This is a genomic window from Shewanella sp. SP1S2-4, from assembly GCF_031932075.1.
GTDB lineage: Bacteria > Pseudomonadota > Gammaproteobacteria > Enterobacterales > Shewanellaceae > Shewanella > Shewanella baltica.
On the sequence record NZ_JAUOET010000033.1, the window covers coordinates 1 to 45,617 of the forward strand.

Annotated in this window: 32 protein-coding genes and 4 pseudogenes; 16 read left to right on the forward strand and 20 right to left on the reverse strand. The window is 40.5% G+C overall.

Annotation, left to right across the window (positions count from 1 at the left end; translation table 11 throughout):
• The first annotated feature begins 165 nt into the window (after nucleotides 1–165).
• The 4 genes from Q4Q52_RS19955 to Q4Q52_RS19970 all read left to right on the forward strand — a co-directional run bounded on the left by Q4Q52_RS19955 (nucleotide 166) and on the right by Q4Q52_RS19970 (nucleotide 3,708).
• Nucleotides 166–1,248, forward strand: coding sequence for a DUF1566 domain-containing protein (locus Q4Q52_RS19955; protein ID WP_311991446.1), 1,083 nt, complete (start codon nucleotides 166–168; stop codon nucleotides 1,246–1,248).
• 194 nt (nucleotides 1,249–1,442) lie between these two features.
• Nucleotides 1,443–1,775: a hypothetical protein gene (locus Q4Q52_RS19960; protein WP_311991447.1), complete on the forward strand. Its 333-nt coding sequence runs from the start codon at nucleotides 1,443–1,445 to the stop codon at nucleotides 1,773–1,775.
• Nucleotides 1,776–1,849: 74 nt separating this feature from the next.
• The gene (locus tag Q4Q52_RS19965) at nucleotides 1,850–2,110 is read left to right on the forward strand and encodes a hypothetical protein (protein WP_311991448.1); all 261 of its coding nucleotides are present in this window, start codon (nucleotides 1,850–1,852) and stop codon (nucleotides 2,108–2,110) included.
• Between the two features lie 407 nt (nucleotides 2,111–2,517).
• Nucleotides 2,518–3,708, forward strand: a complete 1,191-nt coding sequence (locus Q4Q52_RS19970; protein WP_311991449.1) for a DNA cytosine methyltransferase — start codon at nucleotides 2,518–2,520, stop codon at nucleotides 3,706–3,708.
• Between the two features lie 3 nt (nucleotides 3,709–3,711).
• Here Q4Q52_RS19970 and Q4Q52_RS19975 read toward each other — a convergent pair whose 3' ends face one another.
• The gene (locus Q4Q52_RS19975; protein WP_311991450.1) at nucleotides 3,712–4,554 is read right to left on the reverse strand and encodes an Eco29kI family restriction endonuclease; all 843 of its coding nucleotides are present in this window, start codon (nucleotides 4,552–4,554) and stop codon (nucleotides 3,712–3,714) included.
• Nucleotides 4,555–4,733: 179 nt separating this feature from the next.
• Here Q4Q52_RS19975 and Q4Q52_RS19980 point away from each other — a divergent pair, with 179 nt between their 5' ends.
• The gene (locus tag Q4Q52_RS19980) at nucleotides 4,734–5,177 is read left to right on the forward strand and encodes an HNH endonuclease signature motif containing protein (RefSeq protein WP_311991451.1); all 444 of its coding nucleotides are present in this window, start codon (nucleotides 4,734–4,736) and stop codon (nucleotides 5,175–5,177) included.
• 316 nt (nucleotides 5,178–5,493) lie between these two features.
• Here the strand turns inward: Q4Q52_RS19980 and Q4Q52_RS19985 are convergent, their stop codons facing one another.
• The 7 genes from Q4Q52_RS19985 to Q4Q52_RS20015 all read right to left on the reverse strand — a co-directional run bounded on the left by Q4Q52_RS19985 (nucleotide 5,494) and on the right by Q4Q52_RS20015 (nucleotide 14,840).
• Nucleotides 5,494–6,036, reverse strand: coding sequence for a hypothetical protein (locus Q4Q52_RS19985; protein ID WP_311991452.1), 543 nt, complete (start codon nucleotides 6,034–6,036; stop codon nucleotides 5,494–5,496).
• A 460-nt stretch (nucleotides 6,037–6,496) separates the two neighbouring features.
• A complete protein-coding gene (locus Q4Q52_RS19990; protein WP_311991453.1) occupies nucleotides 6,497–6,796 on the reverse strand; it encodes a hypothetical protein in 300 nt (99 codons plus the stop codon).
• Entirely contained in the window at nucleotides 6,789–7,325 is a 537-nt protein-coding gene (locus Q4Q52_RS19995) for a hypothetical protein (RefSeq protein WP_311991454.1), read from the reverse strand. The genes Q4Q52_RS19990 and Q4Q52_RS19995 overlap by 8 nt, the downstream gene beginning before the upstream one ends.
• 277 nt (nucleotides 7,326–7,602) lie before the next feature.
• A complete protein-coding gene (locus Q4Q52_RS20000; protein ID WP_311991455.1) occupies nucleotides 7,603–8,514 on the reverse strand; it encodes an HNH endonuclease in 912 nt (303 codons plus the stop codon).
• An 872-nt stretch (nucleotides 8,515–9,386) separates the two neighbouring features.
• Nucleotides 9,387–9,659: a hypothetical protein gene (locus tag Q4Q52_RS20005; protein ID WP_311991456.1), complete on the reverse strand. Its 273-nt coding sequence runs from the start codon at nucleotides 9,657–9,659 to the stop codon at nucleotides 9,387–9,389.
• A gap of 9 nt (nucleotides 9,660–9,668) precedes the next feature.
• Nucleotides 9,669–10,592: an RHS repeat domain-containing protein gene (locus tag Q4Q52_RS20010; RefSeq protein WP_052184035.1), complete on the reverse strand. Its 924-nt coding sequence runs from the start codon at nucleotides 10,590–10,592 to the stop codon at nucleotides 9,669–9,671.
• A 21-nt stretch (nucleotides 10,593–10,613) separates the two neighbouring features.
• Nucleotides 10,614–14,840: a sugar-binding protein gene (locus Q4Q52_RS20015; protein WP_311991457.1), complete on the reverse strand. Its 4,227-nt coding sequence runs from the start codon at nucleotides 14,838–14,840 to the stop codon at nucleotides 10,614–10,616.
• Between the two features lie 196 nt (nucleotides 14,841–15,036).
• On the opposite strand from Q4Q52_RS20015, the pseudogene Q4Q52_RS20020 reads away from it, so the two are divergent.
• Nucleotides 15,037–15,943, forward strand: a pseudogene (locus Q4Q52_RS20020) (IS5 family transposase).
• A gap of 546 nt (nucleotides 15,944–16,489) precedes the next feature.
• On the opposite strand, the gene Q4Q52_RS20025 reads toward Q4Q52_RS20020, so the two are convergent.
• The 11 genes and pseudogenes from Q4Q52_RS20025 to Q4Q52_RS20075 all read right to left on the reverse strand — a co-directional run bounded on the left by Q4Q52_RS20025 (nucleotide 16,490) and on the right by Q4Q52_RS20075 (nucleotide 33,778).
• On the reverse strand, nucleotides 16,490–22,282 hold the full coding sequence (locus Q4Q52_RS20025; protein ID WP_311991458.1) for a DEAD/DEAH box helicase: 5,793 nt from the start codon (nucleotides 22,280–22,282) through the stop codon (nucleotides 16,490–16,492).
• 18 nt (nucleotides 22,283–22,300) lie between these two features.
• Nucleotides 22,301–24,295, reverse strand: coding sequence for a hypothetical protein (locus Q4Q52_RS20030; RefSeq protein WP_311991459.1), 1,995 nt, complete (start codon nucleotides 24,293–24,295; stop codon nucleotides 22,301–22,303).
• On the reverse strand, nucleotides 24,296–26,863 hold the full coding sequence (locus Q4Q52_RS20035) for a hypothetical protein (RefSeq protein WP_311991460.1): 2,568 nt from the start codon (nucleotides 26,861–26,863) through the stop codon (nucleotides 24,296–24,298).
• Between the two features lie 117 nt (nucleotides 26,864–26,980).
• The gene (locus tag Q4Q52_RS20040) at nucleotides 26,981–27,400 is read right to left on the reverse strand and encodes a hypothetical protein (protein ID WP_311991461.1); all 420 of its coding nucleotides are present in this window, start codon (nucleotides 27,398–27,400) and stop codon (nucleotides 26,981–26,983) included.
• A gap of 27 nt (nucleotides 27,401–27,427) precedes the next feature.
• Nucleotides 27,428–27,982: a hypothetical protein gene (locus tag Q4Q52_RS20045; protein WP_311991462.1), complete on the reverse strand. Its 555-nt coding sequence runs from the start codon at nucleotides 27,980–27,982 to the stop codon at nucleotides 27,428–27,430.
• Nucleotides 27,983–28,108: 126 nt separating this feature from the next.
• Nucleotides 28,109–28,522: pseudogene (locus tag Q4Q52_RS20050) on the reverse strand (DUF4113 domain-containing protein); the annotation flags it as partial.
• A 15-nt stretch (nucleotides 28,523–28,537) separates the two neighbouring features.
• Nucleotides 28,538–28,813, reverse strand: a complete 276-nt coding sequence (locus Q4Q52_RS20055; protein WP_311991463.1) for a hypothetical protein — start codon at nucleotides 28,811–28,813, stop codon at nucleotides 28,538–28,540.
• A gap of 158 nt (nucleotides 28,814–28,971) precedes the next feature.
• Entirely contained in the window at nucleotides 28,972–29,532 is a 561-nt protein-coding gene (locus Q4Q52_RS20060; protein WP_311991464.1) for a hypothetical protein, read from the reverse strand.
• 376 nt (nucleotides 29,533–29,908) lie between these two features.
• Nucleotides 29,909–30,223 (reverse strand): hypothetical protein, encoded by a 315-nt coding sequence (locus Q4Q52_RS20065; protein ID WP_311991465.1) that lies wholly within the window; start codon nucleotides 30,221–30,223, stop codon nucleotides 29,909–29,911.
• Between the two features lie 98 nt (nucleotides 30,224–30,321).
• On the reverse strand, nucleotides 30,322–31,530 hold the full coding sequence (locus tag Q4Q52_RS20070; RefSeq protein WP_311991466.1) for a hypothetical protein: 1,209 nt from the start codon (nucleotides 31,528–31,530) through the stop codon (nucleotides 30,322–30,324).
• Nucleotides 31,531–31,765: 235 nt separating this feature from the next.
• Nucleotides 31,766–33,778, reverse strand: coding sequence for a DUF3987 domain-containing protein (locus Q4Q52_RS20075; RefSeq protein ID WP_311991467.1), 2,013 nt, complete (start codon nucleotides 33,776–33,778; stop codon nucleotides 31,766–31,768).
• Between the two features lie 376 nt (nucleotides 33,779–34,154).
• Here Q4Q52_RS20075 and Q4Q52_RS20080 point away from each other — a divergent pair, with 376 nt between their 5' ends.
• The 10 genes and pseudogenes from Q4Q52_RS20080 (at nucleotide 34,155) to Q4Q52_RS20125 (ending at nucleotide 44,195) form a co-directional block, all read left to right on the forward strand.
• The gene (locus tag Q4Q52_RS20080) at nucleotides 34,155–34,817 is read left to right on the forward strand and encodes a hypothetical protein (RefSeq protein ID WP_311991468.1); all 663 of its coding nucleotides are present in this window, start codon (nucleotides 34,155–34,157) and stop codon (nucleotides 34,815–34,817) included.
• 146 nt (nucleotides 34,818–34,963) lie between these two features.
• Entirely contained in the window at nucleotides 34,964–35,899 is a 936-nt protein-coding gene (locus tag Q4Q52_RS20085) for a site-specific integrase (RefSeq protein WP_311991469.1), read from the forward strand.
• Nucleotides 35,896–37,929, forward strand: coding sequence for an AAA family ATPase (locus Q4Q52_RS20090; RefSeq protein WP_311991470.1), 2,034 nt, complete (start codon nucleotides 35,896–35,898; stop codon nucleotides 37,927–37,929). The genes Q4Q52_RS20085 and Q4Q52_RS20090 overlap by 4 nt, the downstream gene beginning before the upstream one ends.
• A gap of 12 nt (nucleotides 37,930–37,941) precedes the next feature.
• Nucleotides 37,942–38,478 (forward strand): annotated as a pseudogene (locus Q4Q52_RS20095) (DUF6641 family protein); the annotation flags it as partial.
• A gap of 69 nt (nucleotides 38,479–38,547) precedes the next feature.
• Nucleotides 38,548–38,991, forward strand: a complete 444-nt coding sequence (locus tag Q4Q52_RS20100) for a JAB domain-containing protein (protein ID WP_115335485.1) — start codon at nucleotides 38,548–38,550, stop codon at nucleotides 38,989–38,991.
• Between the two features lie 19 nt (nucleotides 38,992–39,010).
• A complete protein-coding gene (locus tag Q4Q52_RS20105; protein WP_311991471.1) occupies nucleotides 39,011–39,415 on the forward strand; it encodes a DUF2787 family protein in 405 nt (134 codons plus the stop codon).
• A 131-nt stretch (nucleotides 39,416–39,546) separates the two neighbouring features.
• Complete coding sequence (locus Q4Q52_RS20110; protein WP_011847750.1) at nucleotides 39,547–39,879, forward strand: YegP family protein; 333 nt, start codon at nucleotides 39,547–39,549, stop codon at nucleotides 39,877–39,879.
• A gap of 439 nt (nucleotides 39,880–40,318) precedes the next feature.
• Nucleotides 40,319–41,416: pseudogene (locus tag Q4Q52_RS20115) on the forward strand (ISAs1 family transposase).
• Between the two features lie 110 nt (nucleotides 41,417–41,526).
• Nucleotides 41,527–43,053, forward strand: a complete 1,527-nt coding sequence (locus Q4Q52_RS20120) for a hypothetical protein (RefSeq protein WP_311991472.1) — start codon at nucleotides 41,527–41,529, stop codon at nucleotides 43,051–43,053.
• Nucleotides 43,054–43,058: 5 nt separating this feature from the next.
• On the forward strand, nucleotides 43,059–44,195 hold the full coding sequence (locus tag Q4Q52_RS20125; protein ID WP_311991473.1) for a hypothetical protein: 1,137 nt from the start codon (nucleotides 43,059–43,061) through the stop codon (nucleotides 44,193–44,195).
• On the opposite strand, the gene Q4Q52_RS20130 is transcribed toward Q4Q52_RS20125, so the two are convergent.
• On the reverse strand, nucleotides 44,192–45,463 hold the full coding sequence (locus tag Q4Q52_RS20130) for a hypothetical protein (RefSeq protein WP_311991474.1): 1,272 nt from the start codon (nucleotides 45,461–45,463) through the stop codon (nucleotides 44,192–44,194). The genes Q4Q52_RS20125 and Q4Q52_RS20130 overlap by 4 nt on opposite strands.
• Between the last annotated feature and the right edge of the window lie 154 nt (nucleotides 45,464–45,617).

Here is a 45,617-nt window from a genome sequence, read left to right on the forward strand (position 1 = left end):
CGTATATCACCGCCAACAATGCCCTAGATGACATCTACAGTAACTCACTCAACAAGGCTATCGGCGAAATATTCACACCAGAAAACATCCTCCTCAATCAAGTAACGAAGTAATCATCACGACCAACAGCCTGCTTTAATCAGGACAACATAACAGGGAACACCTATGAATAAGTGCATTCACGCAAGCATCAAACTCGCCATAACGTCGATAAAGACACCGCCATCAAAGGCAAATCCACTGCTTTTGAGCATAGTCGCGGCAACACTACTCGCTGGCTGTGGCGGCTCGGAGGGTGGCAGCAACGATGACAACGGACAAGTCACCCCAACGGTCTACAGCATCCCCGCGACGGCAAGCCTTGGCGGGAAAATCAGTCCAGCAATCAACATGGTTGAATCGGGTCATGCAACGACCTTCACAGTAACACCCGATACCGGCTATCAAATCGATGATATCAGTGGTTGCGGTGGTTCATTGACTCAAAACAGCTATAAAACGGCGGTCATAAATGCCCAGTGCGCAGTCACCGTATCTTTCAAACTCAGCACGTACAAAATCACCACGCAAGCAACAACCGGAGGCAAAATCAGTCCCGAGAGCATTGATGTCAGTTACAACACCAATACCAGCTTTACTATCTCAACGGACATCGGCTATCAAATTGAATCCATCACAGGCTGTAATGGCACGCTCAATAACAATGAGTACACCACAGGTACAGTGACATCAGATTGCCAAATCAATGCCACGTTTACCAAAATTGGCGATGGTACACTTGCAGAGCGGTATATTGATAGCGGCAATGGCACCATCACCGACACGCAAACCAAGCTGATGTGGATGCGCTGTAGCGTAGGACAGACATGGCAAGACGGTAGCTGTAAAGGCAGTCCTAATACATTTATCTGGCCATATTCCATGGGAATGTCTATCTCTGATGGTAACCACACCGACTGGCGCTTACCCACAAAAGAGGAATTAAGTTCACTGATTTATTGTTCATCAGGTAAACCAAGTTATTGGAAACCAAATGATAATGTGTGTGAAGGTAACTATAAAAGCCCGACATTAGCGCAAGCAGCATTTCCGCAGACACCTGACTATGCTGGCTATTGGACATCTACTGCTAGCGATAATAGCCAGTTTGGTGGCAAGTGGCTTATCCAATTCTATGATGGTCATGGCCGCTGGAATGGACCAGTCCTTAATCTATACGTCCGGATGGTAAGAGGAAAACAAAAGTAACGGCTCTCACCATGAGGTAGGCATTGCAGATAAAGAGCGAATGCCTACCGCTTCTAGTCTAAAGATTACCTTTGAAATGAATACCTTTCTGTAAATAAGAGACTGGCAATATCAACAAGCCATTGTCCTGTCATACCCTCGCCATTGGATGGTTTCAAATGATAGGATACCGACATAAAACTCAGGAGCTTGAAATGACACACTATAAACGCGAGTTTGGTGAAGACTTTAATTTAGGCTTTAACCTCGCTGATTTCCCTTGGTTGACAGATAAGAGCTGGCACAATGACGTCAGCCCAAGCTTTACCTTTAAAGCAGGTTCTCAGTACCTTGTACTTTGGGTCGACTATGAAGAACCTGATAGCCGCGAACTTGGGCAAGAACGCTACCTTGTGATGACGGCGATCAATGAAGGCACAGATTGTGATCCCGAAATCTACACAGGTGAAGATAGCGAAGTAGTATTGGCGACTGAAAGCCCCTCTGAATTAACGGCATATCTGAGACAGTTAGCCTCAGCCCATTAATCATTGGTCCACAATTCTGAGCGATGTCGCGAAGGCTATTGCAAACGCCTCAGTCGAAAAAAATAGGAAAAACAATGATGGATAAATTTGAATTAGGCGCTGAAGGAGTTGGTGATGTTCCTGACTATCTAGCGCAAGAGGGATTAGAATTAGCTGTTCTTTACTTTGAGGAACACAATTTGGAACCAGCAGAATGTTATGCCGCCTACAAGCATGATACTGATTCTGAACTGGGTAAAGCATGGTACGCTGCCGAGACTGAAGCCAATAGAGTTATTCAAGGAAATAAGAAGTATGATAACTCAATGATTGCGTTAGTTAACGAGTTGGGATAACACCACTTTTAGTACTCGATGAGGGTTTTGATACCACGCCTATTGTGAAACATTATCGTATGATGACGACCTATGTAGGTGAGAACAAAGACTGGTTCAGCAATCTACACTGGGGCAAATAAGGCAACTGATGCTTATGAGACCGAATTCAACGATTTCTGTTTAATCAGCTCAATATGCAACCTATGAATAAACTCATCAATAATCTTATAAAAAGAAAAGACTTCATTTAACAGTGAGTTAAAAATAAACACCTATGAATACTAAAGCAACGCTTCCCTTAGACGAATAGAGTTAATCGTTCAACTTTTATGAACAGTAAAGTGACACCCCTCCAATTACTGTATAAAATAACAGTAAAACTAGTGGTGCAAATTTAAAATGCACTAAATTTTGCAGGTTTTAGTATGAGTTCAATAGAGTTATTTGCTGGAGCAGGTGGCCTTGCTCTTGGTATGAGCAATGCCGGTTTTAACCATTCTGCGATTATTGAGTGGAATAGAGATGCGTGTGAAACAATTCGATATAACCAGCTTTTAAAAGATTCACCTTTGACTGAGTGGCCATCACCTACTGAAGAAGATGCCAGAAAAATTGACTACTTCAAGTACAATGGCGTGGTAAATGTAATATCAGGCGGTCCACCGTGCCAACCATTTTCTCTTGGGGGAAAACACCAAGGATTCCAAGATGCACGAGACATGTTTCCAGAGGCAGTTCGTGCCGTTCGTGAACTGCAGCCAAAGGCATTTATCTTCGAAAATGTTAAAGGATTGATGAGGTCTTCATTTGCTGAGTACTTTCAGTATATTAATCTGCAGTTAAAACACCCCGAATTAGCTAAAAAATCGGAAGAACGCTGGGAAGACCATCTCTCTCGACTAAAGCGTTTTACAGGACAAACTCATAATCAAGAATTACAGTATAACTTGCAAGTAAAACTCTTAAACGCGGCAAATTTTGGTGTCCCACAAAAACGGGAACGCGTTTTTTTCGTTGGTTTTAGATCCGATTTAAATGCGGATTGGTTTTTTCCTGAAGAGACTCATTCTGAAGACGAGCTTCTTATTTCTAAATGGATTACAGGAGAGTATTGGGACCGACACAACATCAGAAAGAAAGACCGTCCAGCTCCACCTTTAAGAAGTTTAAATAAACTAAAAAAATTGAAACAAATTCTTGATAAACCTTCAGATGAAACCAATAGAAAGCTACCATGGCTAACAATACGTGACACAATTTCCGATTTACCCGATCCTGAACTAGGAAAATGTAGTAACTTGGAAAACCATGTATTTATTCCAGGTGCAAAAACATATCCAGGTCATACTGGCAGCCCAATTGATGAACCATCTAAAACCCTAAAAGCAGGGGGGCATGGTGTCCCAGGTGGAGAAAACATGCTAGTTAAACTAGATGGAAGTGTGAGATATTTTACGGTAAGAGAAGCCGCAAGAATCCAAACTTTTCCAGATCAATATAGATTTAACGGTTCATGGACTGAAACAATGAGACAGTTAGGAAATGCTGTTCCTGTTAAGCTAGCTGAAACAGTTGCTAGTTCCGTAGCTGCCTCTTTAGCAAAAATTGATATTTAACATCTAATTATGATGTTGACACATTTCTTCTAAAAATGTGTCAACAGCTTTCTGTTTATCCACAATAGGTGGATTACTACGAAAATGATGAGTCAGCATATCAATAATCTTATCTTTTGAAACTTGATCATCGATGGTATGTTCTGCCCATTCCCTACCCGAATGCATTGTATCCCACGGAGAGCGCTTATTGCCCCTTGTTCCAGCCGAATCACCATGCTTACCTATCCCATAACATATTTTGGTTTCTTTATTCCAGATTGGTTTATACAAGTTTATAAGATATCTTTCAGCGGCCTCTTGCCAACCACTAGCCACTATAAGAAACCGACACTGAAAATCTTCAGTATTCAGATTAGTTGCTTTCTTTATACTTTTAAGATGTTCTTTTAAGCGGCTACAAAGCTTTTCCCCCTGTTCTTGAGGATATCTTGCTTTCGGTGACAGAGGATCAGCTTTACCAACATAAATAGGATGATCTGCTCCCGCTAATGGCGAGTATTCCGAGAATGACCCAGTGTAGTAAATTGCGTAGATGCCCGAACCATAAAATCTAGGGATTGATAGCAAACTTCTTTTGTGTTGCGATAAAAGTGCCATTGCAACAACTCGTCCAACCGCCTCAGGATTGGAAGGATCAAATACTGAGTTTGGTTGTTTTATTGGGTCAAGTTGAGCAGCAACTGCAGACAATTTTTTGAGAACCTTATCAATATCATTCCTCACTTTCTTCAGATTAGCTGTTGTTAATTTTTCTGAACTAAACTCTGGAGCCATAGCGGTTGCAGCAAACAAATCATTTGACCATTCAATGACACCACGAGCCTTTTTAACCTCATTATCCATCTGAAAAATCCCAATAACTAATGCAGGGTGAAGATTATCCCTAACCCCACAGTGAATATCAATATCTTAGCCACACAATGATAATTAACATATTCTATTTGCTACAGAATACTATATGTAGATAGCGCAAACACATATCCCACTAATCAAATTTATAACTGTTAATGAAGGGAGTGAAAATGTTTACAGTGGCTTACCATGGTGATTATAGGCGAACAAACAAATATAAAACTGAGAGCGGCGCCCTTCGCGCGGCGTGGAAGTGGCTAAGGTCAGATGCAGTTGCAGGTAAGGGGTACTATGCAATTATGATGGGACCGAGTATTGCAGAACCTAGAGTAATATCGCAATGGTCAGAATTACCATTCTCAGAAAATCCTAATGAAGTTAACTTTTTACAAACAGCGAAATGGCGCCAGTTAAGGCGCAGAGCTTTTGAACTGTATGGAAACTACTGTGCCTGTTGTGGAAAAACTCCCAAAAATGGAATCGTATTACACGTTGATCACATAAAACCGCGCTCATTAAGACCAGATCTTGAATCAGATATAACTAATCTTCAAATTCTTTGCGATGGTTGCAATCAAGACAAATCAAATATATCGGAAAGAAAATGGCGTTAAATTGATTAAATAAAATCCGCGAATTGTACTTGCTGAGCAATTTGTCGGAATCGCCACTATTTCAGTAGACAATCGTGAGTCTCATATGGAGTGACACAGCGCAACGTAATGACACGACTATAGCAAGTTTGTGCTGGGCTTAATGATTTCTGCACTTTAATATAGATTAAAGTGCAGAAATCGCGTGTTTATGTGCAGTTTTGAGCTGTTTTTGATGCGAATTGCTAGATTATGTCGATAGACTTCAATTATGCACATAAAACTGCATAAATAGTTAATTTTACAACTAAATAACTGAGAATTTAATACATAAGAGTTAACTTGCATAGAGAGACTTAAGTTTACCATTTATGTACTCACATTCATCTAATACATACTCCAGACTTTCTCGTTGTTCCTCTGAAATATGTGAGTAAAAATTATGCACCAATGACAACCGACGAATAACGTTAAGTATATGATAAATAATTACAGGAAACCCAGAAACCTCAATACTCCAAGAACCGGGATTGTAGTGTTCAAATTTATTTCTAAATTGATTTTGTATGTTATCGATTGCCCAATCTTCATGCTCTGTAGTTACGAGAGCTGTTCTCGCTCCAATAGACCTTTTACAGTCCTTTAAAGCTTCCCCAAAACTAATAAGTCTAGAGTGACCATTTTTAGCGACTTTAATTACGCTGGAGTCATCGCTGCCCTTGGCTACTTGAATAGCGAAGCCATAAAGAGAAGAGAACATACAAATAACTACCCATTTCCAATCTTCTGGATTATCTTTTACTGTTTTCAAAAAAAGAGCAGCTTTTTCCAAACTGTCTATCGCATTACTTTCAGTGTCGTACTTAGCCCATCTTTCCAAGTTTTACTCCCTCAAAATAAGAATCTATAGTTGCCAAGACCTGATCAAAATTTTTTGGATGCACCACTAAATGCCACTACGTGAGCAAAAGTTAATAGCTATGACCTCACTAGACGACTTTTAGCTTCAAAGAGCAATCCTTAAGTGAGCAGTTTCCGTAAGCAGGATATCCTCTGGCAGCGCTCTAAAATCCCAGAACTAATTCCAGTTTTTGCTATAAAAGTTCGAGAAACAAACTTGCTCAACAACAAGACGATCTAGCATTCATAGCAATCAAACTTTTAGTTAAAAAAATAGTCCTTAGAAAAATTCCTGATGATAAAGGCCTATATCGGAGCAAGGTCATCATACTACCAAGCCCCACATACGGGCTCCCCCCATATAATAGCTTGATTTTTATATCATAAATAAGATCAGCCAGCTTACCAATTAATAGCCAACTGATCAATTTTATATAAGTTTAGTAATCAGCCTTATCAGTAAATATTTCACCTATGGGGCTTGTTTGGACCATCATGGTCTTAGCAAATCTGCTGCCTATGAATAAATCGACTTGGTAACCAGCTGTTCCACGCAAACCTCGAAACTTTGTAGTTATCTCAATTCTTTCATAACTGTCTCCGGTCACAAAATAGTCATGACCGAACTCAATATCAATTAACACTCCCCAATCAGGTTCATAATTCGCGCCGATAAGTTCTATCCCGTTAAAATCCAGATTGTGGTCGCCAAAACTAAAACTATAAAAAAGATCAAACATGACGATAGCTCCCATCAATAGCGTATATACTTTTTTCGCTACGCGGTTTAGCTAACTCTTTAGCTAAACAATCAGGGCACAACACAGCGTAAACGTCATCCTCATCGTCATCGTCAGTAACGAATTCAAATTCATCTACTGTTGTCGTCATCTCTTTTTGACAACCATCGCAATTTAGTAATTCTGGATAATAAACAATCAGTATCGTATTCAAGCACAAAATCAAATCTTTAACGTTTAGATTGCCTATCGCTGGACTTTTATTAATAGAAATCAGCTTAATAAGAAGAGAGTAATCAGCATCAGAGTGATGAGGTTCATGATCACTCCACTTCCGAACTAACTTTTGAACAACATCAGGGTTGTCTAAGTCAATTTCATTTCGTTGGTGTGCAGAACTTAAAGATGCGTAATTTTTGAATTCAAGAGCCCAAGCAATAATATCTGGTATTGCTCGGTTTGGAATAAGAGGAAACTCATCCTCAACCTTGCGGCACAAGTATGTAAATAAAGGAGTTTTGGGAGACATATAATCACCTTATATAGCAATTGGTATCAAGGATTTATCGGAGGCGTTTGCAGGGACTGACCAATTGCGAAAAATGATTAACAGATAAGAGAGGGGGGTTGCCTCATCCCAAGCCTCTAACAGAAATCCTCCCTCATAAAAGGTGCAATGTCAACTTCTTAATTTAAATTGTCACAATTTCACCAGTTGAAACTTAGCGTAGTAACAACATATATGATAAGCAACTGTACGACATGGCTATCGCGCTTTTGTTCAATAACATGCAGAAATCGCGTGTTTACACGCTTATTTGAGCAGTTTCCGTAACAATCTTTGAGAGCTCATTTATGCTTGGCATGGGATCTATTCGATGGATAATCCGGTGGCAGTTAGAACAAATGATGGCAAGATCATCAAGCTCAGTTTTAACGATACCATCCGCTTTGTGAAGCGGCAGAAGATGGTGTACCTCACAAAAACCCATTCCATGCATCCCGTACACCTTCTCAAAATCAAAATCGCAAACCTCACATCTCAATATCCCTAATTTATTTAGAGTATCCTGCTTTTTTTGCTCTACAATCTTTTGATTTCGTTCCCTTTTTAGGTGAGATACGAATCTAGGGTTTCCTTCGTAGGCTCCATTAACATCATCAAGGTCTGGAAGCGAAGTTCCATACTGTTCCGAGTTTACAAGAGCTAAAGCTTCCTTTACTAAAACTGCGCTTTCTGGTTTGTCTGCATACCAGACATTACTTTGACCAATTCCGCCTTTAACAGCCCGTGGAATCATAAAGTTTCTTTTATGAACCGGAAGTAACACTGCATCCGATGCATCTGCAAGAATTCTGTACATACTGATTCCATTCTGAATTTGTAGTTCTGATGGGGCATTCAATAGTTGTGCATCACGATAAACCGTAGCGTTTTTGTACCAGCCCACAATGGCTGTCCCACCGCTATTTGGTCCCGCAGTCCAGATGACGGTGATATTGTTGATGCAATCGTCATTTTTCCCTGCACCTAACTTAACAATATTCAGCCGTCCTGTAGGCTGAACGTATCCATAAACTTTTGAATCAACGTTGCTAAAGTTACAGACTTCATGACCTATTTCACTTTTATTGTATGACCCTCCACGCTGAATTGAATCACCGTCAATTCCATCATATCTAGCCATCCAACCAATATTACAAAAGAGTATAGGCATAACATCTCCGAGGGTAATCTGAATCGCCAGTACATAAGTAGACGACTGTTAGCTAACGCAGCACAATCTTGCACTAACACGCAAGTAATCAACAATATAGCTTTTCGACTCACGTAATGTCTCCCACATTTTAATATGTATTAACATACAGAAATCGTGTGTTTACGTGCAGTTTTGAGCTGTTTTAGCACAAATCAAAGTGAGTTAGCTGCTATTCAGCGCTTATGTATTGAATAGTGAATAGTGAATAAATAGTCAAATTTTGTATATTAAGTGTTGAGAAGCATTTAAGACGCATCTTAAAATGGGCAAGACTATAATGAACTCAGGATTTATTTCAATAGCTTTGCTATTAGTATTTTTCAGTACGATTCAACGCGGATCCTAGCTAGTTCTATTGCAAAATTAGATATATGAGTGGAGTAACCATCATGAATTTCAGCAATACTGCCAGCAAAATCAGACAGTCGAAGTGGCGCACTGCCTAGGATTATGTTTAGCCTAAGATTGACCCCGTTCTCCATCTGCTCCAATAGTGTCTTCATTTGAGGTGTATAATGTGTACTTTTGCAAGGTAACCTCGAATCTTCTGTGTACTAGCTCAGACCTGTTGTCCAAAACAGCAACCTAAGTGTGCTTTTCGCTTTGCAAGGACGAGCTGGTGCGAACCTTATCATACAGCTGAGACACGAATATGTGTCTATTCAAGACTTTGAATATATTATCGAAAATCAACGCCTTATTTTCGTTTTCACTTGCAATAACGGGACGTAATATATCAACATATTCATAAGAACAAACCAAATGCTAAGCTCAACAAAAGCATAGCCCTACTTCACGGGCCATGCTTTAAGTGAGCAAAAATTAAATCACTAGAGATTTAACTTAATGAACAGATACCTTATAAATAAAAGTATTCCCCATATCACCCCTGCAACTATAGGTATCATTGTAAAAAACACCAACAATACCTTTGAAACCTCAACATCCCTTATTCTAGTACCCAAAGAAAAACCATATAGTTCAACCACTTGAACCCCAAAAAGAAAAATAATCAAACAGGCAAATATTAAGCCAATATATGCAATGATTGCTCTCTTCTTTTTGCTTTTTTCTGACTTTGCAGCAGTAATTTGTATTTTCATTTCAATATATTATCTACACGATGTGTCATTACAAGATTTTTGCTGATGAGCTGCCTCAGCAGCATATCCAGCTCCATATGCCCCCCCTAACTTAACTTCAGCGACAGCCCTATTCGAAGGCGTTGAACTCAACGTTTTTGAATCTGCTAATACTCGCTGTGAAGATGAGCCAGTCATATTATGAGAAGCTTGAGTTGCTGTATTATTTGGTAAATTTCTACTAGCAACAGCCATGTTCGCAGCCCCTTTAGCTATTGCACCACCCACAGCTCCAACAGCAGCAGCACCTACCACTTTACCAGGACTAAACTCCCCCTTTATAGTCTGATTTGCTACCTCACCAACTCCATTAGCACCCGCTCCAACCGCCATCGTACCGAAAAAACCTCCTCCAAATGTTGTCGCCACACCGACAGCAGCACCTACACTGCCAGCCATCATCACTGAACCAAAATTAGCATTATCATTTGTAATAGCTTCTGAAATTGCACCTATCGCAAATCCGATAATTCCTGCACCAATTTGGACACCAAATTCGCCATCAGGATCCACATATTTATAGGGATTATTATTAGCGTAAGTGTATCTGTTGTAGGCATGTATGGGACTTCCGCGATCAATATGCTCCATTACATCCACAGGATCATTAATGTAAAAACGGCCTATAAGTGGGTCATAATATCGTGCCTGCATATACGTTAAACCTAAGTCTCTATCATGTACATGCCCAGTATAGCCAACACCTTCTTTGTCTCCACCTATGCGTTTACCAAAAGGTTCATAATGGCTACGACTGATAATATTGCCCGCCTCATCAGATTCAGATATCACAGAACCTAGCATATCTGTGTGCTGATATCTCACAACGGTAGCCATAAGATTAAAAGAGATTACATAAACCAAACAAAAAAATATCAAATTTTTATATTTCATATTTACTCCTAACTAACAGGCCTACAAGCTATAAGTCGCTGTTATAGTTTGATTGGAATTTGTTAGACATGTCATGGTTACATTTAATGTAAAATGCCGTCCTAAATTTAAGCTGCCAGAAGTGCCTGAAATTTCGTTCGTACCAGATACATTGGTTCCAATTAAGCGTTGAACTTCCCCTGTACAAGAACTGGCATTTTGAGTTGTCCAACTAAATCCTTTTTTATCTTGTGTACAGATTGTCTTTGTCTTTTTTGAACCTGGTATTGGTTCTTGCCTACATACTTTCGGAGGATTAGTTTTCTCAAACTTTATATAATGACTTTCAGCATTATCAACCTCCGCAATTAATTGCTTCCCTAAGAATACATTATCAGTTTTAGTCCCATTTGCAGCTTCACGGTATAACAACAGTCCGGCCTGACTGTATACAGAATAGTGAGAACCATCTGCTTTAGTTTGTTTAACTCTTCGATTGTGACCATCATAGACATAGCTAATCCCTTTAGCGGAGGTCATTTGTTGGCCTAAGTTGTAGGCAAGGCTATAGCGTCCGTTATTGGTCACATTACCGCGAGTATCGTATTGGTAACCATAGGCATAAGCACCAGTTAGATTGTTTAAGCGGTTAAGCAAATTGTAGTTGTAGGTTATGGTTGAGTTATTCAGACTGCGGCTGAGCACATTACCCAGACCATCATAGTTATACCGGCCGCTCCCCCACTTGCCATCTGCAGACTTAAGCCTATCGACTCCGTCATAAGTGAGATTATCTACATCATTGTTACGGTCTACCCAATCGATTAGGCGGGCCAAATTGTCGTTATAATCATAACTTGGGTCGAGACTATTTTTTACTGTGCCTTCTTTGATATCTGTCAGTGCATCAATACGCCCTGTCGTGTCTAGCTCAACATTCCTGATAATCCCATTACCATACGTAAATTGCTTAATCTGTCCGTTCGGATGGTAACTTACTCCTGAAGCATAACTTCCGGCCTTAGTTGCTTGACCCAGTGCATTAGGTGCAAAATCAACGATTGCTCCTGAGGGATATTTAAGAGAACTCAGTGCGCCTAGGTTGTTATATTCCCAGTCCAGTACAAAGTTCTTGCCATCGAGCGCAAGGGTCTCTTTTTCGATAGTATTCAAACTATCGTACAAATACGTCCAGTTTACAGACCCTGCCAGTAAAGAGGTGAGGTTGCCATTTCCATCATAACTATAGGTTTTATCGGGCGTCGTATCAGGAAAGTTTTCGGTTCTTAACTGCCCTAAGTTGTCATAACTCAATACTACTTTATGTGTTGCAGGGACAGCACTTGCATCACAAGCCGTGGTTGAGCCGTTAGTCCCTTCTGCACGCCATATATGTTGGCGCTGTCCATTGTAACCAAACGCCGAAATCCCCGTTTCAGGGCGCACCTGTTTACACAGTTGCTGATAAGCATCGTAGAGACGAGTTTCAGTGACATTACCTTGACGAATACTGGTTACTTGGCCAAATACGTTATAATCAATTGCGACATCATCTGTATCTGGTGCCTCAATTAAAGTTGGTTTATCAAATGAGGGTTCGCCGTAGGCAAGGTATGTCGTTGTCGTTGTATTGTTTTCTCCATCAGTCACGGCAACCTTATCACCTGACAGATACTCACGACGACTGACGCTACCATCGCTCGTTCGAGTCAGGGTAATCACTCGTCCTAAAGCATCATATTCAGTTTCCATTCCTATCCGGTTACTTGCATCAGCGCTCGGGAAACTGGCTAATATTTGACGATTATCATGGTCGTATGCAAACGACTGATATTTGGTCGTTGATGGGATGAATATATCACGTTCCTGAGTCAAAATAGGTCTCAAAAAACCATCATGATAAACCCGTTTTTCGTAATTCCCTTGTGAAATAGTCTGACGCAAACTGCCGACGGCAACATCACTGCCGCCAACGCCATCACCAAGACTACTAACAACAGCATAACTAATAACTTTGTCAGCCCACTTAGGATCTGCATAGTCAATCTTTGTTAACCAGCCGATAGGGTTGTAGGTGTAAGACGTTTTATTGCCATTAAAGTCTGTGACACTTTTTGTGGTGCCATCTGAATTAACTTCAAGTAGAGCAACTAAGGTATTAGAAGTGCTCCCATTGATAGCGTTACAGCCATTAGTTATTGCGCAAGGAATAGTTATCTTACGAGCTTTTCCACGGTAATAATCTTCATAAGTTTCATAACGATTAGTGTCATTGAAATTTATTTTTTTTATATTCCCATCGTTATGATATTCGGAATATGTAGCAAAGAGTTTTCCATATTTACTTAGTTGATGCGGCAGTGATTTGTATTTTGATTCTGGAGGGTAAAACGTTCTCTCATCAACAACAATGGCAGAAGATGGAGCCTCACCAACTTTAATACTTTTAATATTTGATAGAATCCAGTTATCGGTATCGTTGTAATATTCTATTGCTTTATAAAGTTCCCTCCCAAAGCCAGAACTATGAATTACTTGAGGCTTATTATATTTATCTAGCTCTAAATATTCAACTTTTGATTCAGATTTATCTTCGATAGTTACGGTTTTTTTTACCAGAATATCTTTTTGCATAGACTCTCTGTTTCCCATTGTACGTTCCAAAATATCTCCATATACGTAGCCGTCTTGATATTCGTTTATTGTTGTTCGTTTTAGTTCACCATTATTACTATAGTACTCGGTTGCTAATATTCTACCTTCAAGAATAGATTGACCATCTCTATTGATATAGTACTTTGTTAATGCACCAGATGGCGATTCAACAGATGTCGTCTTGGTTGTTAATCGATTGATACCTATCGGAACTGGCTCTGGTATCTTATATTTTTCTGCAACATCTTCTACATTCTTTGTTAACTCTCCAACTTTTGCTGGAGCAGACTCTGAGTATTTATACTTCCAAACTAAAACTTCATTTCCTGTATTTATGCTTTTTTTAGTTAAACTGTAACTCCGAAAACATTCAGGGTAATGGATACCAGAGGTAGTAGCTCTAACTCTATTTTGAAGCACACTTTCAAATTTAAAGTTGCCAATTGATCCATCTGGGTGCGTTACACTCATTTCAATCGGTTCATCAGTAAAGCAGCCATTGCTTGGTGGCAAACCTTCACCATAGTCAATTGGCAAATTTTCTTCATCAATTGAATCTATGCTTAAAACATTATATTTCCAATATTTACCATCTGGACTTGTAACGATGAGATTACTCCAGAATTTACCTTCATCTCTATAGGTCCAGGTTTTGCTTTCTGAATCAGTAGGGCCTTTTATTGATACAGTCTTAATATCATTCCCATAAGTAACTTTAAGGATTCTACCATCATTTCCTTCTATAGATGAGATTAATCCATATTTAAAAGAATCGGAGTTATATTTGTAAATAACAAAGTTATTAAACCTATCTTCTACTTTAGTAACTAGCAATTGTTTAACTGCACGGTAAAACTCTCCACTTCCAACTCTCATATAGTTGGTATTTGAGTTAGCATTCGCAAATGTATTGTAATCATCAAAATAGTAACTAATCCCGTCTGGCAATGTTACTTTAAACCCCTCCTTACCATTTTCATTTGTATAACAATCTACTAACCATTTGTTTTTTGTTATATAGACTGAGGCTCCTGAGTTATTTCCTATTACTTTTTTATTTATGAGGATTGATGATTCACTTACTCCAGGGATAATAATTACTGGAGATTGATGAAACATATAAAGCGCCTCTGGCCTTATATATTTGTTAGAGTTCCTACGCATATCCCCGGAGCAAAACTTATACATCTCCCAGTCAAGAGGATAACTACTCCCCCCACTACCTCTAACGACATAACTGAGTTCTATTCTCGGCAGATCCTCAACCCATCCTAAAGTTGTAGGTAAATAGGTATTAAATTTTGTTCTATATGACACTTCTAGTTTAGAGTTCCCAGGAATTATTGCATCGTTTCGATAGAAAGATACATTACCTGAATAAAGATCCAGTTTATCACCCATTAGGTCGCTTGAGTGATATTCTAAATCATACGAGATTCCCTTCGGTAAACTGAAATATTCTAAGTGGCCAATTTTTTCTGGGATACTGTCTATAAATTCATCTGCAAATAAGCTACTTGTAAAAGCTATTGATATTATAAAACAAAAAAAATATAGAGTTTTTTTTAATATTTTACTTTCTTTAATTTTAAAGTTATGATAAATCAATGTCATCGATATTTCCATAATCTAGTAATTGAAAAATTTAAGGCATATTTACTCAATATTTTTCTAGAGATAACAATGTTTACAAAAATTTACCTTGTTTAAAAGCTGGGTCTGTTACCAAGGGCTTTGTTTCCTAAATCGGTTGAACTAAAGCAGTAGCCGCTGATCTGATCGACACAGCCTATCAACTACCCCCTCAACCGTGCCAAAACCTCGCTACAAAACAACCAACTGGAAGCAATACAATCAAGCTTTAATCAATCAGTGGCTCACTTACCTTCTGGATTGATGAAAGCTATTACTCAGTGGAAGGCCAATGCAGAGCAACCAAGGAAAGGTCGCCCTCGCGTGTTTAGCGACTTAGCCATTACCACTGCGCAGATGGTTAAACGTGTTTTCTCTATGCCACTGCAAGGCTTCATTATCTCGGTGTTTAAATTGGGTGGCATTCCACTAATGTGTCCACATTACACTTGCATCAGCAAACGCGCAAAAACGGTCAATATTGCTTTTAAAACCAAGACTCGCGGCGGCATCGAGCACTTGGCTATCGACTCCACAGGCTTAAAGGTTTACGGTGAAGGTGAGTGGAAAGTGAAGAAACACGGCACAGATGGAAAGCGCAGAATGTGGCGTAAACTGCATATTGCCGTAGATACACATACTCACGAGATTATTGGTGCAGAACTCAGCTTATCAAATGTGACCGACGCTGAAGTCATGCCGAATTTGCTCAAACAAACCCATCGTAAAATCCGCAATATCTCAGGTGATGGTGCTTACGACACGAGATCCTGTCATGATGCCGTTCGTAGAAAACGCGCTTTAGTGCTCATCCCGCCTCGGGAAGGTGCTGCGCTCTGGGAACAAGGACATCCACGTAACTTAGCGGTCCGTTGGCAACAACTTCATGGTTCAAATAAACAGTGGAAGAAGCGCTATGGGTATCATCGTCGGTCAATCTCAGAAACTGCCATGTATAGGGTAAAGCAACTACTCGGTGGCAGATTAAGCCTGCGAAATTATAACGGTCAAGTAGGAGAACTTACGCAATGATAAGGGCGTTAAACAAGCTCACTGGGCTAGGTATGCCTGAAACTCACATATAGTTTGATCTTTAAACAATTATGAGGGGCTTTGTTCGCTGAGTCGATTTAGGAAACAAAGCCACAGTTAACACGTAAAGTGACTCATTTGTACTTTAATAACTGTTAACATGCAGAAATCGTGTATCTACGAGCAGAATTCAGCTGTTTTCGAAGCGAATTGCTAGATTATGTCGATAAACTTCGTTTATGCAGTTTTATGTGCATAAATAGTCAGATTTTGACTTGTCCCATACAACTTGCTCGCTTAGAGACAAAAATGATTCAAAGCTTTAGGACAATGTACGATTTAGCGATCTATTACGTTAGTGTTTCAACTATCAAATATTTATATGTTTGGCAAATTCGGTATCGGCGAAGGAAAGCTGGTTCATGGTTGGCTAGAATCGTCGTTAGATTAAATTGGCAAGATTGTCCCATGTTACCGACTTAATCGCATGTTCCTTAAGCAACTCGCGCGTATTGTCTGAGTTATCAACCGTTACCTTGGCTGTGACGCCATGATCACAACCAAGGCCGATAGAAATCCACCGAATATCAAGAATGCGACTAGGCCTTTCGAAGTCTATCGAGAGTATTCATCAATCTTCTGTTGGCCTCAAAAGTATCGATACAGTATACCTTATCAAACTGTCTTCTTAGCTCGACAAGAGACTCATTTATCACTTCAGAAGGCGACCCTAATACATCCCAGAAAGGGTGAACGACCATGTAAGCCTCTGTTTCATCAGTAACAACTGGCAAATTAAGTGCCCCGACTTTGCTTACTCTCCTTGAACTAGGATTTAGCCTTTGTATCGATTGAGCTGCGTCTTTTGCCAATACAGGCCAATCGCTTAGCTCTTTATATTCATGGAAATTTCCATCCAAACCCACAACATGTTCAGGGTCTAACAGGCAACGCATAAAGCTGAGACCGAGACGCCAATCAAGAAGTCCATGATAGTTTTTATTACCAAACCGTTGGATACAGCGATAGCACGAAAGCGCACATTGATCACGATGTTGCTGTTCAAAAAAAGTACTTGTCATTTGATCGCTTGGATCATTCAACATTGCTCGCATTAACTCTACAGCTAACGGCTCTTTGAGATAGTTGGCAGCCAGTCGCTTGCTAAAGCCGGCTCCGTTCACCAAAGTATCAGCAATTTGCAGGTATGGGTGACCTTCTCGTAATCGAGGCTCAAGCACTTCGAACTCTTCTGGCGCAATGTCCATCGCCAATGCCGCTCGCTGAACAAGCATGTGTGTTGCACTGAGAGCTGCGGAACGTATTTTTGTATGATCTCGTTCTCGCGTACCTACTTTATGAAGATCCAATCCAGGTGTTATGTTGATCATTCCCAAACTGATTGCATCTGTTTTCTTTTTTGAATAGAAGCGCACTTGCTCTGGTTCAGAGCCTTCAGGAGTGGATTGCCAGTTGTTACCATAGACAAGTTTTGTATCTATCGTTTGATTAGATAATTGACTTAGTTTGACATCCGCAGAGTAAACATTAGTTTGTGTTTTTCGAACTAATGTATAAGGCTGATGCTCGGATGTAGTGTCGATCGGTCCTCTATTTCTTCTGATAACGAGGGCATCACTACCACTTGCAACCATGACATTTGTTAGTTCAACCTGATGATTGACCATTGGTGAAATGATCGAGCCGGTTTCTCTCCTTAATGCTGGCCTTTGTGGCTCTGTTCCATCGGAAACTTGCGGATAAAAATCTGTTCTAAAGGCCGCTGGTGAGTGGTACTGCTCGAACATAGAGAAAGGTATAGATTCACCACAGTCAGAACAAACTTGGTCAGCAACCAAGTTGTCCATAAATTTACTTTGTAAAGCCCCGCAATGAGGGCAGTCAGCCAACATCTCTGTATCAGTCCACCACTGAGATACTGGCTCAGGTATAAGTTTGTTACCCCCATTGGAACGCTGAATAAAACCTAAAGGACTCATAACACCTATACTTTTATGTAGTTTCTTATCACGAACCAATATTTGCCCTGGTGAAAACTCGTAGATTGCTATATCTAAATCACGATCAACTGCGTCCCATTCAGGATCTTTACCATTTTTAGATTTAATTCCCAGATATAGTGGACGAACTCGTGTCGGCATACCAAACATGGGTAGCAAGGCGCATTCAGCTAAGAATTGTCCGAGACCCAAAGCCCTGCTTTTTCCCTCTGACTTGAAAGATTTTATTTCCTCAATAAGTTTTGTGGCCGATTCAGTATACTCAATCAGCTTCTCCAATATTTCAGGCTTCCCTTGGCCCAAACTTTTCGCAACGTCTTTGGCAAAGCTAATAGTTTGGTTTGCTGCTTGCAAAAGTCGAACGGACCAATTCTGAGTATCATCGTAAAAAAGTGCAGCAGGTATAAATTCACCATGAATATCCGGCGCAACCACATCCCCAGGATACCTAGCTCCATCTTCATCACGTAAAATCTGAAAGGCCCGCGTTAACCAAGCTTTGCGCAGCAATCGAAGACTAATGTCGATATGATCTTGTGTTAGAAAAGGCGGTGGCGGAGCATCGCCAGTTATCTCTTCAGGGTGATGAAAATAGTGCTGATCATGACTTCTTCCCCGACATAAAGTCATGGCTAACGAGAATGCTTGCCCTCTTCGTCCAGCCCGCCCTACACGCTGTTGATAGTTAAATCGCTGTGGTGGCATATTTGCCTGATAAACCGCTTGCAAAGAGCCAATGTCGATCCCCACTTCCATCGTAGTAGTCACCGATAACAGATCAATTTCTTCCGCCAGTCTCTCAAGTTCATTAGTGTTATCAATGAAAATGCCACTAAAACGACGTAATCGATCTGCTGGATCATCAGTTTGACCAGTCAGCTCTTCACACCTCAACCGAAAGCTATTTTCCTCATTTGATGCTCGAGTTAAACGTCGTGATATATAGTTTCGCTCACGTAAATCTTTCGTTGTCGCATTACTGAAAGATGGCAAAGGAACGTAACAACGTGTACAAATTCCTGCACCTACATGTAAGTGAGCACGACCACACGTCGTGCACTCGTATACAGTGTCGCTTTCTTGAGCAAGGCAAATATGCAGCTTTTCGATTCTAATTACACCATTAGTATGGCCATATTCTGAAAACTGTTTTAGCAGTTTATTTACTTTGTCTTCAGTTAGTCCTGCCTTATTAATAAATGTTTTTACTCTTTTGCTACCAATATCTGAGTAAACAGCCCACTCTTTTCTATCTTCTGTAAACCACTTATTCGCTTCGACACGATAGTTATCTGATAGTACTCTCAGAAAAGCATCCGCAAGCTCCGAACTTTGATCTCGTTTATTGGTTAAGCATGGGTAGCCCAAACCAGTTTCTTCCAGCGAGAAGTAGTTTCTGGCAAAAAGTACGTCATCTAGTAACGAGAACTGCTCCGTTGAGATATGTCCGCGAGCTGCAAGAATATCATTAGCCGGTATATCTTCATTCCAATAGACGTTATCTTGTTCGATCTTGAATAAATCGGTCCAACCATACTTAACTTTTCGATCAGCACCAAAAATCTTGGATACACCAGAATCATCTGTAGGATGCATACCTAAACTAGCCATACTTCCCAGCAAAGATTTTGTTTTACGTGCTTGGTTGTCAACCTCGAGCACATGAGTAAGTGCAACTCTGTTAATATCCCCAGGATTTTTAATCTCCTTGATTTTCTTCGACAGCTCATCAAAAAGATCATCATCCCCCGCATCTTCAGCCTCTTCTCGCATTTTTCTTAAGTCGGCTACCGACTCCTTAGGCATCTCTATTTGCTGAAGCGCTTTAATTAGGAGTTTTCTGCGTGTATCAATATGGTGATTACGTTCGATATTCAGAGCAGTTTTAGCTGCATCTTGCCGACTATCGGAAAAGGAAATGAGTTTTGTCGCCGTTCCTGAGCGTTTTAGGATTTCCATTACTTCAGTTGCTAACAACTGTGAGGTCTTGTCAAAACCGGTTTTAAAGCTACGAATGGGAGATCTGCGATACTCTTCACTTCGTCTAGAGTAATCAGTGCCGCATGCAGGACAAACATGCGGTGCTGCCGTTTTCGGGCTTTTAAGCGCAAGCGGTGAACCTTGTTTTATAAAAAGGCGACCAGACAATATAAAGGAGCTATCGGATAACTTTGAAGCACCTTGCTTTACCTGACCATTCCGAGTGTCCAGAAACGCTAGCTGCCATATTTCATTATCACAATCCCCTTTTTGAGCATCATGCTGGACTGGCCAGAATAATAAAAAGTCATCATGACTCAATTGCTCAATTGCCACTTCTGATCCAGCTTCAGGTAATCGCTCTAATTCGGGTGAGTTCGGTAGAATCTCATATTCCTCGCGCGGCCCACCTCGGCTTAATTTACCCCTGCGCCCACCAATAAATTCTTCATGACAGCTTTCACAGTGGAAAAGCTCAAAAAGCCGTAGGGATTCTTCGCCAACCTTAATATGACTACGACCTCTCTCCACGGTGAGACCATGATACGTCAATTTACCATCAATTGACTGGGTACTCGCGTAAAGCCCTTCTAGACTGCGTAAGAACAGATGTTGCCTGAAACTAGTCGCATCAATATTTTTTAGCTTATCACCCAGCCCTCTCAGCAGTGTCAAACCACGCAAAGCTTCTTGCTGCTGACTCGACCCAAAAATGACTTGAGCAAGCCTAGACAAAGGTCGAGCTTTTATCCCATCTTCACCCTGACAAGCGAGCATCAACCGTGTTGCCGCTTCACTAATCACAGCTTCAGGTGATGAAGATGTTGCGAGCCCTAAAGTCTGTCCACATTCAGTTATTAGCTGCTGAAGGTACACGTCTTTATCTAACACTGTATGAGGCTGCCCGATAAAGTCATCATTTGACGAGGCAAGGTGATTAAGCAGCTTTTTAAAAGGCGATGGGTTCAAATTATCCTGATGTTTTGGCTTAGGTAATTGAGGCTGCCCCGTTACCACCGCCTCAGCCCAGTCTTCAGGACTTTCAGCACCTGATATTAGAGGAGCAGAATGAGTACCCGAATCGCCAAAAAAATCATAGAGATATTCTAGGCTTTTCTCTCGCATATCGCCCTCAAGCGGTAATGAGGCGCTCGAAGCCAAAATGCGTAATTTGTGTCGCAACTCTGGACGATCCAATCCCAAGCGATTAATCAGCAAGCGCAGCAAGCCAGCCATTTCTGTACCAGCAGAACCTCGAATTAAATGCAGCTCATCTAGCACCAAGAAGAAATACGCATCAGGGTCTGATTCCAACCATTCCCGTGTATGATCAAATATGGGGGCTTCTACTTCCCTAGACAACATTGCATTTAGCATAGAAACGTTAGTGACTAACAGATCAGGCGGTGTTTCTTGCATGTCCCATCGAGAAATAAGCTCTGCGCCATCTGGCGAAGGAAATAGAAATCTCGTTGAGTCATTTCTTCTTTGATCCGACTCTTTAACAGTTCGATTAAATTCTTCTGCACTTTGGTCTGCACTGAATGCCGCTTTGTAGTGATCAGCTGCATCCTGCATAGCCTTCTTAACCCGCGTCTGGCGCTGCTTCTCTTTCTTAGTATCTTTTGATCTTGGATGCTCACGATAGCCTGCAACAGGACTAGCGCCTGTGTAGCGACCAAAAAAGATCCTGTTACCATGAGCTCTTGTATCCAGTGTTTTACAAGCTTCACTTGAGTCCAACATTTTCCTTAGACGTACCATCTGGTCTTCAACCAAAGCATTCATCGGATAGAGAAGCAAAGCTCTAACAGCTTTTGGCCTGTCTGGGCTTTCATCCTCTCGATGAAGGGAGAACTGGCTTCCCTCTTTCCACCACTGTTTGCTTAAAAAACTGGGCTTAGGTGCAGGCCAACGTGTTGCTTCTGCGACTAGCTCTGAAAGTACTGGAAGAAGAAAAGACTCGGTTTTACCTGACCCTGTCCCTGAGGTAACGACACCAGGCCGTCCAGGCTTCAATCCTCGCCAAAGCATGTCTACTTGATGTTTATACGGCTTAAAAACACTGACTCTTTTTAACTCACCAGTCCCACCCTTACCTGGAAAAAGCCCAGAATAGACCATTTCTAAAATAGCTATTCGTTGTTCCCTGCTAAACCTTTTAAACGGGTTTGTTTCGGTTTCATCATCTAAAAATGACTCAAGCGTACTTTGTGATGGCTGATAGCGTAAAATTGGCTCTAAGAATGGCTCAGGCATCAAAGTACCAGGCTCACTCAGCAACCTTCTCCGATCATTCGACAACTCTTCTCGTCGAATGCGATAAGCAGTATTTAAGTAAGACAGATATAATTTGTGAATTTCTTGATATGCACCAATAGGATCTAGCATGACAGCTTCCTTGAAAGTTTATTCGATAATGCCCTTTAACCACTGCAGACCTTGATCTCGAAGGCTTACAGTTTTATCTAACTGTTCGCTGACTGGAGTATCAGAACTATTGGCCATAGCTAACGCTCGATATAAAGCGGTCTCAGATCTGAGTTCGAAATAGTCAGTTGGATCACAAAGATCGATGACCTCGTCTAAATCATCTTTATCCACCGCGATATTAGTACCCGAACTCCAGCAAATTGAGGTGACTTGCTGCTGTTCAGGATTTGAAAACTGCTTCAAACCACATGGTTGGGTTTTAGGCACTATAGGGAAAGAGAATCGTGGCAACTCCTTCCATACGCGGTCGGCATCCAACTGGTCATGTTCTATACTAGCTACTACTAAAAGATTTGTAGGCCTTTTATCGCTATGCAACACACCAATCAAACTTGGTAACCATAAATCCATTGGGCTTCGGTGTAGGCCATCTAACCAGACCAATTGAACTTGATCAGGGTTATTTTCCGCTTCAAGCCAAGCATAAGCAAATCCTGTTGGCTGATCTTTAGCTGGGTGAACCCAAAGGTCATCTAGCTGCAATACACTAGGGCCAAGGGGCACACGGACAAAATCACCACGACTGACTGCTCGGGCGTATGCCTGCACCATTACTTCAGCTTGTACTTGAGGCAAGATTACAAGAGCTCCCGAACGTGCTCCCGTATCAAACAGACTCATGGACTCAGATAATATTCCAGCATCACGGGCGACTTTATTGAGACGTTCAGGAATTTGAGAGAAGGTTATATGCTCACTGGTACTGGCGACTTGCGCCAGAGACCAGGGGGGAATTTGTACATAACGAGGCGATAGATGTCTGGCATAATCTCCCAACACTGAACGAAGGCCGTTCAATAATTGTTCAAAGTCTTTATCAACCAAGTCATTTTCTACACCAAGTACAGGATTAAGACGCTGGATTTGACCAAGTAGTTCTTCACCCAAGTGGGTCAAGGTCGCTTCTAAGCGCTCTGCCTCTTCTTTCTTTGATATCAACTCTTCAGATACAAGTTTTAATTGACGGCGAGTATCTTCCAGCACTTGCTTGAGCTCATGATGGCTATCCTCAAGCTGTAAACGAACATGTGGTTCTAATTCTTCACGTAAGCTGTTTTCAACTTTACAACGTGTCTCTTCAAGTTGCTGTTTAACCGGTTCAATTTGAGTTAGCGTTTCAGCAATTCGAATGGGAACATCTACATAGGTATCTAACCGATTGCAAAATGACGGAAGCCAAGCAGCTAGATACGCCATATCTGTATGCTCATCGGCTAAGTTCTTAGCTCGGGTAAAAACACTTACTAACTCATCTCGCTTATTCTTACTAAGCCCGTTGCTATCGCTCTTACGAAGTGCATCTAGCAAGTCGCTTAATAAATCTTGATCAAATTTCCATGGTAGATCATAAAGTGCTTCTAGAACTGTCTTATCGGGCACCTCGTAAAGCCGTTCATTGATTCGATCACTTTTGAATATCATAGGGTTAAGTGAAGAAACGGTAATAGTGCCACTTCGAGAAACATAGCGATTAGTCGCTTGGTCTAGAGTCAAATGGACTACTAGGCATTCCTCATCCGATATGGCAATTATGACTTCTTCAGAATCAATGGCATCAACTGAAAATCCAACTTCAAGACACTGATAACGGGCAAACTCCATTCCACCTTTTTTTCGATAGTCTAGAATACAACGTACAGGCTTGGCTCTGGGATCTACCACGAACTGATCGTAGCTATCACCTTTTATTTGTGAGTTAGGCTGCACCTTAAAAGTAATTAGTTGATCACTTTTAATCCACCTTAAACTAAAGTCATAAGCAAATGCAGTTCCATTAGGGGGAAGGTCATATTTGAAACTATCGGATATCACCCAGTAACCGCCAGACTCTTTTGCTAATGCTTCAATTTGTGACTTACTACCAGAGTTATAATCCCTAACACTTTTACCTAAATATACCTCATCTAACATTTATCCTAACTCCTTGAAAATTGGCCAATAGCTGCGCTGACCTCTTTGTCGATCTTGTGCCATTTTCTGAATAATATTTTGTTGTCTTGCCGAGCCTTTATCACCAATAGCTTGACCAAAAATTCGTTTTAACTCGGTCAACTGAGCACTTGTTACACCATAGCCATAGCAAAACTCTGAACCCTCCTGCCGAGAGCCTGATTGCTGAGCCGTTACTCGTCGAAGCCATTTCGCGATGCACAGTGGTAAATAGCCAGATTTAGCCTGACGAATAAGTGAGTCTTCTCGACTCGCAAACAATGGAGTACACGTTTGGCGTGAATACTCTAAGAGAGCAGCTAAGCACTCAGAAGAGCCGAACACCAACTTCTCGGCCATCGTGATGCAGAAAAAATCCTGACTATCATCTCGTACATACCGATGCAGCTGGAGTTGCTCTGTATCAGAATGAGACTCTGATTTTTTAAAACTTTTGGTATCGGTACACCAAACACTTTCTAACTTTCGACCTTGATGTGTTCGACTATCGGTAAACCAGCAACTAGGAGCAGGCTGTAATAAGGGTTCTCGTGCATGAATCAAAGGCCAATTTAAAGCCTCAGCTAAACTTTGTAGGTTATCCCCTTCAACGCAGATAACGGGTACAGACCAAGATTGTTCTGCATTAATGTAATAATCGACGCAGTGCCTTTTGGCTTCAACTTCAAGCAGCTCACGCTCAAGAAAGCCTGTTGCCCCTTCAATGATTGCAATACCATGCCCAGTTTTTACTATACTGGGAGGCAAAACTCGCCAACGCCTCCCGCGCCATTTTTTACTAACGTCTTGTTCTAGCCATCCAGCTTCTTCTAAGGAACGAATTAAATCCCAAGGATTAAGTTTTCCAGGCAAAACGGGCTTTAAAAAGCTTAAAATGTCACGTTCAGAACGGGTGGCACCTGCTCTGGCATAGATGACCTCTAAAGCATCAAGCAACTGTGAAGGGCAAAACGCTGTATGTACAGGTACTACTCCATCAAAGATTAACTCACCTTCCTCGAACCGCACTTCTTGAGCGTCAACAAAACCATTTTCCGGACGGCTAGGCCATTTATCATTTCGAGATGCCTTACTCGTAAAGGAAAACTCTAACGATTTATAGAATTGGTCTCCATTGATCTGAATACTCCACTGACCATCCAGTACGTTGTTAGCCCCAATCGATGCGACATGGTTCTGTATATAAAGATTCAGTTTTGGTGATGATTCAATTTGCATTGATTCAGGCAAATTAATATATGGAAAATAACCTGGAATCCCCAACCACTTCCCCTTGCGATCTTTTACTCCCCCCTCAACGGAAAGCTCACGGGTTACTACCTTTGGATCACAGTCAATCCCCTCCCCAAACGTAAGTTGCTTAGCTTGATCAATATCCATTTTCTCAGATACAAACCAGCCACGTTCTAACTCCAGTGGATTTCTAAATGAGTCAATATAGGATTTTACGTTAGTCAATATAATGGTGGAGACATTATCAACAGGCCGATCATCCTGAGTCCATAAGCCGTCATGACCTTCAAATAGTATGATCGTGCCTATCGTCATCATCTGTTGAAGCTGAATAGGTATCTTAGGATCATTTAATTCTCGTAGAAATCGGCCGAAACCACCTTCCCAGCATGACCGATTTAACTCTTCCCGTTTATTTCCTTTTGCAACAAGAACGTCTACACCACTTTCATCCGCTCCATAAAAATCAATAGAAATACGCCAAAGAAGCATGGATTGATTGAACGAGTCAGCATTGGCAATGTCGCCGAGAACACGTTCTATTATTCGCCAGAACGCATGATTTTCTATCGCTTTGCCATGATGGAAGCGGGTTTCAAGCTCCATAATATGCGAGTCAATTCGCTGGCGCGCTGTTTCAGGCAATTCATATTGACAGTTGCGAATATGCTGAAAAAGAGCATAACGGCTCTGCATATCATTGAACCGCGCTTTCTTCAGTATCCTCTTTAGTGCGGCTAAATCTTCCCAAGATGGATAGGCTAGCTTTAGAGCTATTCCGATGTTTTTATAACTGCCAGGATCAGGAAGAGAAATAGGACGATACAAAGCGGATTGCCGCGTCCACTTAGCAAGAGCTTCCCATAAACTATTGATACCTGATACACTTTGCTCTCTGCCCTTATCATCCCCGAATAATTCACCGAGACGGTCACGGAAGTCTTTATTTTCACCTGCCCCGATTGGCGTTGAAGTAACAAAACAACTTAAGACCAAAAAATGAAAGTTTTCGAAGGCGAATCTACCTTGATGCAATGAGACCTTATCACCAAGAACACTATGAACGCCTTTTCTGGTGAAAATTTTCATAAACGCCACGAGTACTTGTTCTTGGGGAGTGTCTGGATAGCCAACTGCAACAGCTAATTCTTCAGCTGTTGCATTGAGCCATTCCAAAGGCTGTTGTCCATAGGGACCATCAACGGAAAGATAGTGCTTTTGCAGGCGCAGCTTCCACTCCGCACGACTTAATGCCTCTAAAGGAATGATGAATTTTTGTTCAACAAAACCGGTCACAGTTGTCCTTTTATTGTGTTCTATTCACTCTTAAATACAGTTTTACACAGTATTCACGCAACCACTGTCTAAACATAAACCAGACTCATAATCTATATGATGACTCTCACAATAATCCTAAGTGCATCCTGTTGAAGCGAGTTGTCCATAATGACCACAAATAACGCAATCATAGTTTTTATCTTTTACTTTTCGGTATGGCTTGAAGGTTTCGCCAAACGAAATATCACTACTTTTCGCACCTTTTGGCCAAGAGGAAGCTGTACCCGAAATTATGAGAAACGGAGAAATAGCAACCATTCTCCTTTTTATAAAAAATTCAACGGCTTGCTGAATTAGAGTTAGAGAAGTTGTTAAAGTTTGTCGGGCAGCATTCCAATAGCGTGTTTTATCACTTTCATCGAACTGAGTATCATAAAAGGTATCACTAAGCTGACTATATTCGTTGAGCAAAGCTGTTATCTGATCCCAAGCTAGATTCAGCAAATTATTTGCAGATTCATCAAAATCAGCTTTTGTTGGGATGTTTATTATCATCGTATATTACTCTTATGCTATAACGCCTTATTGTGAAGCAGGCTCTCGTCCGTAAAGAACGTCATTTCTGTGTTCCCAAAACTCATACAGCTCATGGCGTGTTTTGATAATTAAAGAAGTTATTTTCTCCATAGACTCTTCAGTAAACTGCACATATTCCTGTTGCATTCCTTTCTTTGACATTTTGAGCTTAATGTATGTATAACCATCAGAATCGGTCGCTTGCCAATCCGCATGTACGACCATATTTCGAAGACGACCACACTCGTTAAGATTTGTGATTATTTGCTCGTAACCATTCAAAAATTGCCCTATACCCAACTGAAAGTCATCGCAAAAACGCTTTAGTAAGTCGACTTTCGAAGAATAGTTAAGTTTATTAAGCACTATTAAGCCGGGAGAGTCAGTTCGATCAGTAAAGTTTTCACATAAAACCGAATCAAGATCAGACTCCAATGAGTTGAAGTACATGACTATTAGGCCAATGTAAGGAATAGTTCTATCTAAATATTCCTCAGCTTTTTCCTCATCCTCTATATCGTGATAGAGGTGCTGCTGAAACTCTATAAACTTGTTCTTCAAGATATAGTCCTCTTTGCTACATGATGCTCTTATATGCACTTTGTTGCATTAGAAAAAGTAAATCAATTGATGCTTTAATTAATTGATCAATATGCGCATCGAAACAAATAATGGGGCACAACTTCGTTAGCACTTAATACACCTTCGCCACTTAGTCGTATATTGAGGTGTTAATAAATCCCTCCGCATAGCCCATTTTTGCTCTATGCCTTGAGCCGCAATAAACAGGGTATCACTACCATAGCGTTGGTTAATGTGATCGAGTGTAAGCATTAGCGCTGGCTTTGCTGTTGGCGGATTGAACAAGTCTAATTGACTATGTTTCTCGCTCACTAAATCAATCAAACCTACGCCTATCTTGTAATAGCGCACACCTTCACGAAATAGCTTAGGTGCGGCTTCACATATAGCCTTAGTCAGCTCGACCGAACAGTTTATTGGGCAAGGGAAGTGCACCACTGTTTTATAGCTAACAGGGCGCTCATCATGGGGTGAGTTAGTGACAAATAACAACATAGTCTTGCAAGTTGAGCCATATTTTCACGTTTTATTTAGTTAGATAACAGGCCAAAGTGCCTCTGGCACACCACTATCTCTCAATTCAAATCGTTTTTTTGCGACTTCTCTTAGCCTATCAACATCCATCGAGATCGGCGAGTAAACATCCTCACCTTCTATCCAAAAGCAAATATGAAAAATATAAAAGCCATCCTGCCTCAACAATTTCTCAAATTCTGAGTTTAATGGTCGAGTAAACACATCAGTCCAATACGGCAGCCCTTTCCGTAGATTTTTCTTCGCCTCTTTTAGACTCTCTTCAACAATACTCATTAATATCCTCATCAAGACACTATGTACGTCATCTCAACAATATTTTTATTGTCGTCGTAAACTAAATTGCCACGGTATTAGAACCTAAATGAATCCAGTATCAACTGATTTGATTGACAAAAATTGCAAGAAGCCCTTACCAGAACCAGTCTGGGCAGCTACTCATCATCTAAAGACTTCAAGTATTCAATTTGCTTGCTGCTAATATTGTTAAAGTGAGGTAAGCTTTTGACGTCTATAATGATGCCATTACTCTTACATTTTTTTGCAAGAAATAAAATTGTATCCATTAATGCCCTAGCTGCTTTATCGTCTAACCGAATACTATTTTTCTCATTTTCAATAACTAAATTTTTATTTTTAATTTTTTCATTGTCTAACTCAATTTCGTGCTCATCAACACGCAGCTTTAGCAACTTAGATTTTTTCTCAAATTTTATAATTTCTTTTTTCGATTCGTTTAATGAGCTTTCAAATTCAAAAACCTTCTGAGATAGATAAACAGTTAATACACTCGTCTCATGTGGCTTACCATGAAACTGCCTCCAGACTTTACCTTTGTCACCACTCATTGGCTCGCAGGAATTGTAGATATCTTCCAATTCATCCCAATACTCTGTAACATATTCCGAAGCTTCACGATAGCTAAAAGAATAGTTGGTTATGTCACTAAACCTCATACCATATTTCCCTTCATTAAAAATACCTTTAATAACCATAGACAAGCAACAGAGTAAAAATATTTCATACTGTTAAAATAATTTGGATCAAACAAGAAATTTATATTAAACATTTAAAATATCGGAAAGAGTCTAGCTGGTTGAGTTTAGCAAACTCCCGAGCTTCATGTTTAGTCTTAAAAGGGTGAATATTAAGCTCACGCAACTGTTCAATTGCTTTTCTGGGGCAAGCCACCATCCAATCCCCATCACCACTCATAAAATTGGTTGATGAGTGTATAAAAGTGCGAACTTCGCCATTTACAACGAATGATTTGGTAAGTGAATCAATGTAATCCAACTCAGGTAGTATCTGCTGGCATGTCAGATCATAGAACTTTGGAACTGAGTGCATAGTAATCAAAAAGTACATATTTCACTTCTCGCCTACGATATCGCTATCCAATGCCGCTACTGCAATTTGTTTACCTAAATCGAATCCAATCACGATCTCACAAATACTAGGGTCTAACTCAAGCTGCTGGCATACCCTATTGGCCTCAAGGACTTTTTTAAATGGCTTTGCTTGATCAGGATAGCTGTGCCATCCCTTGAGTATCCGCGCAGATGAAATGTCAAACTTGGATAAAAACTCATCGGTATCAATGCGATAAATCAAATAACCCCAAAATGGAATATGATCTTCCACACCCAAATTATATCTAATTGTCTCAATATTTGGTTCGTCCATAAACATATAATTCCATAGCAAAAATACTGAAAAATATACTGCCACATTAATGTGTTATTAGTAATGTGGCAAGCATTGAAAACGTCTAAGGATCACATTTACGCTTCTAAAATAAGCCTTTTAAGGCGGATTAATGCAGCTGTTTGTGCCAACTGAAACTGTTCATTGTTCACTTCTAAAGTTCGGTGCTTAAATAGAAACCTGCTCAATTTCCAGCGTTTTTTGTTGATCATGCGATACCAGTAGCTAAAACCGTATTTCAGTACCATATTGCGTTGTTCTTCATTTAAGAACATCAATATCATCGGGCTATAAAAAACGGTACTTTTAAGAAAATAAGGGGCGTTTTCAAGTTGGCCAAGAGAAATAGCATCCTGTGAATCCGCAAACTTAAATACACGCTCTACACGACTAATCGGTACGTATCGTTTCTTAGCGGTATCATAAACTAGCAAATCAACGTAATGGGGCCCTTTATCTAGATATTTTCTTAACTTATCGTACGCTAAGGATCTATTCGATCTTGGGCAGCCAAGCCTCTGCGTTCCAACATGTAGGTTATTAGCTTTTTCGTTCAGAATAAAACCTCTGAGGTTGTTATTTGTACGTTCAAAGAATAAATAAGGTAGCGGTACGCCTATCAGATCCATAGCGATATCCAGACGCGTTACATTAGACTTTTCCATAATTTGCTGTGCATCATCACCTAATAGCGACTTAAACCACTCAAAAAAGGCGGTAATCTCGGCAGGACGATGCCTTGCTGGGTTTATTGATATTTTGACTAAACGCTGCTTTGGGCGCTCCTCTCTTACCTTTGGATGCAACCCCCAATAGACAATTATCTTCGAAGAGGCTTGATTCTCAAACATAGCGAAGCGTTGATATACTTCTTTACTGCCCTTTAGATATTTAACAGGGCCCGTTTTAAACAGCTTAAAATGCTCTGTAGGCACAGATTTCATAGCCGTAAATAGCGTAGAAACCACTGACTCTGGCGCGTCTATAGTTAAGTACAGCATATCGACAAAAGGGATCGCACCGTATTCGAACGGGTTCATCAATATTGCGCTCAGATAACGTTCCAGTTTTAATAGCCGAAAATGATTCAATCGCTCATGACTCGGCTTATCTTTAAACCATGCTTTAAGCTGTGTTTTAACTACTTTAGAAGGATGATTAGATAGATTGGCAGGATCACATAATTGGTTAGTTGCTTGGGTATAAGCATTTACACCTGTTATGTAGGTACTGCCAGAATGCACACTAATCACACTAGGAAGGGCTGCTTTATTAGACTTAGACATAGTTAGATCTCTATTCATGATCTCTATACTACACATATACTATATATACTAAGATACATACATATACATAATAATACTGTTGTATTATAGATAGTTACACTTGCATCAGTGTTGTTAGTGTGCATTTACAGTATGCCTGTAGATAGGTCACTAATCGTTTAGATATCTCGAAAACACACACTAATCACACTAGCGAATGGGTGGGGAAGTCATCCCCACTGTCACCCTAGTTGGCTCACCAAATAGCTTTAGGATTGATCTGCCAAAGTGTTGCACTACCTTTGTCGATTGGTTTCACAAGACCAAGTTTCTCGAGATAATGTAATGCATCTTGAATCGTCTCTTTTGCTTCATCTCCGCGCCCACTGAACCCCTTCCAATTACATTGCGCCATTTCAGACACTGACATTTTCTTATTGGCCCCTTTTTTCTTAAGCTTTTCGAATAGTTGTTTGGCCTCCTCCTGTTGAGCCATCCCCTCCACACCAAAGATTGTCATTGCATGTGACATCAAATAGGCAATGGTCTCCTCTACGTAGCTAAATGCTTCAGTCGAAATACACTCAATCTGTTTGAATGTTTCTGTATCGACGTCATAATTCAAAAACACTTGAAATATCAAAGCTAACTTACAAGATAACGCTTCATATTTACCCAGTTGACTATGCATTAGGTGCTTTTGACTGTACTTGCTGCGTTCCTTTTGAATGTAAGTCACCAAATTTTCATAATCTTCTTGAGCCTTAGCCGAAAAATGAATTAGTAGATGCTCGCCACTAAAATTTGTATCTCGTTTAGGCTCCCATTTAGCAAGTGCATCAAAAAATTTCTTACACGTAATAGCTTTTAACTTTGAAAAACCACCTGAAACTAATGGATCATCAATGGCTGTCACTGGGAGTACCATCCATAAGAAACGATTTAACAAGCCATCATTGCCATGACCCAATTGAGCCGCACTAATGTAAGGTCCCAATACATCAGGTTGAATACCAGCGAGGACAGAAACTGCTGCTTTGTCGATTAATTTATCATCTTGATTAGCGCGAGATACGCTTAGACGCCCATTACCAGATTCGCTATTCAAAAAGACGCCTCTAAGTGCCGAAGATGTGGCATCTGGTCGTTCTAAACTTTTAAAGAATGCTCCACCTTCATCTGCGACATATGCAATTGGTCGACCAAGCAACATTAATTTGTAAAGAGCGGCAAGCGTCGTATCTGTAGTAATGTGAATGCCACGGTCATGAATAGGCGCAGGTAAAACCTTATCTATTTTCGCTTTGCATTCTTCCTCAAGTTGATCAATTGATGCATAAGATTCACCTTCTTCATCATTACTTTTAATTGTTTGATTTAAAAAAACCTTAATACGCTGATTAATTGCTTGTTTAGCCATGTCAGCCTTACGTTCCCGCCCCTCATCACGTTGGTAGACACAGCTACTTGCATTACTTAAGGCTGCTAGCATTATGGGTGACTTACCTGATGCAGGATGCCCAACATTCATGACCCATATATTAGGGGATTCATAAGTCACAGAGTTGTTATTAACCGCAACTCTAAAGTCCTGAGCAAGGACAGCTCCCGTTAATCCCACTATTGAGCCAACAACATAATCGAAGTTAGGATTACCATGCTTACCGATTGACTTAGCGAGCTTTGACAATATTGGCGGAACAGTATGTACGTCAATAACCGAGGCACAATCGCCAATAGATGAGAGCGGTTTATGAGGAAGCCAACCATCAAAACCAATTCGGTTTGCGATCTCAAAATGTGTCAAAACCTTCGGTTCATTGGTGATTACAATATTACGATCACTCAAGCAAACATTATGTAGGACACGTAGTTCAACGTGAGGTAGTTCTTTAATTGATTTCAGTTGAGTTCGTTCATTGTGATCTCCCTTGCAACAGTACATCGCCACAAATGAACTTTTTACACTGTAATAATAGATTGCATCCTTAACCTGCTTAGAAAACACTTCTAAATCTTCACCAATACTGGCCTTTGGGAAAACAGCTTTAACGTAAAAGTACGACGGATCTTTGGGGATAATTTTCAAAAGTTTAACATCAGCTATAGATGATGGATTAACCTTTCTGCCGTCACGATCCCGAAGAGTGAGCAGTTTGAAATAATTACCACTCTTCATAGCGCACAATAAAGTTTCGAGTGCAAAATTTCGCTTTTCACTTGGACAAGCTTCAATCACTTCAAGGTTATTACGGTTGTTGATAGACATTTTTTAACTCCTGCTTTTATAAGATATGCATACTTTATGAAGCTAGGAGTAATTGGTAATCCCACATTTTCATGATTAAAGCCACGGATACTTGCTACAAAGCAATCAAAATAAATAACATTAAAGTCAACTACTTACGGTAGAATAGTATTTTAAGGATTCCGAGGTTTTATGTTGTTTACTGAACGTTTATTGATAAAACAAACGATGTGAGACACGGGAATTAACTTGACTATTCAGAACCAAAAGATCTAACAATGTCTTGAAACCAAAGGGGATTAACAAAGATGCGCAAAACTCAATATCAGAGAAAATTTGGCTCTAATAGTGATTCAAAAAATGTCGGATGATAAATAGTAACAAAATGGATATATATATGAATAAGAATTATGGAACTCAAGAAAACCCAATTAGACGAATTCAAGATAACTTCAAACGAGAACTAATTTCTCGCTGCAAAGACATCTGCGAGGAAGGATTAGAGACCGCTCCCGATTTAGGCAAGCTTAGAGGTGCAAGCGATTACAGTGATGACGAATACACATTTATAACAAATATCATTACCAATCAGCAATTAAGCCATAACGCCGTTAGGGTAGGTTGTTTTTTGTACATTTATGAGACAACCAATTTTGAAGAACTGGTGTTCGACCTTTCTGATTTCAACAAAAAGTTTAAAGATAAAAATTTAGCAGATGGGACTAGCAATGACTTTGTCTATGTTATTTCAGCGAAAAGCTCTCAACCTGAAATTCTTTGGTTACCAATTAAGCACCTACTAAAGCTCCTCATGGATGCAGGTATAATGCTTAACAGACAAGAATTAATTACCTGTCTTATCGAATTACATGAGTTCTACTACATCACCGCTACTGAAATTTGTTATGAAAATAGCCTTGAGCATTACAAAGCGACAGGAGAAGTGAAGAAACTCGGTTCTGATAGTAATCTAGTGCATATTCACTTAACGACCTCTATGCAGAAAAAAGCATTAACAACTAAGTGGCTCTCCTATACCAAAAATCGAATGTATACCTAACATTTTATTTATCCTAACCGTGTCAAAAACAGTGGCTGAAATTTAGTCCTCAAAGTGATATTATGAATGTGTTTCTAGTATCACTTTTCCCTTCTCGTTCAACCTTCTAAACACTATTCAATTTAATACACTTACTGGAGTTCTCTATGACTACAGCGACCCCTTATGCGCTGTATTTGAGCCGCCTGTCTATTAATAGTCAGCGCTCTATCAGCTCACAAATGCGCAGTATTGCGCGACTCATGCAGTGGCAAGAAGACTGTCTCGATGACAAGCTGTGTCAGATTGACTATCAACAAGCACTGCAAATACGCGCAGTGATGACCCATGCGCAGTGGTCAGCCCGTTCCATCAACCGCGCCATGATAGCAATTAAGAATATCGTCAAAGTGGCAGCCTTGATGAACAAAGCCGATTTATCGCAAGTTGCTAACTTACAGACCATCAATCAAGTGAAGCACGGTGAGCATCAAGGTACGCCGTTAAGCACAGAGCAAGTGACCGCAGTATTGGAGTACTGCAAAACGCAAAAAGGCACCTTTGCTACCCGTAATCTGCTGATATTCAGCCTGTTCTTGGGTACTGGATTGCGCCGCAGTGAGTTATCGGCGTTGATGCTGCACGACTATGATGCCAACTTGCATACCCTGACAGTGGCAGCAGGTAAAGGTAATAAGAGTCGCACCTTATTTTTACCTGAGTGGGTAGAGCAAAATCTGTTGGCATGGCTTAAGTTACGTCAGCGTCAGCAGGGGTATTTAGTGTGTAAGTCGACACTGACAGGCAAGCTTAAGTTAACCGAGCCAACCACACCCACGGCCTTGTATCGGTTAGTTAAAGATACCTTGTATGAGCTAGGGGTAGATAACGTATCACCCCATGATTTACGCCGTACCTTCATTACTCGCTTGCTTGAGCAAAACGTGGATATCAATACCGTGCGTCAAATGGCAGGACACGCCGATATCAGTACCACTACCATTTATGATAAACGTGACCATGCGTTTATGAAGCAAGCCGCTGCGATGCTGGATTACATCCCGCCGGATAAACCCATTAAACGGGGGCGAGGCAGTCGATGATAAACGTCAAACCCATCGCTAAACACGCTAAGCATTGTTACTACCTTGCAACTCAAATCGCCGAAGACTTATTGCTGTCAGCCGTCGATTATGGCTTTGAGTATATGCCGTCCTATGCGATTAACTCGTTAGTGGGTATCAAGCTGCAACATGGCATTAATCATGATATCGACAGCACCCTCGCGCTCTTTCCGCTTAAGGATAATTACCCTGTCATGGCAGAAACGGTGCAGCACAATGCGCGGTTTCTGTGTGAACTGTTTAAGCTTGATGCCGCGATGAAACCCATGATGGTGCTCATCATCGTGCTCAATGCCAATGCAGGGCTCAAAGAGTTGCTTAACCTGTTAGCTGACCATGATACGGATATCCTCATTCATTGGTTAGAGCATGAGACGGGGCTTAGCAGTGATGATATCCATGAGCAGCTAGAACCTTTAGCCCGTAATCGCTTTATTGAGGGAGCAGCATTACTCCTACCGCATTTGTTAAGAATACCGGAGCCGTTTAGGGTATTGTTGGTGACTGAAAAGCTCACTCGCCGTGAAGCCTTGCTCGCGCCGATTATCAAACACAGCCCCACAGCACAGTTCAAGCTGAAGCAGTTTGAGCATGTGAATGCCGATTTAGTGTATCGCTATCTAAGGGCTGCCATGGCTCAGCGGCTTAAAGGGGTTAACATTTTACTCTATGGGGCAGCGGGAACAGGCAAGACAGAGCTATCTCGCACCTTAGCAAAGGCAATGCGTCGCAGCTTAGTGGAAGTGCAAAGTGTGCAATTTGAGGATGGCAAAGTCACTGAGGAGTTCTTGAGTAAAGAGCCGACTAGCCAACGCTTAACCTACCTTAATCTACTGCAAAGCTTGCTCGATGGCTCAGATGAAAGCCTGTTATTGGTTGATGAATGCGAAAGCGTGTTTAAGCACGCTGATGAGCATTACTCTAAAGAAGGCTTAATGCGCTTACTGGAAACCAATCCTGTACCTGCTATTTGGATTACCAACCATGTATCGCAACTTGAACCAAGCTACATACGCCGCTTTAAGCTAGTGATGGAAATCCCTGTGCCCGATGAAGCCTTTAGCTTTGCCATGAGTAAAACCATGCTCAAATCACTTAAGGTGTCGGATGCATTTCGCTTGGTGTTAGCCAGCAAATCTAATGCTGCTCCGGCATATATTGCGAACGCCGCCCATGTGGCGAGTACCTTAGCTTTAACAGGGGATGAGGCTGAAATCGTGGTATTGGATGTTATCGATGCCACCCTTGAAGCCTGTGGTGAAGAGCCGCCAGCGGCTAAATATCAAGGCCAGCTAAGCTTTGACCCGAGTTGCTTAAACCTTAACGCCATCGATGGACAAGATACGCAGTCCATTATCTGTGATATCGACACCGCGATAGCCAACAGCCTCCCTGTTAGGGTGCTACTCAATGGTCCCCCAGGTACAGGCAAAACAGGCTGGGTACATCACTTAGCTGAAACCCACGGTATGGATATCATGCACATCAAGTGCTCTGATGTACTAAGCAAGTATGTCGGTGAGAGCGAGCAGAACATTGCAGCGCTGTTTAGAGAAGCGCACAGAACAAAGAAGCTGATGCTCTTTGATGAAGTCGATAGCTTGCTCAGTCAGCGTGAGAGCGCTCAAGCGCAGTATGAAGTACAGCTTATCAACGAATTGCTGTCACAGCTTGAATGCAACACAATGCCTGTGTTTGCAGCGACTAACGCACTCAGCGCAATCGATAGCGCAGTGATGCGCCGCTTTGACTTTAAACTGACCTGTGACTATCTGACGGAGCCACAGCGCCAGACCTTATATAAGCAAGTATTGGGTATCACTAAGTTAACCCAAACTGAAGCAGACCAACTTCATGCACTACAACAATTAACGCCCGGTGACTTCGCTATCGTAGCAAGGCGCATGTTATTTCAACCTAACCGCAACCACAGAGCCACGGCCATGACTCTGTTAACCCAAGAAAACAACCGTAAACAAGCCGCGCGCCGCATTGGCTTTATCAACTAAACCCAGCAATACAACCCACTAAACCACGAAAAGGAACACCCCATGACAACATTATTGAGTTCGCTCAAGGTTATCGCTCGCCCTGAAATCGCCGTTAAGCCACCTATCATCGGCAAAAGAACCCGCTTGGTTGACAAGCTGAAGCAGCAATTGGATATGGCCGAATGCTTTATTCAAGGCCGCGAGTTTGAAGCCTACCGTGAGAAAAGTGTCAAAGACCCTGAGACAGGAGAGCGTAAGAAGGTGCGCCGCCGTATCACAGTGCGCCCATGGTACTACGACAGTGAAGGTCACTATTACTTCGAAGTCCGTATCGGGATTAAGCCTATAGAACTGGTAAAGGATAAACCCGCCATTGATGTCGGTGATAAAGCCAAGCTACCTGACACTATCAAGCTGATTATTGATGCCGTGGAGAAAGGTGAGCTAGATGAGTTCATCCTCAAGGCCGCCAAGTTCCCAACCAAGAAGGCTAAGGCTAACGCTGAGGCCAGTAAAGAACAAAAGAGTGAGGCTAAGGGCGATACCTCAGCCAAAACCACCAAGTAATGCACACACTATCAGGAGCAGAAGGAAGCCCCTTCTCTCCTGAGTCTTTATCATCTATAGGGATAGACCATGGCGATTATCCGAGAAATCAATGTCAAATATCAGTTCAAAGAAACCCAGTGCGCCTTGGCCGAGCAAGCCATCACACGACCTGAAGATACCGCGCAGGTATTTGACTACCTAAAGCATGAAACCAAAGAAATGTTTATCGTGGCTAATCTGACAACCCAGCACACCATTAACTGTGTTGAAGTGGTGGCGACAGGTTCCGTGAACGGTATCAGTATGCGACCCGTCGAAGTGTTACGCACGGCCGTTATTCTGAATATGCCCAGCGTTATCCTTGTTCATAACCACCCTTCAGGCGATCCAACACCAAGCACTAGCGATATTCAATTCACCCGTAAAGTCATTGAGTGCGCCAAAGTGCTGGATATCAATGTCCTCGACCATGTGATTATTGGCCTTAACCGCTTTACTAGCCTTCGCGAAACCCACAGCGATTTGTTCTAACACCGACTAAGGACACACAATGAATACCATTAATAAAGAGCTGGCCTTGCCTGTCTCTGACAGACTGCTATTGGCATTAACCCCGTTTATCAGTAACCAACCCCACAATGCCGTGACGATTAACTTTCGTGATCCAGATTACAGCCCACAACGGGGTGGCTTTCATCCCGTGGAGATAAGGCTAGAGAAACACGCCGAGCAATGGCAGTTATGCTACATCACCGACTTTTGCTATGTCGGCCAAATGGGGCAATGGGAGTTGGTTAAAGAACTGGACTTTGATTTTAGCTGCGGCGTATTTCAAAGCATTAGTGGCCTACTCGTCATTGAAGCGGCAGTAGAGTTTTACCCGATATGGGAGCAAAACTTCCTGTGCTATTGGCAGGAGTTAGCCGTTTTTAATGTCAGTGTGTCAGCAGATTAACCCTCAAAACACTCAAAACCACCGTAAAAGTCACATCTCAAATAAAATGAAATCGACTACACTGATGCTCAAGCAGGAAATGTCTTCCTTGCTTGCGCTATGGACTGTCTTAAAGAATAAGGAGCAAACCCATGTCAGGATGGTATGAATTAAGTAAAAGCAGTAATGAGCAATTTAAGTTTGTATTAAAGGCGGGAAATGGAGAGGTCATTCTCACCAGCGAGCTTTACACAGGTAAGAGTGGCGCGTTGAACGGTATTGAATCCGTGCAAACCAACTCCCCAATCGAAGCCCGATATGCCAAAGAAGTGGCTAAAAACGAGAAGCCGTATTTCAACCTCAAAGCAGCCAACCATCAAATCATAGGCACTAGCCAAATGTATTCGAGCACTGCTGCGAGAGATAACGGGATTAAGTCGGTGATGGAGAATGGAAAAACAACCACCATCAAAGATTTGACCTAGGCAAGTATGCCCAGTGTGGTGCTTTGCAGGAAGGTGAATGATGAACTCTAGCAGAGTAGCGAGTTGGTAAGTATCTAACATGACTGAATTTTAGATACAAAAAAACCGACACTAAGGTCGGCTTTGAAGTGGTACCAGTGGCCAGACTCGAACTGGCACGCTTTTAAGGGCGCGGGATTTTGAATTCTACGAGACCTGCTTACTAGTAATATCTAAATACTGTAATACCCTTACGTTCAGTTTATACATTATTTACTATTAATGGCGATAGATGTTACTTTCTTTCAGTCAATCCACACAGAATCTACATATCTAGCGGTCTTATCATCGTTTACCATTCTACAAGGGTCAGGTCGTGAACGTTATTTGAGCGATTTTAGATGAATATTGACCTGTTCACGTGCTTGTGATCTTATACTCCTTTTTCAGGTCTCAGATTATGTTTATCGAATCATTCAAGCAGCATTTTAGTGCCATTGACGACCTCCATCAAAGAGCAAAAGTCACCTATCCCCTGTTCGATATACTGTTCAGTTCGCTGTGCGCTGTTATTGCGAGTTCCAATGGCTGGTTCGAGATCCGCGAATACATTCTTGGTTAAAAAACAAAAAATGTTCATCGATGGGATCCCTGCTGACGATACCATTACTAGGATAGTTTCTATGTTTGTTCCTGATAGCTTTAATGTGTGTTTTCTTGCATGGATGAAGTCGGCTCATCATCTGACGAATGGAGAAGTCATTGCGATTGATGGAAAGACACTACGTGGTTCATATATTCGTGATGTTCAAAGCAGTACTATTCACATGATAAGCGCTTATGCCTCAGCGAATAAGCTGGTACTTGGTCAATTAAAAGCAGAGTAAAAAAAAAGTAATGAAATCACAGCCATTCCAACCCTTATTAAAAATGCTAGTCCTGCGCGGGGCGCTAGTGACAATCGATGCTATGGGCTGTCAAACGCTATTGCAAAAGCGATTATCGACAAAAGTGATGACTTCCTACTGGCGGTAAAAAACAATCAAGGCAACTTGGCTAAAGCGGTAAATAAAGCGTTTAGTTGGCATCGTTCAGCTGGCTTAATTGATGACAATTTCAACATAGAAACTGGTCATGGTCGTATTGAAAACCGAACCTGCTACGTGCTGAGTTCAGCTGCACTTGACGGTGATTTTACACATTGGGAAGCACTAAAGAAAGCTTTAGGGCTGTTAAAGGCAAGGCGGCGAGCCTTGAATATCGTTACTATATAAGTTCGAAAGTGTTATCAGCAGAGCTAGCCTTAAGTGCGACTCGCGAACATTGGCGGTTCGAGTCAATGCACTGGGTCTTGGATGTCACCATGAACGAAGATACATGCCAGATATACAAAAATAACGGCGCTGAAAACCTCGCTTACTTAAGGCACATGTCTCTAAACATGCTACAAAAAGAACCGACAAAGCTCAGCATTGTTGGTAAACGAAAGAGTTGTTTAATGAATCCAGAATTTCTGAAGAAGGTGTTAATCGCTGGATTATGTGCACCGACTAAATAATGTACACTCATGCGGTCGCTCTGTCCATTCGACAAAATAATATCAATTCTTTTTTCTTTCTCAAAGAAAAAAATGTAAAATACCACAAAAGTTAGGATAGAGAACTTCGAGTGACAAAACATCAATTTAAAACGATTTACTTTCCCCAAAAAAAAGTACTATCAGGAAACCCAACGAAGGTTAATATAAGCATACCTACCCCTTCAGATAAAAATGGTTGGACACAGGACTTTATTGGAAAAACGCTAGCAATGGGTGGTGTTGAAATTCGTCATGAGTTAGGAGACCCAACACTAGAGCATTTAGAGTCACTTGCTACGAAAGAACACCGCAGCCTAAGCAATGTCATATTATCTCTGTTGCATGAGAAATATTTACAACCGAATACAAACTCAAAACCCATTAATCTCAAAAAAGAAACTGAAGCTATTGGGGTTACTTTTTCTGACAGTTTAAGAAAAGGAAGTTATGGTTGGTACCCATACGTAGAAGGTTTTTCAGCTAACTATGCTAGGGATGCAATTTTAAGAGACGGTTCTAAACCAAAAGCTATTTATGACCCTTTTGGTGGTTCAGGAACAACCCAATTATCGGCTTCATTACTTGGGATTAAGTCTTATTTTTCAGAATTGAATCCATTTATGGTTGAAGTATGTAACGCCAAAGTTTCATCAGCAGGATGGGCGAAAAATAATTTTGAAAGATTTAAAGTTATTACAAACTCTTATTTGAACCTAATTAAAGAAGATAACCTGAAACTTAAATCTAAAAGTATTGACTTATCAAACTATAATGAAGCGTTTCCAAATAGAGACTTCTTTGAAGAAAATCATATAAGAGAACTCCTCGCTGCAATGGATTTTGTAAATGATGTTAGTGAAGATGAACCTCATATACTCAGGTTATTAAGACTAGCGTGTGCTGCAAATGCAGTGGCATGCTCTAACATGACTCGAAGGGCTGATTTAAGGAGGCGAAAACCTAATGAATATAAGAACCGTGTTGTTAATGTCTCAAAAATGATCACAGAATCGATCGAGCGGATGATTCGGGATATTGAAAATTATCCTGATGAAATAGAGGATACTGTTCAAGTCTCAAATGATGCTAAAGTAATTCCTGAAAGCTACTTCGGAAAATTCGATTTAGTACTAACATCACCTCCATACTTAAACGGTACTAACTATTTTAGAAATACTAAAATTGAATTATGGCTGATGTCTTTAATTAGTAGTGAAAAAGACTTAAAGAAGTATAGGGAGCTAACTGTCACTGGAGGTATTAATGATGTATATAAAAAGGAGGATTATTTCAAGTTTGCTAGTGTTGAAGCTGTCGCACAAGAACTTGATATAAAGTCCAAAGATAAAAGGATTCCTACAATGGTACGTCACTACTTTTCGGACATGTTTGAAGTGCTTGTAAACGTACAGAAGGGCTTAATAGTTGGAGGTAAATTACTTTTAGATATTGGTGATTCAAAATTTTACGGTGTTCACGTACCAACTCATACTTTACTCCGAGAAGTTGCTGAGAAAGCTGGTTTGACATTTATTCACGAGCATACATTAGCCAAAAGATTCTCAAGAGACAAGAGCGAGCTCGTGCAAGTAGAATTAGTGTTTACTAAAGAATGAATAAAATGACAACATTATTAAAAACTAAAATAGAACAATTTCAAAACCAGTTACCATATAAAACTGAACCTTATTCAAAAAAAAATTGGGGACATCCTTTACATTCATTATGCTCTTACCAAGGTAAACTAAAGCCTTCTATCGCTTATTGGTTGATAAAAGAATTTGTACCTGAAGGTGGCTCTGTTTTAGATCCTATCGGTGGTGTTGGTACTATTCCATTTGAAGCTTCTATGTCTGGTAGATATTCAGTTTCTAATGATAAAAGTCCATTCGCGTCAACAATTGCTAAAGGTAAACTTTCTCCTATTTCGTTAGATCAATTCGAAAATTTACTAACCGTAATCAAAGCAAAATATGATCAAATAGTATTATCAGAAGATGATTATGAAAATGCAAATTTTGGTCTAAACGCTACAGTGAAAGATTATTATCATCCAAAGACTTTAGAAGAGATATTAAAACTAAAAAAAATGTTTCTTAGCAAGAATAATCATGAAAAAACAGATGGTGAGAATTTTTTTTGGTCATGTCTTTTGCATATACTACACGGAAATAGACCATATGCCTTATCGAGAAACTCACATCCAATTACACCATTTTCTCCTACAGGTGAATTTGTATACAAAAACACTTTTGAAAAGATAAAAGAAAAAGGATTGAGAGCTTTGTCTGTAGAGCTTCCATCCACTTTCGTTCATGGTCGTGGTATACACGGTGACTTTCGAGAACTAGCTAATACTTCTACTAAGTATGATGCAATTATCACCTCTCCACCTTTCTATGGAATGAGATTCGATAGACCTAATTGGTTAAGATTATGGTTTTGCGGTTGGAGCGATGAAAACTTTAAAAAAGATAGTTTAGACTATCTGGAAAGGCAGCAAGTAGCCAATATTGAAGTTTACAAAGATTTTTTTAACATGTGTCACAAAGTTATCAAAAAAAATGGAATACTTATACTCCATTTAGGGAAAGGTGGAAAAAAAGATATGTCAGAGGAGCTTAAAAAACTAGCACCTCCAAACTTCGAATATGTAGGTGAAGTGCTAGATTGTGTTGATAAAGTCGCAAATCATGGCATTAAGGATAAAGGTTTTACCAAAGCACATAATTTGCTTTTCTTCACGCCAGTATTTTAACCTACTGATTCAGGGCGGTTTTCTAATTCATCCATCACAGATAAGAAAGCCGCTTCAGAATTACCTCGCAAAATATGAAACAGATCACATTCAGGTTTTAATTCAATAACTTTTCTAGCAATGGCATTAAAAGTTCTCGCATCCCAACTCCGAGAATAATCAACTATATTATCAATAATTCTAATCAACTCTGGTTCATTTATTCCTTTCGCAGATAATTGCTCCAGTGGCAAACCAGTAATACTTGAGAGCTCAGTTAATTGCTCGTAACTATAGAAATCAACAGGAAATTTATCCTTTTTTTGATTATTATGTTCGGCACAAAGACACGTTGCATGCTCATCAATTGGCCATAAGTAGGCTAAAGGTCTTGTATGGTCCAGTTGAAACTCATTTAAAGCGACAGGATTTTTACAATAAAAGCATTTTCTTTCGAATTTTTCCCATATCTGAGATTTTAACCCAGCACCAGATCGTTCTTTGATCTCCTGCAAGATCATAGGTTCTCGTAAAAGTAACTTTCTCTCTCTAGTAATCACTGATGACTCGTGAAGCTGATCAGTTGTTCTAAGTGGATTAAAAGTATTATTTATTCTCCACTTTTTGCAAGATCTACATTCATTCTGATGATTTGAAATTTTTGCATTATGCTTATGGAACGATATTGCACCGGGCAAATCACTTCTTAAAGGCAATAAACGTTGACAGAATGAACACTTCTTAAGCTCAACATCAGCTCCCTCAGTTATTTTGATATGAGAATATTGTTCTTCATCCAAATCTACATCTATACTGTTGGAATGCTCGAAGTAATAGGTTTCAGGACTTAAATGATTTTGGTTCAGAGCTTCAATGAAACCTGCAATACTAGTAATATCTTCTGAAAGTTCAAGCTTGTCTAGTTCAAGCCCCCATGCAGAAAAATTAATACAATTATCAAACTCTAAATGAACACGTATTCTAGCTGATTTGAGACCCGCCACAGAAACACAAAGACCTACTCTATTCCAATTTTGTATAAGCTTAAAAGATTCATCATAAAATTCACCATTTATTTCTATTCGCAAATTAAGATGTGTATCTCGTGTCGGAAAAATAAAACCACCAAATGCCAACAAAGACACATCGTCCTTAAATTCAACAAACTTACTAAATATAACTTTTCCTGATGGTATTTGCAGCTGCTGAGATTTTTTAATATGTATATCTTGATAATCCCTTTTCGATCCATATGAGTCATTACGTGTTTGTACTGCTAAACGTCTCATCCATTTATCCCCCTATTGATCTAAAAAATAAGCAAAATATAAAACAGTATAAGATACTGCACATGCTTTTTTTGTCAATAAAAATCATAAGCCTACACTATAATGATTCGTCGTCAGAGCCAAAGTAAAAACTATCGCTTTACCGTATTAACTA

Coding starts and splice junctions, on each gene's coding strand:
- Q4Q52_RS20080 (WP_311991468.1), top strand. CDS start 34,155: ATGAATAAGAATTATGGAACTCAAGAAAACCCAATTAGACGAATTCAA.
- Q4Q52_RS19955 (WP_311991446.1), top strand. CDS start 166: ATGAATAAGTGCATTCACGCAAGCATCAAACTCGCCATAACGTCGATA.
- Q4Q52_RS20025 (WP_311991458.1), bottom strand. CDS start 22,282: ATGCTAGATCCTATTGGTGCATATCAAGAAATTCACAAATTATATCTG.
- Q4Q52_RS20130 (WP_311991474.1), bottom strand. CDS start 45,463: ATGAGACGTTTAGCAGTACAAACACGTAATGACTCATATGGATCGAAA.
- Q4Q52_RS19970 (WP_311991449.1), top strand. CDS start 2,518: ATGAGTTCAATAGAGTTATTTGCTGGAGCAGGTGGCCTTGCTCTTGGT.
- Q4Q52_RS20040 (WP_311991461.1), bottom strand. CDS start 27,400: ATGATAATAAACATCCCAACAAAAGCTGATTTTGATGAATCTGCAAAT.
- Q4Q52_RS20100 (WP_115335485.1), top strand. CDS start 38,548: ATGGCGATTATCCGAGAAATCAATGTCAAATATCAGTTCAAAGAAACC.
- Q4Q52_RS19960 (WP_311991447.1), top strand. CDS start 1,443: ATGACACACTATAAACGCGAGTTTGGTGAAGACTTTAATTTAGGCTTT.
- Q4Q52_RS20090 (WP_311991470.1), top strand. CDS start 35,896: ATGATAAACGTCAAACCCATCGCTAAACACGCTAAGCATTGTTACTAC.
- Q4Q52_RS20075 (WP_311991467.1), bottom strand. CDS start 33,778: ATGTCTATCAACAACCGTAATAACCTTGAAGTGATTGAAGCTTGTCCA.
- Q4Q52_RS19965 (WP_311991448.1), top strand. CDS start 1,850: ATGATGGATAAATTTGAATTAGGCGCTGAAGGAGTTGGTGATGTTCCT.
- Q4Q52_RS20000 (WP_311991455.1), bottom strand. CDS start 8,514: ATGCCTATACTCTTTTGTAATATTGGTTGGATGGCTAGATATGATGGA.
- Q4Q52_RS19980 (WP_311991451.1), top strand. CDS start 4,734: ATGTTTACAGTGGCTTACCATGGTGATTATAGGCGAACAAACAAATAT.
- Q4Q52_RS20070 (WP_311991466.1), bottom strand. CDS start 31,530: ATGTCTAAGTCTAATAAAGCAGCCCTTCCTAGTGTGATTAGTGTGCAT.
- Q4Q52_RS20015 (WP_311991457.1), bottom strand. CDS start 14,840: ATGACATTGATTTATCATAACTTTAAAATTAAAGAAAGTAAAATATTA.
- Q4Q52_RS19975 (WP_311991450.1), bottom strand. CDS start 4,554: ATGGATAATGAGGTTAAAAAGGCTCGTGGTGTCATTGAATGGTCAAAT.
- Q4Q52_RS20055 (WP_311991463.1), bottom strand. CDS start 28,813: ATGAGTATTGTTGAAGAGAGTCTAAAAGAGGCGAAGAAAAATCTACGG.
- Q4Q52_RS20060 (WP_311991464.1), bottom strand. CDS start 29,532: ATGGTTATTAAAGGTATTTTTAATGAAGGGAAATATGGTATGAGGTTT.
- Q4Q52_RS19995 (WP_311991454.1), bottom strand. CDS start 7,325: ATGTCTCCCAAAACTCCTTTATTTACATACTTGTGCCGCAAGGTTGAG.
- Q4Q52_RS20010 (WP_052184035.1), bottom strand. CDS start 10,592: ATGAAATATAAAAATTTGATATTTTTTTGTTTGGTTTATGTAATCTCT.
- Q4Q52_RS20005 (WP_311991456.1), bottom strand. CDS start 9,659: ATGAAAATACAAATTACTGCTGCAAAGTCAGAAAAAAGCAAAAAGAAG.
- Q4Q52_RS20030 (WP_311991459.1), bottom strand. CDS start 24,295: ATGTTAGATGAGGTATATTTAGGTAAAAGTGTTAGGGATTATAACTCT.
- Q4Q52_RS20085 (WP_311991469.1), top strand. CDS start 34,964: ATGACTACAGCGACCCCTTATGCGCTGTATTTGAGCCGCCTGTCTATT.
- Q4Q52_RS19990 (WP_311991453.1), bottom strand. CDS start 6,796: ATGTTTGATCTTTTTTATAGTTTTAGTTTTGGCGACCACAATCTGGAT.
- Q4Q52_RS20105 (WP_311991471.1), top strand. CDS start 39,011: ATGAATACCATTAATAAAGAGCTGGCCTTGCCTGTCTCTGACAGACTG.
- Q4Q52_RS20110 (WP_011847750.1), top strand. CDS start 39,547: ATGTCAGGATGGTATGAATTAAGTAAAAGCAGTAATGAGCAATTTAAG.
- Q4Q52_RS20125 (WP_311991473.1), top strand. CDS start 43,059: ATGACAACATTATTAAAAACTAAAATAGAACAATTTCAAAACCAGTTA.
- Q4Q52_RS20065 (WP_311991465.1), bottom strand. CDS start 30,223: ATGGACGAACCAAATATTGAGACAATTAGATATAATTTGGGTGTGGAA.